The sequence below is a fragment of the Accumulibacter sp. genome (assembly GCF_023806625.1).
Classification (GTDB): domain Bacteria; phylum Pseudomonadota; class Gammaproteobacteria; order Burkholderiales; family Rhodocyclaceae; genus Accumulibacter.
On sequence record NZ_JAMTDX010000011.1, the window covers coordinates 145,181 to 201,209 of the forward strand.

Below are 56,029 nucleotides of genomic sequence, written 5' to 3' on the forward strand. Positions count from 1 at the left end.
CTTCCTCGCCCGGGCGAACAGCGACCCGCAGCTCGGCGGCGCGCAGACGCTCTGGCGCGCGACGGTGCCCCAACTGTTCGTCGAGGTCGACCGCGAACAGGCGAAGAAGGCCGGAGTGGCCATCGACGAGGTCTTCGCCGCGCTGTCGGCGACGCTCGGCACCTACTACGTCAATGACTTCAACAGGTATGGGCGCACCTGGCAGGTGCTGATGTCGGCCGAGGCCGGCTACCGCAGGCGCCCCGACGACATCCAGGGGGTCTACGTGCGCTCCGCGAACGGCGAGATGCTGCCGCTGGCCTCGCTGGTCCGCGTTCGCCATTCGTCGGGCCCCGATTCGCTCGACCGCTTCAACAACCTGCCGGCGGTCAAGATCATCGGCCAGACGGCGCCGGGGATCAGCTCGGGACAGGGCATCGCGCGCGTCGAGCAGATCGCCCGCGAAGTGCTGCCGCCCGACTTCAGCTTCGACTGGGGCGGCTCGTCGTACCAGGAGAAGAAGTCGAGCGGCGCGTCGACCTTCGCCCTCGCGCTCGCCGTGGTGATGGTCTTCCTGATCCTCGCCGCGCTCTACGAGAAGCTGACGCTGCCGTTCTCGGTGCTCCTCGCGCTGCCGTTCGGGACCTTCGGCGCGCTCGTCGCGATCTGGGCGAAGAACCTCGTCGGCCCGTTCTTCGGCGCGGCGCCACTGACCAACGACGTGTACTTCCAGATCGGCCTGGTCACGCTGCTCGGGCTGGCGGCGAAGAACGCGATCCTGATCGTCGAGTACGCGGTGCTCAAGCACGGCGAAGGGTTGTCCGCTTCGGCGTCGGCGATCGAGGCAGCCCGGCTGCGCTTCAGGCCGATCCTGATGACCTCGCTGGCCTTCATTTTCGGCGTCCTGCCGCTGGCCCTGTCGACCGGCGCCGGGGCCGGCGCGCGCCATTCGGTCGGCACCGGCGTGATGGGCGGGATGATCGCCGCGACGCTGCTCGCCGTCTTCCACGTGCCGCTGTTCTTCAAGGTGCTCTACGACCGGAAGATCGTCGAGCGGCGCTCGCACGACGAACTGCTCGACGAGGTCCGCCACCTGTCCCACGGCGCGGCGCCCACCGGGAACGCGGCCGAGCGCGCGAGCGGAGCCGGCGAAGGAGGCCCGCGATGAGCCGGCGGCTGTGCGCCTGTGTCGCAGCTGTGGCGATCGCCCTCGTCGGCTGCCAGGCGACGCCGACCGCGCCTCCGGCGCTCGACCTGCCGCCGGCCACGGCCGAAACGTCGCCCGATCTCGAGCGCTGGTGGCTGCTCTTCGACGATCCGGGGCTGACCGCGCTGATCGACGAGGCGCTCGCCCACAACCTCGACCTGCAGGCGGCGATCGCCCGCGTCGACCTCGCCCGGGCCAACCTGCTGCTCGCCCAGTCACCGCTCTACCCGAGCGCCAACCTTGCCGCCGACGTCAACCGGACGCGCCAGACGCTGGTCGGTTCGCAGCCGCTGCCCGCCGGTTTCAACCCGCTGAACGACAACGCCCGCGTCGGCGTGCGCGCTGCCTACGAGGTCGACGTCTGGGGACGCTACCGCCAGGGGGCCGAGGCTGCGCGCAACGAACTGCTGGCCAGCGAATACGCGCGGGCCAGCGTGCGCACCGCGGTCGCCGCCGAGACCGCGCGGATCTACTTCGGGCTGCTCGCTGGCGACGCCGAAGTCGATCTGTTGCGCGCGACGCTGCGCTCGCGCGACGAGACCGTCGAGCTGCAGACGAAGCTCTACCGGGCCGGGCTCATCGGCGACTACGATCTGCAACGGGCCGAGGCCGAGCGCGCTTCGGTTGCCGCGAACCTGGCGCTCGCCGAGCGCACTGTCGGTAGTTACGAGACCGCGCTCGCGGCGATCGTCGGCCGCTCGCCGCGCGAGGTGTTCGCGCCGCAGATCGAGCGCCACGTCAAGGAAGCGCGGCTGCTCGGCGTTCCCGAGGTTCCTCCGGGGCTGCCCGCCGACCTGCTCGAACGGCGTCCGGACATCCGCGCAGCCGAAGCGCGGATCGCCGCGGCGAGCCTGCGCATCGACGCGGCACGCGCCCAGTATTTCCCGTCGCTGGCGCTGACGGCTTCGTATGGCTCCGAGTCGGCGGCGCTCGCCGACCTGTTCACCGGCCCGGCGCTGGCCTGGGGAATCGCCGGGGCGGTGCTCCAGCCACTGATCGGTCTCAAGGCGATCGAGGCCAGCGTCCAGGCCGAGACGGCGCGCCGCGAAGCGGCGCTGGTCGCCTACGTGCAGACCGTCCAGACCGCGTTTCGCGAGGCCCGCGACGCGCTGGTCGCCAACCGGACGATGCACGACGCGCTGGTCGCACAGGGCGAGCGCGCGGGCAGACTCGAAGCCTCGCTCAAGCTCGCCGACCTGCGTTACCGCGCGGGCTATTCGGGCTACATCGAGGTGCTCGACGCGCAGCGCCAGCTCTTGCAGGCGCAGACGTTGCAGATCCTCGCCGCTCGCGACGTGCGCTTCGCGCTCGTCGACCTGGCCAGGGCGATGGGCGGCGGCTGGGATTACCGGGCGGACGCAGCGGCGCGCTGACGGCCAATCAGTCGCGCGGTCGCCCGGGTGGCCCCGAGTCGCTGCGCAGCGTCAGCGCGAAGAGCAGCAGGAAGCAGCCGACCAGCAAACCGGCGATCGAGGCGATCAGCAAAGTCCCGAGCTGGAACGAGCCGGCGTAAAAATTGCCGGCGAGGCGCATCGCGCCCGCATAGACGCAGAGCAGCACGGCGCCAAGACCCGCGCAACGCCCGAGGAGGACCAGAAAATCGCGCATCTTTTCCCTTTCCGAATGCCCTGCGCCGGCGACCGCAGCCGCCCGGGCCGGCGATGCAGCCCGATCCGGGCCGCGCGCCGGGCAGCGGCCCCAGACGGACGATTGTAAGCGAGCAGGCGAGCGAGTCAACAAGGCTTTCGCCTGCTCAGCGGCCAGACCGGTCGTTTGACCGGTCGGCCAAGATCGCCGATACTGGGCCAGTTCGAGCAGGATCCGTCCATCCTGGAGGAGCCTCAGCCGCCATGCGCATTCGCCGTCTCTTCCTGAACCGCCTCGTCGCGCTATCCGAGCCCGTCGACGCCGTCGTGGTCATCGACGTGCTGCGCTCGTTCACCACCGCAGCGTACGCTTTCGCCGCCGGGGCGAGCACGATCTATCCGGTCGAGACGATCGCCGGGGCGTTCCGTCTGCAACGCCGCGTTCCCGACGCGCTGACCACCGGAGCAATCGGCGGTGGCGATCCGATCCCCGGGTTCGATTACGGCAATTCGCCGTCGGCCCTGCTCGGGGCGTCCTTCGCCGGACGCCCGCTGATCCAGACGACTGCCGCCGGGGTCCGCGGCCTGACGCGCTTCCGCGGGGCGCGCGTGCTCTTCGCGGGGAGCCTGGTCCTCGGGCGGGCGACGGCACGTGCGCTGCTTGAGCGTCAGCCCGAGGAGGTGTGTCTGGTGGTCACCGGCGAGTGGGTCGACCGCGACGGAGACGAGGACATCGCCTGCGCCGACTACATCGAGGCGCTGCTTCGGGGCGAGAATCCCGATCCACAGCTCTACGCCGCGCGTGTGCGCGACTCCGACTTCGGTCGCCGCTTCCAGGCGGACGACAACCCGAACCTGCCGGCGAGCGATCTCGCGCTCTGCGCACAGCCCGACCGCTTCGACTTCGCGCTGCTCGTGACGCACAGCGACGGGCGACTGCAACTCGAGCGCACGCGCCCGGGCGGCGAACTGCGCCACGGTCTCCGGCTGACCGAGAGCAGCACGCCGGCACTCGTCTGACCCGCCGGCGTTCTTCGCCGAGGCGCAGACTCCCGCGCCGCTTTTGATAGAATCGCGCCTTCCCTTGACCCGTCTGCTCACGGAGTCCGCCGTGCACATCGTCTGTCTCGACCTCGAAGGCGTGCTGGTTCCCGAGATCTGGATCGAGTTCGCTACGCGCACGGGAATTCCCGAGCTTCGCCGGACGACCCGCGACGAACCCGATTACGACAAGCTGATGAAACTCCGTCTGGCGATCCTCGCCGAGCACCGCCTCGGGTTGCCCGACATCCAGCGGGTCATCGCCGCGATGGGCCCGATGGACGGCGCTCGCGCGTTCGTCGACGAACTGCGCGAGGACTATCAGCTGATCATCCTCTCGGACACCTTCTACGAATTCGCCCATCCGCTGATGCGCCAGCTGGGTTGGCCGACGCTGTTCTGCCACAGTCTCGAGGCCGACAGCGAGGGCCGGCTGGTCAGCTACCGCCTGCGCATGCACGACCAGAAGCGCGAGGCCGTGCGGCGACTCAAGGAACTGCGCTTCACGGTCGTCGCCGCCGGCGATTCGTACAACGACACGGCAATGCTCGGCGAGGCCCACGCCGGAATCCTCTTTCGTCCGCCCGAGAAGGTGATTCGCGACTTCCCGCAGTATCCGGTGACTCGCTCTTACGCCGAGCTGCGCAGCGAGATCGACCGAGCCTTCTCGGCCCACGCCGCCAGAGCCTGAACGGCGATGTACGCGCGGCGCTTCTACACGCTCTCCGGCTCGTGTCCCGATCAGGTGGGGATCATCGCCCGCGTCTCGGGTTTCATCGCCCGGAATGGCGGCTGGATCCTCGCCTCGAGCTACCACGCCGACCACGGCAACGGCGACTCGGGTGGGCGCTATTTCATGCGCATGGAGGTGAAGGCCGATTCGCTGCCTTTTCACCTCTTCGAATTCCGCGAGCGTTTCCGCCCACTCGCCGAAGAGTTGTCGATGGACTGGAAGATCAGCGACTCGTCGGTCAAACGTCGCGTGGTGGTCATGGTCAGCAAGCAGGAGCACTGCCTCTACGACCTGCTCGCCCGCTGGCAGGCGCGCGAGCTCGACATCGAGATTCCCTGCGTGATCGCCAATCACGACACCTTCCGCTCCTTCGTCGAATGGCACGGGATTCCCTTCCATTACGTGCCGGTGAGACCCGAAAGCCGTGACGCGGCGAACGCCGAGATCGCGCGCATCTTCGAGGAAGTCAAGGGCGACACGATCGTCCTCGCGCGCTACATGCAGATTCTGCCGTCGGACTTCTGCGAGCGCTATCCCGGCCAGATCATCAACATCCATCATTCGTTCCTGCCGAGCTTCGTCGGCGCGCGGCCCTACCACCAGGCGTACCAACGCGGCGTCAAGCTGATCGGCGCGACCTGTCATTACGTGACCCCCGATCTCGACCAGGGGCCGATCATCGAACAGGACGTCATCCGCATCGATCACTCCGACTCGGTCGATGACATGGTCCGCTACGGCAAGGACATCGAGAAGGCCGTCCTCGCCCGCGGACTGCGCTACCACCTCGAGGATCGCGTGTTGGTGCACGCCAACAAGACGGTGATCTTCCGGTGAGTTGGGGCAGTGAGCCATCCCGGCCGCGGGCAATGCCGGCCGCCTCGCCGAGTGCTGGCCATCGCGCCTGAAATGAGCGGCTGGACGCTGGACACGGCGAGCGATCCTGAACCGCGTCCGGACGGTCGCCGGCTGCAATCGGAGCGGCTGCAGCGATGATCAGCCTGCGCGAGGTCACCCTGCGCCGCGGCACGAAGGTGCTGCTCGACAGGGCTTCGCTGACCATCAGCGCCGGCGAACGGATCGGTCTCGTCGGGCGCAACGGCACCGGCAAGTCGTCACTGTTCGCGCTGCTCGACGGCAGCCTGCACGAGGACGGCGGCGAGTTTTCGCGGCCGGCCGACTGGCGCCTCGCGCAGGTGGCCCAGCAGATGCCTTCGGGCAATCGGAGCGCGACCGATTTCGTCGTCGACGGCGACAGCGTTCTCCTCGCCGCGCGCAGCCAGGTTCGCCGGGCTGAAGCCGACGACCACGGCGAGCGCCTGGCGACCGCGTACCTGGCGCTGCACGATGCCGGCGAGCACGACGCTGAGGCGCGCGCGCAGGCGCTGATGCTCGGGCTCGGCTTCCGCCCTGACGAACTCGACCGACCGGTGGACAGTTTCTCCGGGGGCTGGCGGATGCGCCTGCAGCTCGCCCGCGCGCTGATGTGCCCCGCCGACCTGTTGCTCCTCGACGAGCCGACCAACCACCTCGACCTCGACGCGCTGGTCTGGCTCGAGACCTGGCTCAGGCGTTACCCCGGTACCCTCCTGGTGATCAGCCACGACCGCGAGTTCCTCGACGCGGTGACGACCACGACGCTGCTCATCGAGGATGGCCGGCTGACCCGCTACTCGGGCAGCTACAGCCGCTTCGAGGAGACCCGCGCCGAACAGGTCGCCTTGCAGCAGAACGCGTATCTCAGGCAGCAGGAGAGGATCGCTCACCTGCAGGGCTTCATCAGCCGCTTCAAGGCCAAGGCGACGAAGGCCAGGCAGGCGCAGAGCCGGATCAAGGCCCTCGAAAGGATCGAGCGTCTGGCGCCGGTGCTGACCAGCGCCGACTTCGCCTTCGAGTTCAGCGCCCCGGCGAATCTGCCGAATCCGATGCTGGTGATCTCCGACGCAAGCTTCGGCTATCCGCCCTCGCCCGACTCACTGCCCGGGACTCCGCCCCGGGTGATCCTCGGTAGCGTCAGCAGATCGGTGCTTCCCGGCCAGCGGATCGGCATCCTCGGCGCCAACGGACAGGGCAAGTCAACGCTGGTCAGGACGATCGCCCGGGCGCTGCCCTGCGTCAGTGGCTCACTGACCGAGGGCAAGGGACTGAGCATCGGCTACTTCGCCCAGCAGGAGCTCGAGGTGCTCCGTGCCGACGAAACACCCCTGCAGCATCTGCTGCGCCTGGCCAGACAGTCTCTGCCGAGCGGACAGATCGACCGCGAGCAGGATCTGCGCAGCTTTCTCGGCAGCTTCCAGTTTACCGGCGAGATGGTTCGCCAGGCAGTTGGCACGATGAGCGGCGGCGAGAAGGCGCGACTGGTGCTCTGTCTGATCGTCTGGCAGCGACCGAACCTGCTGCTGCTCGACGAGCCGACCAACCACCTGGACCTCCCCACGCGCGAAGCCCTCGCCCTCGCGCTCAACGAATTCGAGGGAACGGTGATGCTCGTCAGCCACGACCGCTCGCTGCTCCGTTCGGTCTGCGACGAGTTCTGGCTGGTCAGCCGCGGGCGCGTCGAGGAGTTCTCCGGCGACCTCGACGACTACCAGCGTTACCTGCTCGACGAGGCCAGGCGCAACCGCGAAGCGGCCAAGGGGAGCGCCAGGGAAGACCGACAGCGCGTCCGCCGCGCCCCGTCGGCCAACGGACAGGCGCGCCGTACGGCGGCGACGCTGAAGCAGCTGCAGCGCGATCGCGAGGTCGTCGAGAAGACGCTGGCCGACCTGCAGGGCGAGCAGCGTTCGCTCGAGGCGCGCCTCGGCGACGCGGTCTCGCTCGCCGAGATCAGCGACGTCGGCACGCGACTGAACCGGATCGAGAGCGAACTGTCTGCACTCGAAGACAGGTGGCTGATTCTTTCCGAGCGGATCGACACGGTCGCCGAGCGGCCCAGGGCCGCCGCGACGGTGCCGGATCCGTCAGCCTAGAGGAGCGCAAAGATGAAGTACGAACTGGCCGAATGGTCCCCGAAAATCGAGGTGGGTCTGCCGGCGATCGACACCCAGCACCGTCAGCTGTTCGATCTCGCCGCGACTTTTCACGGCAACGGCGATCAGATCCGCGTGCTCACGTCTCTGGCCATGCTCACCGAGTACGTCAAGGTGCATTTCCGCGAGGAGGAGGAGATGATGGCCGCCTGCGGATACCCTGGTCTCGAGGCGCATCGCCGGCTGCACGGGGAGTTTCGCCGGATGCTCTTCGAACTGTTCGAGAACGCCAAGCAGATGACCCTCGACGAAATCGCCGATGAGGTCAAGTTTCTGATCAACGGCTGGTTCTACCAGCACATCCTGGTCGCCGACTTTGCCTACGTCCCGAGCGTCAAGGCGATGACCGCCAATCCGCCCGCAACCGACGCCGGCTGAGAGCCGGTCGGGAGTTCCCCCCCGGCGAGCCGACGAAGCAGCCTTCCGGAGCGATCGGCACGACCCGGGCGACCGGGCAAGTCCGCTCATCGCCCGCGCTCCGGCTTCGTGGCCAGCCCCCTGAACAGCTGCACAAGCCTTCGTGAGATCCTTCACTCGACCGACGGCGGCAGCCGACTAGCATTCGGACCTGGGGAAGCGTTCTTCGCACGGCAGCCGAACTGCCCTGCGACGACCGGGAAGACCGGGCAAGGCCAGTCTCGCCCGCTTCGCCCTGCCCATCGAACTGCCGAGGACGCGCGTCCATGAAGGTGCTGCAAGCGCTGTCGCTACGACAGCGGCTCACCGTGCCGTACGTATTCCTGATTCTGCTGCTCTGCGCGGTCACCGGCGCCGCTTCGTACGCGACGAGGCGAGCCGCCGTCGAGGGACTGCAGCAGCAATGGCTCGCCGAGCGGGTTGCGCGAAGCGCCGAAACCGTCCAGCGGCATGTCGGCGCTGCCGCCAACGTCCTCGATGTCGCACTCCCGGCCACGCTGCCACCAGCGAAGGGCCTGGTTGGCGAGCTCGACAGTCTGCCCCTGCGCTTGTTCCAGGCGGCGTCGCTTCATCCCGACGGTGACGGATGGGCCTATTACACTGACCGCCACGGACACGTCCTCGGTGTGGCGCGCTCCCCCGCGGGCGAGGCCGAAGTGCTCGTCGGCTCGCCCCAGGATGGACAGCGAAGCCTCCTCCGCTCGCCCGCAGCCGACGGCGGAGCGCGCCGCATCGACCACCAGGCGGCGCCAGCGGAGGCGCGCGTCGAGCCGTGGTTGACGCTGGTCAGTGGGTCGCCCGGCGAGCGCTGGACGGCACCCCACGTCGCTCCGCGGAATGACGCGCGGGTGATCACGCTGGCGCGGCGGGTCGATGACTCGAGCGGCCATTTTCAGGGAGTCGTGGCCACCGACGTAGCACTCGCAGGAATCGACGCCCTGCTCCGCTCGCTGGCGCTGCCCGCCGGCGCCGTCGCCCTGATCGTCGATGCCCACGGCGAGCTGATCGCCACCTCACGGGCGCCATCCCGTTCCGTGCAGGGCGGCGGGACGGTGGCCCGGCCGGACGACGCCGTTCGCGACGACCCGCTGATCGCCGCGAGCCAACAGGAACTCGGCCGGCTGGAGGCCGCTCCGGCCGGCGCACCATTGCCCCGCGTACTCGCCTTCGAGGCCGCCGATGGGCAGGAAGTCACCGCAGCCGCCGTGCGCCTGCACGACGCCGCCGGACTCGACTGGACGGTCGTCGTCGCGCTGCCGAGCAGCGCTCTCCCGGGAGATCCGGGTCGAAGCATACTGCAGGCCGTCCTGTTGACCGTGGTCGCCGCGCTGCTCACCCTGCTCCTCGGCCTCGCCGTCTACTCGGTGGTCGCCGCCGACCTCCAGCGGCTTTCTGGCGCAGCGCGTCGCTTCGGCAGCGGCGAGCGCGAAGCGGACTTCGACGTCGCGCGCAGTGACGAAATCGGTGACCTCGCCCGCAGCTTCAGGGCCATGCACGATCGCCTGCTCAGCGACCGGCTGACCGGCCTGGCCAACCGGGAAGCCTTCCTGCGCCGTGTCGACGAACGCCTCTTCCAGCAGCGCGATCTCCCCGAGCCCCGCCCCTTCGCGGTCCTGTTCATCGACCTCAACGACTTCAAGCACATCAACGACAGTTTCGGCCACGACGTCGGCGACCGCGTCCTGCGCGAAATGGCGCAGCGCATGCTGGCCGGCCTGCGCAGTCGCGACCTCGTCGCCCGCTACGCCGGCGACGAGTTCGTCGTCCTGCTCGACACCGTGCGCAACCGACGCGACGCCGAGCAGGCGCGCGGCAAGCTCGAACAGCTCCTCGGCGGGCCGTTGCAGGCGACCGATGCGCTCGGTCCGGCCGGCGCATCGGGCGCATCGGTCGGTCTGTCGATGTATCCCGAAGATGGCCAGGACGTCGACTCGCTGGTCAGACGCGCCGACGCCGACATGTATCGGCGCAAGAACAGGCGCAGTCGCCCAGCGGGCCAGCCGTCCCGAGAGAAGCGCCCTGCACCCTGCAGCCCGGTGAGCGAGCCGGATCGGGTGACGGCGGCAACGACCGCACGCAGAGCACAGACACAGTCTACGCCGGCATGAACCAGCGCTGCCCGTCCTCGACGATTTCGCGCAACGGATAGCCGTAGAGAGCGCTCAGCGACTCGCTGGTGATCACCTCGCCACAGCGACCGTGCCGCGTCGTCCCGTCGCCGAACATCAGCAGCGCGTGAGTGCAGAAGCGCGCCGCCAGACCGGGCTCATGGAGGACCATCACGCAGGTCGCCGGCTGATCGAGCGCGAGTCGGGCGAACAGCTCGAGCAGCGCCATCTGGTGATTGAGGTCGAGGTGAGCCAATGGCTCGTCGAGCAGGTAAAGGCGCGGCGCCTGGGCGAGCAGCGTGGCGATCGCCAGCCTCTGCCGCTCGCCCCCGGAGAGCGTCCGCGTATCGCGCTGCGCGAGACCGGCGAGCCCGACCTCGGCCAGCGCCTGGTATGCGATCCGCGCGTCCTCGTCGCTCTCCCAGTCCCAGCGCGCCAGATGCGGATGGCGACCGGTCAGCGCCGACTCGAGGACCGACGACGAGAACGCGTCGCTTCCGCCTTGCGGCAGCCAGCCGCGAATCCGTGCGCTCGCTCGTGCGCCGAGGCGCGAGTAAGCGGCTCCCGCGAGCAGCACCTCGCCGGCCTCGGGCTTGCGCAGGCCGGCGAGCACGGCGAGCAGCGTCGACTTGCCGGCGCCGTTGCGGCCGAGTATCGCCAGCCGCTCGCCGGCCCGCACCTCGAGCGTCAGGTCGCGGCAGAAAGTGCGGCCGGCGACACCGACGCGCAGACCACGGGTGCTCAGCAGCACGTCGCCAGCACTCGTCGACGGTTCAGCCACGGCCCGGGACGGCCCGTCCGAGCAGGAAGAGAAAGACCGGGACGCCGATCAGCGCGGTGAGCACGCCGACGGGTAGCTGTTGCGGAGCGACGACCGTCCTGGCCAGCGTGTCGGCGACGACCAGCAGGCTGCCACCGGCGAGCACCGACGCCGGAAGCAAGAGCCGCTGGTCGTTGCCCGTGGCCAGGCGAACCAGGTGAGGGACGATCAGCCCGACGAAGCCGATCGCCCCGGCGTGAGTCACCGCCGCGGCGGTGGCCAGCGAGGCAACGAGGTAGACACCGCGGCGCAGGACGCGCACCTCGACTCCGAGCGCCTGCGCGACATCGGCGCCTCGGGCGAGCAGATTGAGTTCGCGCGCGAAGGGCAGCGCGGCGAGCAACGCGGCGAGCAGCAGGAGCAGCGCGAGCCGCGGGTCGCCGGTCTGCGAGAGATCGCCCATCAGCCAGAAGAGCATGCCACGCAGGCGGTCTTCGGGAGCCAGCGAGAGCATCAGCGTGACGAGCGCCCCGCAACCGGCAGCGACGATCACCCCGGTGAGCAGCAACCGTGACTGCGTCCAGCCACCCTCGCCGTGGGCCAGCCCGAAGACGACGAGCATCGCCGCGAGCGCGCCGAAGAAGGCCAGCGCGTTGATTCCGGCGGCGCCGAGCCCGACGACGATCGCCAGCAGCGCGCCGACCCCCGCGCCACCCGAAATGCCGAGCACGTAGGGATCGGCGAGCGGGTTGCGCAGCAGGACCTGGAGCAACGCGCCCGCCAGAGCCAGCAGACCGCCGCAGGCAAAGCCCGCCAGCGCCCGCGGCAGGCGCAGGCTGCAGACGACCTCGCGGGTTGTATCGGCTCCCTGACCGAGCAGCGTGCCGAGAACCTCGATCGGTCCGATCGGCACGCTGCCGACCATCAGCGCCAGCGAGAGGCAGAGCTGCGCCAGCCCGGCGAGCGCGGCGAGGATCAGCAGCGCACGGCGACGGGTGGGCATCAGCGGAAGTTGTAGCTCGCGGTCATCAGGAAGCTGCGCCCGTCGGCCGGATAATAGTAGTAGTCTGACTGGAACGCCGAGTAGCCGGCGTAGGGTGAATACACCTTGTCGAAGGCGTTGAGCACGCGCGCGGTGACTGACCACGGCTTGAAGTTCCAGGAGGCCATGAAATCGGCCGTGGTGTAGCCGGGCAGCTTGTCCAGCGCGTTGGCGAAGTCGCCGCTGTAGTACTGCGATCCGACGTAGTTGACCACGGCCGTGTAGGTTCCGAACTGCGCGCCGTTCCAGGTCAGACGGGCCGCTGCCTTGTTGGTCGGGACGAGCGGGATCTGGTTTCCGGTATAGGGGCCGGAGCGGAAGGTCGAGTCCGCGTAGGTGTAGGTCAGGCGGAGGAAGATCGACGGGACGATGCGCCAGTCGCCTTCGAGTTCGACCCCCTGGCGGCGGGTCTTGTCCAGATTGACGTTGGAAAACACGGCGCCGTCATAGACGATCTCGTCCTCGAGGTCAATCCGGTAGACGGCCGCACGCCCGCTGACCGGCCCGATCATGAAGCTGCCGCCGATCTCGCCGAGCGTCCCGGTCTGCGGCTTGAGGTTGCCGGCGAAGGTTGGATTGCCGGTGAACGGATCGTAGCTGAACAGTTCGTCGGTGTTGGCGAAGCGGAAGGTCGTCCCACCCCGGGCGTAGGTCCGCCAGCCGTCGCCCGCGTAGCTGAGTCCGAGATCCCAGGCGTTGCGGGTGTAGTCGGCGCTCCCGTTCATGGCCGGCTGCAGACCGTAGAACCCGTTGTAGGCGTCCTGCGATGCCGACTGGTCGACGCGCTGGCTGCGAAAGCCGACGGTGCTGGCCAGTCCGGCAAGCCATTCCGTCACGTTCTGGATGTAGGCCCCGGTGCTGGTCTGCCTGGCTTCCTGCGTTGCCGCCGTGCTGTAGTTCGCGTCCACTTGTCCCGAGTAGTAGTCGAGGCCGGCGACGGTCTCGCTCTTCAGGCTGCCGAACCCGTGCTGCCAGCGTAGGCGCGGGGTCACCGACCAGGTGTCGCGGACGCGCTGGGCTTTGCTGCCGAAGGACACATAATCCGCGTGCTGGTCCTGGCGGTCGTAGGAGACCTCGGCCTCGAGGCGCAGCGTGTCGGTAATCGGCAGGGCGACCCCCGGGCGGAGCCGGTAGCCGTTGCTGTTCTGGGAATCGTTGGGGTAGCTGGAGGACTGGGGATTTGCCAGATAGGCGGGCCGCAGCAGCGCGCCGGGCTGGCCGGAGCGGTTGTCGTAGACCGCGTAATCGAGAAAGGCTTCGCCCTGTCCGACGTAGAGCGCGCCGCGCCCGCTGAGGGCGGCCAGTTCGGCCTGCGAGTTCTGCCGCCAGCCGCCGGTGTGCGAATAGCCGGCGAAAGCGTTGGCGTACCCCGCCTCGTTGCCGATCGCGCCGTTGGCGCTGACCGTCTGCGTGTCGGAGCTGCCGAGTCCAACGGTGATTCCGGCGCGCGGGGTGCCGGACTTGTCGGTGATGATGTTGACTACGCCGCCGGTCGCCTTGTCGCCGTACATGACCGTGCCGGCGCCACGCTGGATCTCGATGCGCTGCACGCTGTCGAGCGGGATCGCCGACCAGCTGACGCTGCCACTGTCGATCGGGTTCATGCGCTGGCCGTCGAGCAGGATCAGCGTGTTGCTGCCGGCGGCTTCGCCGAAGCCGCGGATGTCCACCGTGGCATCGATGCCCAGGCTGCCAGTGAGGGCGCGCACACCGACGCCGGCGCTGCCCTTGAGCATGCTCGGCAGGTCGTAGGCTGGGGTGTTGCGGATGTCGTCGCGCGTGATCACGCTGACGCTGGCCGGGACATTGGTATCGGACTCCTTGAACCGGCTGGCGGTGACGATGACGGCATCGGGTTCCTCGGCCCGGAGCGGATCGGCTTGTGCAGCGGTTGCGAAGGCGAGAACGAGCGCCGCGGCGAGCGGCGTGAGAGGCGGCTGCATGATCTTCTCCGTTGGCCGGCAGGCGTCCCCGGGTGCCGGCAGTGCGATCGAATGAAGCGCTCGGGAGAAGGGCGGTCGCGCAGCGCGGCGCCACACCCCCGTGGCACTTCAGCTTGGCGTCCCAGGCCGGTATCCGGGCTTGCAAGTCTTGATGCGCCGCCTTCCCAGACCTTGGTCCAGTGGCGTCATGGCGCATCCGCACTCGCTTACCGTTGCGGGGGCAGCAGCGGAATGGTCGTCGTCCGACGCACCGCTTTCCCGTTTAACTGCGGTTGGAGAACCCTTCCGCAGCACCTGACACGACGCGAATTGTACTCCGGGCGACGGCTGATTGCACCCGGCGGAAGTCCGCATGAGCACAGAGCGGCGAACGACGAAGACGGTCGAGAGTTCTTCCCGGACCGATCCAGCGCCCCCTCGTCGCTGGCTGAGAGCTGGCCCTCCGGCAACGAAGCGTCCGCGGACCTCCAACAGCAAGCCGGCCGGAGCGACCAGATCGAGTGATCAACTCCCGGAGGGCTTCGACCCTGCGCACCGGATGCGACGGGCACTACCCGTCGTGGCTCGAATCGGCACCAAGTGCTGCTCGCCATGCGCCTGACGCCTTGACCGGGAAGGGGGTTGAATCTATAGTCCGTCCCATGCTGAACGAACTCGATGCGCTGGAGCGAAAAGTTGCGCAGGTCGTCGCGTTGTGTCATCAACTGCGGTCCGAGAACCATGGCCTGCGTGAACAACTGACGACGGCCGTCGCCGACAGGGAAGTCCTCGCCCAACGCATGGCCGCGGCGTGTGCTCGCCTCGAGAGCCTCGCCCACCAACTGCCGGAAGCCAAAGGCTGAACGCTGCCCCGATCATGCCCAACGATAGCCAGTTTCTCGACATCACCCTGCTCGGCAAGGAGTACCGCGTTGCCTGCCCGCCGGACCAGCAGCCAGCGCTGATCCAGGCAGCGGCGTATGTCGACGGCAAGATGCGCGAAATCGCCGAGAAGACGCGGAGCACTCTCGCCGAACGGATTGCCGTGATGGCCGCGCTGAACATCGCCCACGAGCACCTGGGTCTCAATCAGGAAGCTGACCAGGCTCATCAGAAAATTGAATCGTCGATCGGGCTGGACATGGACGGCGTTAGGGGTAGAATTTGTTCAATGGAGGCAGCGATCGACGCGGTGGTGAACGCCGAATAGGTGGCAGCGGCAGCCTCCGACAGAGTTCCCTGCGGTGTTCGTCAAGGCCATAATTCCTTGAACCAACGCAAGTGGCATTGGTCGCGGACCATGGAAACCGCTGTTGTGTGCGCCCCTTTGTCGGGCGTACCTGATGTGGAAGGGAAGCGACCGTCCTGAACCCAGGTTCAGGATGCCGGCCTGACGACACTCGCGGGGACGTCAATCGGGGAAGCGCGGAACGGCAACGTTCCGCGTTCCTTTTTCCCCGTCCCGCTCGCCGCTTCTCCTCAGTGGCTCGTATCCTCTTTCTCCCCGGGCGCTCCTCTCAGGCGAAGCGTGCCGACAGTCCGCCGTCGACGAGCAGCTCGGTCGCCGTGATGTACTTCGCTTCGTCCGAGGCGAGGAACAGCGCTGCGTAAGCGGTATCCCAGGCGTCGCCCATGTGGCCCATCGGGCACTGCGCATCACGCGTACGGATCAGGTTGTCGATGTCCCCCTCCTCGCCATAGACGCGGGTCAGCGCGGCATGGACCAGCGGCGTATTCATCAGCCCGGGCAGAACGCAGTTCGCGCGGACGCCATCGCGGGCGTGGCGGATGGCCATGGTCCTGGTCATCGCCACCATCGCCCCCTTGCTCGCCGCGTAGAAGCCGTAGTTGACACCCGCCCAGCCGCGCACGGCCACCGACGCGTTATTGACGATCACCCCGGCGTGCTGGCGAATCATCACCGGCAGGGTGTGGTGGCAGGTGAGGTACGCGCTCTTGATGTTGACCGCCATCAGGTGATCCCAGGTCGCCTCGTCGAGCTCGGCCGGGCCACCGACCACGGCGATGCCGACGTTGTTGACCAGGATGTCGATTCGCCCGAAGGCGTCGAGCGTTTCGGTGACGAGCCTCTGCACGTCGGCCGGGCGGGTGACGTCGGCGATCACGGCGATCGCTCGCCCGCCTTCGTCGCTGATGATCTGCTGGGTCTCGGCGGCCGCAGCGGCATCGATGTCCACGCCGACGACCCGCGCCCCCTCCCTGGCGAAGAGGACCGACATCGCCTTGCCGTTGCCCCAGCCCGGACCGACCGAGCCACTACCAGTGACGATGGCCACCTTGTCCTGCAGGCGTCCGCCCATGGTCAACCCTCCCCTGAGTGCTGCAACCGCCGCCGCAACTCGGTCTTGAGCACCTTGCCGTAGTTGTTCTTCGGCAGCGCGGAGACGAAGAAATAGTCCCTCGGGCGCTTGTAGCGGGCGAGCGCCGCGAGACACAGACGATCGAGTTCCTCGTCCGAGACGGGGCTTCCCGGGCGACGGACGACGAAGGCGACGACCGCCTCGCCCCACTCGGCGCTCGGCCGGCCGACGACCGCCACTTCGGCGACCCCGGGGCAACGCAAGAGCACTTCCTCGACCTCGCGCGGATAGATGTTGGTCCCGCCGCTGATGATCACGTCCTTCGAGCGGTCCCTGAGCGTCAGGAATCCGTCGCCGTCGAAGCTCCCGACGTCGCCGGTGTGCAGCCAGCCACCGCGCAGCGCCTCGGCGCTTGCCTCGCCATTCCGCCAGTAGCCGTGCATCACCGTTTCACCGCGCACGAGCACTTCGCCGTTTTCTCCCGGGGGCAGCGGCTGGCCCTGGCCATCGGCGACGATGACCTCGACGACGCTGTGCGCGACACCCACCGAGGCGATGCGCTCCCCGTACCGGGGGTGCCGGCGATCGGCCAGGTGCGCGCGCGAAAGCGCGGTGATGGTCATCGGACTCTCGCCCTGACCGTAGATCTGCACGAAGCGGTCGCCGAGCACGGCGATCGCCCGCTCGATCCCGGCGAGATACATCGGCCCGCCGCCATAGACGATCGTCCGGATGCCCTGGCCATCACCGCCGCTCGCGGCAACGTGGTCGACGAGGCGATGAACCATCGTCGGCGCAGCAAACATCGTCACCCTGCCGTAGCGTCGCGACAGCTCGACGATCTCCGGCGGGTCGAAGCTTCCCGATTCGGGCACGACGTGGCGGGCGCCGACCAGAACGTTCGGGAAATTGTACATGCCGGCCCCGTGCGACATCGGCGCCGCATAGACGATGCTGTCCTGCGCCGTCGCCTGGTCCACGTCCGGAAAATACGCGAGGGTCATGGCCAGCAGGTTGCCGTGCGAAAGCATCACGCCTTTTGGCTGTCCGGTCGTCCCCGAGGTGTAGAAGAGCCAGGCGAGATCGTCACGCGCGCGCTCGACAACCGGCATCGGCGTGCCGCCGACGAGTTGCACGTACTCCGCGCCATCGACCGAGACGATGCGCAGCGCGGGTGTGCAATCGATCCAGATCTGCCAGTCGTCGCTGACTTCGCCGGCAACGACGAGCAGCGACGCGGCCGCGTCGGCCACGATCCGCGCCACCTCGCGCGGATGCAGCCGGCCGTTGATCGGCACGGCGACCAGCCCCGCGTGCCAGATGGCGTAGAGGATTTCGAGATACTCGGGACGGTTGGCCATGAACAGCGCAACCCGGTCGCCGGCGCGCAGGTGCATCGTCCCGCGCAAGCCACCGGCGATTCGCGCGGCGCGCTCCGCGAGCCCGGCGTAAGACGACCACTCGAGATCGCCAAAGGCGAGCGCCGGTCGCTCAGGGAAGATCCGGGCGGTACGCGCCAGCAGATGCGCCAGATTCATCGCCGGAAGGCTCCTGCGCGACGGATTCCGGGATCAGCGACCGATCGCCCGGCGAGCGGTCGTCAGCCTTCGCCAGCAAGCAGGAAGTCCTGGACGATGCGCACCTGCCATTCGTTGAGGAACATCGGCGCGTGTCCGACCCCCTGCACCTCGACGAGCTTGGCCTTTGGCCCGCGGGTGGTCATCTCGGCCGCCGTCTCATGCGCGAGGATGTCCGACTGCGCACCGCGCAGGACGAGCGTCGGGCAGCGGATCGCGTCGTACATCGGCCAGAGACTGATTTCCTTGGCTTCGAGGAAAGCCTTCTGGTACGGCACGGCGATCGCGCGGTCGTAGTTCATCTCGTAGCCTCCCTCCGGCTTGGGCCGCGTTCCGACGACGGTCATGTAGCGCCACTGCGCGTCGGTCAGATCGCCAAACGGCGCGCAGACGACGCGCACGTAGGCCTCGGCTTCGGCGAGATCGGCGAAATCCGGCGCCCGGCCCAGGTACTCGCCGATCCGCTGCAGCGCCTCGAGCGCGATCGCCGGGCCGACGTCGTTGAGCACCAGGCGAGTGATCGGCGACCCCGGCAGACTCGAGAGAAGCATGCCGATCAACCCGCCCATCGAAGTTCCCAGCCAGTGCACGGAGTCGACGCCGAGTCGGGCGATCAGGGTCATCACGTCGTTGGCGTAGACCGGCAAAGCATAGTCGTCGGGAATCGGCAGACGATCGCTCTGCCCGCGCCCGACGATGTCCGGACAGACGACCCGGTAGTCATCGGCCAGCGCATTGGCCAGCACATCGAAATCCCGCCCGTTCCGCGTCAGGCCATGCACGCAGAGCAGTACCCGCGGATTGGCCGGATCGCCCCACTCGGTGTACGCCATCCGGTGCAGGCCGTGCGGGCCGAGACAGCGTACCGAAGACTCACGCATCGCGCGCGGAGTCCCGGGAGGCTGCCCGGGCCGCGAGCTCACCAGCAGTTCGTCGAATTGCCTGAGTATCGTCATGATTGCACCCCGTCGTCGTCGAGTGTCGCCCGGTCACCGGGCTGATCTGCCTCCGTGCAGTATCCGCGGAGCCCATGGCGAAGTCAATCGCCCCTTGCCGCAGTGCAGCGCGGAACGAGGCTTTGCCCACCGCGACGCCTCGTCCATGACTCGAAGAAGATCTACTTATCTCTATAAATCAATATACAATGGACGTTTTGTGAAATTATTCTCAAGATCCACCAGGCGCACTCCGTTGATGAACCGGCAAGCCATGACGGCGCACAGTTCCGAGGGGGTCCTCACGATGCTCAAGCATGATTCAACATCGCCGGTGCACGCTTCCCGGCGAGCCTGCCGGCGACTGCACAGGCGCTCTCCACCGACCGGGACGAGCTCGTGCGTCCAGCCGCCGATGGCTTTCCCGGTCCCTGCCGCACGCCCTCGGCAGCCTCGTGCCGGGACCCCGGAAACAGGTGCCGAGCGCGCGCTGCTCGAACTGCTCGACGCCGAAGCACGCATCGCCGATCTCGAACGGGCACTCGGCGAAGCGCGCGCCGCGGCGCTGACCGACGCGCTGACCGGTGCGTACAACCGGCGCGGGCTGGCCGACGCCTACCAGCGCGAAGCAGCCCGCATGCAAAGGCATGGCCGGGCGATGGCTCTCGCGCTGATCGACCTCGACGACTTCAAGCGGATCAACGACACGCTCGGCCACGACGCGGGCGACCAGGCGCTGATCCATCTCGTCGGCGTGCTCCGCTCGACCCTGCGCCCTTCCGACCTGCTCTGCCGCTTCGGTGGCGAGGAGTTCGCCGTGCTCCTGCCCGAAACGTCGCTCGCCGAAGCGGCGGCGGCCATCACGCGCTCCCAGCAGCAGCTCGGTACCCATCCCTTGCCGGACGCCGGGCTGGTCCTGAGGTTCAGCGCCGGGGTGGTCAGCGCCCGACCCGGCGAGTCGCTCGAGCAGGCGATCGCACGCGCCGACTGCGCGACCTACGCGGCGAAGCGCGCCGGCAAAAACCGTGTGGTCCAGGGATGAGCGACGCCGCAGCGACCCGGCGATGCTCAGGAGCGTGGTAGACTGGCGGAGCCGAAGCCGCTGACCGGAAGAGTACGGGTGAGCGCAACACGGAGCGCAAAAGCCGCAACGCGGACTCGCGGCGCAGCAGATGCATCGACCGATTGACCATCCCCGGGCCTGTCGCCATGCGCTACATTTCGACTCGTGGTCTCACCGGCGGTACCGGCGGCGCGCCGCTGCCGACCTTCTGCGACATCCTGCTCGCCGGCCTCGCGCCCGACGGCGGTCTCTACGTCCCCGAGAGTTACCCCCGGGTCGAGCTCGCCGAACTCGACGGCTGGCGGAGTCTGTCTTACGCCGGACTCGCGCACGCGATCCTCTCGCGCTTCATCGACGACATCCCGGCCGGCGACCTTTACGAACTGGTCGCCAGGACCTATACCGCCGAGGTTTACTGCCATGGCCGGAACCCCCGCCAGGCAGCCGAAATCGCACCGCTGCGCTGGCTCGAACCACCGGCCGAGCAGCGTGGCGAAGGCGGACTGGCGCTCCTCGAACTGTCCAACGGCCCGACCCTCGCGTTCAAGGACATGGCCATGCAGCTGCTCGGAAACCTTTTCGAGTACGTGCTCGCCCGCCGAGGAGAGGAAATCAACATCCTCGGGGCGACCTCGGGCGATACCGGGTCGTCGGCGGAGTACGCGATGCGCGGGAAGCACGGCGTGCGCGTGTTCATGCTCTCGCCGCACGGCCGGATGAGCGCTTTCCAGCGTGCGCAGATGTTTTCGCTCGGCGACGAAAACATCCACAACCTCGCCGTGCGCGGGGTGTTCGACGACGCCCAGGACATCGTCAAGGCGGTGGCCAACGACCCTGCCTTCAAGACGCGATACCGGATCGGCGCGGTCAACTCGATCAACTGGGCGCGTGTCGCTGCTCAGGTCGTCTATTACTTCAAGGGCTACCTGGCGGCAACCGGCGGGGCGCACGGCAGCAGCGATCGCCAGGTCGCTTTTGCGGTTCCCTCGGGCAACTTCGGCAACATCTGTGCCGGACACATCGCGCGCATGATGGGCCTGCCGATCGGCCGCCTGGTTCTGGCGACCAACGAGAACGACGTGCTCGACGAATTCTTCCGCAGCGGCATCTACCGTCCGCGCGGTACGGCCGAGACCCGTCCGACTTCGAGCCCGTCGATGGACATCTCGAAGGCCTCCAATTTCGAGCGCTTCGTCTTCGACCTCGTCGGCCGTGACCCGGCGGTCGTTCGCCAGCTCTGGTCGGCAATCGACGCCGGACGCAGCTTCGACCTGTCGGCAACCCCATTCTACGGACGCCTGCCGGAGTTCGGCTTCGTCTCGGGCCGCAGCACACACGCTGACCGTCTCGAAACGATTCGCCGGACCTGCGAAACCTACGACCTGATCGTCGATCCGCACACCGCCGACGGCCTCAAGGTAGCCAGCGAGTGGCGGACTCCCGGCATGCCGATGATCGTTCTCGAGACGGCCCTGCCCGTCAAGTTCGAGGAAACGATCGTCGCCGCAATCGGGCGCAAGCCCGACCGCCCGACGGCCCTCGAACATCTCGAGGACCTGCCCCAGCGGGTCACCGTCGTCGATGCCGACGTCGAGGCCGTCAAGCGCTTCATCGTCAAGCACGCGGGCTGACCACGACGAGCCGGAACGACGTCCCGGCAACAGAAGGCAGCCGGCTCTCCCCCAGACCCGGCAAGTCCCTTACAATGCACGGCGGCAATGCTCAGCGGCTGTCGACGCGAGCATCGCTGCTCACGGCCGGCGTCGTCCTTCCACGCGGAGGAGACGCGCGTCGACCGGCATGCGGGGGTTGTCGGAGGAGAGGTGCCGGACGATCGGCGTGCGGCCTGCCAGGCCGACAACGCGCGCGCCGGCGACAAGGCGGTTTCGTAAACAAGAAAGGAGCAGAAATGTCTTACTCGGCGTTCGTCCAGGCGCGCGATTTCCTTCTCGCCCATCGTACCGACTACGAGACGGCGTACCGCGACTTCAAGTGGCCACAGCTGACCGACTTCAACTGGGCACTCGATTATTTCGACGTGATGGCTGCCGGCAACGATCGGCTGGCTCTCTGGGTGGTCAACGAAGACGGTTCCGAGCAGAAGATGTCCTTCGCCGAGATGGCCAAGCGCTCGAATCAGGTGGCCAACTGGCTGCGCGCGCAGGGTGTCCGGCGTGGCGACCGGATCCTGATGATGCTCGGCAACGAGGTGCCTCTCTGGGATACGATGCTCGCTTCGATCAAGCTCGGTGCGGTCCTCTCGCCGGCGACGACGCTACTCGCGCCGGACGATCTCCGCGACCGGATCGAGCGCGGCCAGATCCGTCACGTGATCATCGGCCACACGCAGGCGGACAAGTTCGCGGAGCTGGCCGGTGACTACACGCGGATAACCGTCGGTGGCGCCGTCGACGGCTGGCTGTCGCTCGAAAAGGCCTATCTCGAGTCGAGTGACTTTCTGCCCGACGGGCCGACCAGGGCGACCGACCCGCAACTGCTCTACTTCACCTCGGGGACGACCTCGAAGCCCAAGCTCGTCCTGCACAGCCAGCAGAGCTACCCGGTCGGGCACCTGTCGACGATGTACTGGATCGGCCTGCAGCCCGGCGACGTGCACTGGAACATCAGCTCGGCCGGCTGGGCCAAGCACGCGTGGAGCTGCTTCTTCGCCCCCTGGAACGCCGGTGCAACGGTGTTCATCTACAACTACTCGCGCTTCGCCGCCTCAGCGATCCTCGAAACGCTCGTCCGCTGCTCGGTGACCACGCTTTGCGCGCCGCCGACCGTCTGGCGGATGCTGATCCAGGAAGACCTGAAGAAGTATCCGGTCAAGGTCCGCGAGCTGATCGGCGCCGGAGAGCCGCTCAATCCCGAAGTCATCGACCAGGTCAAGGAAGCCTGGGGAATCACGCTGCGCGACGGCTTCGGACAGACCGAGACGACGGCACAGGTCGGCAACTCGCCGGGACAGGTGGTCAAGCTCGGCTCGATGGGCAGACCGATGCCCGGTTATCAGGTGCGCCTCGTCGACATCGACGGCAACGTTTCGGACGAAGGCGAGATCTGCCTCAGCCTGTCGCCGCGACCGCTCGGACTGATGATCGCCTACGACGACGACCCCGACAAGACTAGCGAAGTGATGCGCGACGGCTTCTATCACACCGGTGACACGGCCGCGGTCGACGCCGACGGCTACATCACCTACGTCGGCCGGGCCGATGAAGTGTTCAAGGCCTCCGACTACCGGATCAGCCCGTTCGAGCTCGAAAGCGTGCTCATCGAGCACGACGCGGTCGCCGAGGCGGCGGTCGTGCCGAGTCCGGACCCGCTTCGTCTCGCCGTTCCGAAAGCCTTCCTGACGCTGCGCGCCGGTTACGAGCCGAGTCGCGAACTGGCCCGTGACATCTTCGTCTTCCTGCGCAGCCGGCTTTCACCCTACAAGCGCGTCCGGCGGATCGAGTTCGGCGAGTTGCCGAAGACGATCTCCGGGAAGATCCGCCGCGTCGAACTGCGCAAGGGCGAGCAGGAGCGGGCCTCCGCCCCGCGTGGAGCACTCGAGTTCCACGAAGACGACTTCAAGTTCTGAGCCTTTGCCGTACCGACCGACAACCGCCCCTGGGGAGCGCGGCGTCCCCGGGGCCGGTCGACTCCGCAGGCGATGAGTCTCCATCTTCTGAAGCCGCGCTTCCAGGGCGTGCTGCGCCCGGTCGTTCGCCAGATCCATGCCTCGGGCGTTCGCGCCAACCAGGTCACCGTGTTCACCTGTGCAGCGTCGATCGCCGTCGGTGGCTGGCTGGTCGTTGCGGCACGGTCCGGGCAGTTCGACAGCTTTCTGCTGCTGCCGGTCTGGTTCGCCTTGCGCATGGCGCTGAATGCGATCGACGGGCTGCTCGCGCGCGAGTTCGCCCAGGAGTCGGTGCTCGGCGCGTATCTCAACGAGCTGTCCGACCCGCTGTCCGACGCCACACTCTACCTGCCCTTCGTCTTTCTGCCCGGCGGAGCCGGTGCTGCCGTGCTCGCGGTGATCTTCCTGTCGGTCGTCTCCGAGATGGCCGGACTGCTCGGCCAGCTTTCCAGCGGCCAGCGACGTAACGACGGCCCGATGGGCAAGAGCGACCGGGCACTGGTCTTCGGCGCGCTCGGGCTGCTCGTCGGCACGGGAATCAGCCCCGGCCCGTGGCTCACCTGGGTCGTCGCCGGGGTCGCGTTGTTGCTCGGCCTGACCATCGTCAACCGCGTCCGCCGCGGGGTCGCCGCCAGCGATCGCTTACTCGACCTCGGCGGACAGCGCCAGGAAGATCGACGTGCGCCGCGCTGAGCAGTCGGAGTTCACCACTCACGACGGCAGCCGGCTGTTCTACCGCTACTGGCCGCCGCTTCGCGAGACCGACGTCACCCGCGCGATCCTGCTCTTCCATCGCGGGCACGAGCATTCCGGCCGGCTTCAGCACGTCGTCGACGAACTCCGCCTCGACGACTTCGCGTTCTTCGCCTGGGATGCCCGAGGCCATGGGCGATCGCCCGGCGAGCGCGGCGACAGCCCCAGCTTTTCGGTGCTCATCCGGGACATCGAGCGCTTCGTCCGGCACGTCGGCGAAAGCTACGGCGTCACCCCCGAAAACATGGTGGTCATCGGGCAGAGCGTCGGCGCCGTGCTGGTCGCGACCTGGGTCCACGACTACGCTCCTCGCCTGCGCGGCGTCGTACTCACCGCGCCGGCATTCAGCGTCAGACTCTACGTGCCGCTCGCCCGACCGGGCCTCGGCTTGTTGCAGCGCGTCTTCGGCAACCTGTTCATCAACTCGTACGTCAAGGCGAAATTCCTGACCCGCGATACCGCGCGGATCGCCTCGTACGACAGTGATCCGCTGATCACCCGGGCGATCTCGGTACGTGTGCTGCTCCGCCTGCTCGATGCCGGCGAGCGGATCGTCGCCGACGCCCAGGCGATCCGCGTGCCGCTGCTGCTGCTGATCTCCGGCAAGGACTGGGTCGTCCACCGCACCCCGCAGGAGGTGTTCTTCGAGCGACTCGGCTCCCCGCTCAAGGAACGCCACCTGCTGCCGGACTTTCTCCACGACACACTCGGCGAGCGTGACCGGGAGATCGCCCTGGCGCACATTCGCGGCTTCGTCGGCCGGCTTTTCGCCGCGCCGCAGGCGGCGGATTCACTGCTCGACGCCGACCGCCGCGGGCACACGCACGACGAGGAAGTCGCCCTCGGCCGGCCACTACCCCCGCTATCGGCAGCCAACCTGAAATACACCGCGACCCGTCTCGCAATGCGCACGCTCGGCAGGCTTTCCGGCGGCATCCGTACCGGACTCGAAACCGGCTTCGACTCGGGAAGCAGCCTCGACTACGTCTACCGCAACCAGGCAGAGGGGCGACTGCTGATCGGCCGGCTGATCGATCGCCTGTACCTCGATTCGATCGGCTGGCGCGGTATCCGCGAGCGCCGCAGGCACCTCGCCGCGGCGCTGCTGCATGCAGCACGGGCACTCCGGGCAGCCGGCCAGCGGCTACGCATCGCCGACATCGCCGCCGGGCATGGGCGCTACCTGCTCGAAGCGGTCGCCGAACTTCCCGAACGACCCGAGTCGATCGTCCTGCGCGATCTTTGCGAAGTCAACGGCGAACGCTGTCGCTCGCTGATCGGGCAACTCGGGCTCGACGAGATCGCCCGCTTCGAGTGCGGCGACGCCTTCGACGAGGCACAGCTCGCCGCTCTCGCCCCACGGCCGAACCTGATCGTCGTCTCGGGCCTTTACGAGCTGTTCAGCGAAAACGACCGGGTAAGCGGTTCGCTGCGCGGCGTTGCCCGTGCCATCGACCGCGGCGGCTACCTGATCTGCACCAATCAGCCATGGCACCCGCAGCTCGAACTGATCGCCCGCACGCTGACCAGCCACCGTGACCACCAGCCGTGGATCATGCGCCGACGGACTCAGGCGGAACTCGACGATCTTCTGCGCACGGCCGGCTTCGCGAAGGTCGAGCAATGGATCGACGATTGGGGGATATTCACCGTCTCGCTGGCCCGCCGCCTCTGAGCCGGCCCCCGCTGGTCGACGCCCAGGCTGGACCGGACGAACCCCGCCCGTGGCGGCGCTCGCTCGCCTGGCTGGTCTTCCTCGGTCCGTTCTTCTTCGTGAGCTACGGTTTCGCGACCTGGGTCAGCAGCCAGCGCGCCGAGGTCGGCTTCATCGTCTTCGACTGGGAGCACCACATTCCGCTGCTTCCCTGGACGATCCTTCCCTACTGGCTGATCGACGCGCTCTACGGCGTCTCGCTGTTTCTCTGCGCGAGCCGGCGCGACCTCGATACGCATGCCTGGCGCCTGCTGCTGGCCCAGCTGATCGCCGTCGCCTGCTTCCTGGTCTTTCCGCTTCGCTTCAGCTTCGCCAGGGACGAAGTCGGCCTCACCTGGCGCTGGCTGTTCGACCTCCTGGCGAGCTTCGACAAACCCTTCAACCAGGCGCCTTCGCTGCACATCGCGCTGCTCGTCATCCTCCTGCAGGTCTATCTGCGCGCCGTTCCGCGCGCCTGGCACCTGCTCGTCCACGGTGTGGCGCTGCTCATCGGCGTGTCGGTGCTGACGACCTGGCAACATCACTTCATCGACGTCCCGACCGGAGTCTGGCTCGGCTGCCTGGTCGTCTGGCTGTTGCCCGACGGCCATCTCCCGCTGTTCCGGCGGGCCAGGATCCGCCGGGATCCGCGCCGGCTGCGTCTCTCGCTGGCCTACGCAGGAGCGGCCTTGCTGATCGCTTGCCTGGCCGCCGGGCTCGCCGGCGGCTGGCTCTGGCTGCTCTGGCCCGCGGCTTCGCTGGCCCTCGTCGCGTTGATCTACGCCTTCCTCGACGGCGCCTCGTTCGGCAAGCGCGCCGACGGCTCGTTGCCGGGCGCGCTCGGCGTGCTCTTCGGCCCCTACCTGCTCGGGGCCTGGCTCAACTCTCGCTGGTGGACGCGCCGGCACCCGGCGCCCGACTCGCCGGCCCCCGGATTGCTGATCGGCCGCATACCAGGCCACGGCGAAGTCGGGCGAGACCGGAGCGGGGCGATCGTCGACCTCTGCGCCGAGCTCCCCTGCCCGACATCGGGCGTTCCCTACTCGCTCGTTCCGCTGCTCGACCTCGTCGAGCCTGAGGTGGGCGAGATCGAACGCGCGGTCAGAGCGATCGACGCCGCGAACCCTGCCGGACCGGTGCTCGTCTGCTGCGCGCTGGGTCTCGCGCGCAGCGCGCTGGTCGCGGCCGCCTGGCTGATCCACGCCGGAATCGCTTGCCGGCCCGAAGCGGCGGTCGCCCACGTGCGCGCGGCGCGCCCGCGAGTCGTCCTCGGCGCGCGGGAAGTGAAACTGCTGCACCAGTGGTGGCAGCACCGGGCGGATGATCGCTGAACTGCCGCCGTTGGCTCTGAGCGGATCCCCGGGGCAGGTCGTCGTCGCGATCCTCGCCCTGCTCGTCTTCGCCTCGCTGACCGCTCGGTTGCTGCGCTTCACGCTGGCCCGCCGGCAGCCGCACGCGGTGATCGACAACCTGGTCAGCCGCATCAATGCCTGGTGGGTCATCGCACTCGTCGTCGGGTTGGCGCTCGCCGCCGGGAGAGACGGCGTGACGCTGCTCTTTGCCGCGGCATCGCTGCGCGCCCTCGGCGAGTTCTTCCCGCCCCCGCCGGTCGATTCGGGCCTGCGCAAGCTGCGCATCGGGGGCTTCCTGATCGTCGTCACGCTGCAGTACGGCTTCGTCTGGAACGGCAGCCTGGTCGCCTACGGCGTGTTCATTCCGCTGCTCGCGGCGTTCGCTCTGCCGCTGGCCAAGCTCTGCGCCAGCGATGCACGGCTCTGGCCGACCGGGATGCGCGACCTGCGCCTCGGCCTGCTGTTCTGCGTCTGGGGAATCTCGCACGTCCCGGCGCTCTTCGCGCTTCCCGGTCAGCCAGCCGACGGCCACGCCTGGCTGGTGGTCTTCCTGCTGCTCGTCGTTCAGTTGAGCGACGTGCTCCAGTATGTCTGGGGCAAGCTCGCCGGACGGCATGCGATTGCGCCACGGATTTCGCCGGGCAAGACCGTCGAAGGAACGATCGGTGGTCTGCTGAGCGCCAGCGCAGTGGGCGCGGCGATCTCTGGGGTGACGCGTTTCACTCCCGGCGAGGCGGCCATCGTCGCGCTGCTCCTGGCGATTCTCGGCTTCCTCGGCGGACTGACCCTCTCGGCGATCAAGCGCCAGCGCGGAGTCAAGGACTGGGGAAGTCTGATTCCGGGCCACGGTGGAATGCTCGATCGGCTCGACTCACTCTGCCTCTCGGCACCGGCCTTCCATTACCTGCTGTGTTCCTCTCTGCTCGCCTGAGCGCGGCCGATCACCCGCGCTTGCGCCCGAGCCGCCCGACCAGCCAGCCGACGACCACGCCGCCGAGGCCGGCGCCGATCGCCGCGTACCAGAGCGCGGCCCTGGCCTCCTTGAGCAGCGAGTTGGTGAACACGTTCGACGAGAGGTGCAGCGCGACGACCTTCCATTCGCCGTCGATCTTCGCGCTCGTCGAAGTCCAGTTGGAGTTCAGGCTGAACGGCCCACGGGCAACCGGGAAGAATTCGTCGACCATCGTCCCGTCGGCGACGGCGACCTCGCCGCCGCCGAAGAAGCGTGCCGGGGCGCCGACCTTGGCCTTCGTCAGATAGCGGTCGAGGATCCGCTGTTCGCCCCTGACCATCCGGTGGTAGTAGGCACGGATCTCGTCGTGCCCGCGCGAGACTTCGCCGTTTAGCCAGGTGACCGTTGCCGCGCGATCCATCTGGGCGATCATCCGCTCGACGTCCTGCGCGTTGATGCTCGCTTCCATCTCGCGGAACAGAGCGAGCAGCGCCTGGCGATCGGCGCCATGTGGATCCGTGTCGGCAGCCCTGACCACGCTCGCCGAGCTGACCAACAGAACCAGCAGAGACAGGAGGTTCAGGAGTGGACGCATGTGAGTTCCTTTCATCGGCGCGATGGCCAAAAGCATCGATTTCCGGGCAAGCGAAATCCTCGCAGACTTCCTCGCAGGCTGTTCATGATCAGCCACCGCCCGTCCAGGTGACCGCGCGACGTCTCCGCTGGGGACCGCCGAGGCCGTCGGGTGCGACCCGCGACGGATCAGCGAGCCGCCGCCTGACCGTCTCGAAGAGGCAGATCGCCGCCGCAGCGGCGACATTCAGTGATTCGCTGCCACCGGGCATCGGGATGCGCACTCGTGCCGGCGTGGCGTCGAGAAGCGCTGCCCGAACGCCCTGCCCCTCATGGCCGAAGACCCAGGCCAAAGGCCCATCGATCTGGGCATCGAAAACGCTCGTCAAGGCATCGGGTGCGGTGACCAGCGCCCGCCCGCGATAGCCGCCGAGAAAGGCCGCGAGATCGCAGGCCTCGTGGATCGCCAGCCGGAAGTGCGCACCCATCGCCGCGCGCAGCGTCTTCGGCGACCACGCCTGCGCACAGTCGGCGGAGAGCAGGACCTGCGCGAAACCCGCCGCTGCCGCACTGCGCAGGATCGACCCGACGTTGCCGGGATCCTGCAGTCCGTCGAGCAGGACCGCGTCCGACTCGGGATCGGCGGCACGTCTGGCTACCGGCTGCACGACGACCGCGACGATCCCGCTGGGCGCCTCGACGCTGGTCAGCTTGGCGAGCAGCGCGTCAGGAACGACGGTCAGTGTCGTCCTGCGGCCCCAGGTGGCGATCCACGAGGCGATTTCTGCGCTGTGGCTGCCGCTCTCACTGACCACCACCTCCTCGGGAGGCCCCCGGCTCTGCACGTACGATTCGACGAGATGCAGGCCGTCGAGCAGAATGCGGCCGCTTCTGCGACGCTCGCGGGCGCTGGCGAAGAGCCGCAGCAGGGAGCGGTAGTGCTCGTTCGCCGCCGAACCGACCCGCCTCATCGATGCACCAGCCGAGCCACTGGCGAGAAGCTGCGCCGGTGCTGCGGGCTCGGGCCGAACTCGCGCAGCGCGGCCAGATGACCGGCGGTGGGGTAGCCCATGTGCCTCGCGAAGCCATACTCGGGATGCCGCGTGTCCAGCTCGCGCATCGTCGCGTCGCGGGCGGTCTTGGCGAGGATCGACGCCGCGGCGATCGCCACGAACCGGGCGTCCCCGCCGACCACCGCCACGACCGGACAGGCGACATCGGGGCAGCGATTGCCGTCGACGAGCACACGTTCCGGAAGCCGCCCGAAACGGGCAGCCAGTTCCAGCACCGCCCGACTCATTGCCAGCAGGCTCGCCTGGAGGATGTTCAGCCGGTCGATCTCCTCGACGCTCGCCTCGCCGAGTCCCCAGGCCAGCGAGCGGCGGCGAATTTCCCCGGCAAGGAACTCGCGGCGGTTGGCCGAAAGCTTCTTCGAATCATCGATCCCGGCGATCGGCCGGGCCGGATCGAGGATCACCGCGGCGGCGACGACCGGACCGGCGAGCGGGCCACGGCCGGCTTCATCGACGCCGCAGATCAGGCCCTCAGGTTGCTCCATCGCCAGGCAACCCCGCCGGCAGGCATCCGAGGACGGCGAGCGCCGCGCTGTCGGCGGCATTTCGGCGCAACTGCAGGTGCATCTCCCGGAAGATCTCCCGGAGGCCGGAGCATACGCTCCGGTCGGCGTGCAGATTGAGCAGCGCCTGGGCCAGGTTCTCGGGTGTCGCGTCATCCTGGATGAACTCCGGGACGACGAACCGGCCGGCGAGGACGTTCGGCAGGCCGACGTACGGCAGATAGCCGCCGATCAGGCGCATCAGGCGGTAGGAGAGCGGCGACATCCTATACACGATGACCATCGGCCGCTTGAGCAACGCCGCTTCGAGCGTCGCCGTACCGCTCGCCACGAGCACCAGATCGGCCGCCATCATCGCCTCGTGCGCGCGACCCGAAAACAGCTCGAACGGCAGGTCTCCGGCGGCGCAGCGACGCAGCGCCGCCTCGAAGCGCCCGCGAGTTTCCGCGGTCGCCAGTGGAACGACGAAGCGCACGCGAGACATTCGCAGGCTGATCAGTCGCGCCGTTTCGATGAAGGTCTCGGCCATGTACTGCAGTTCCGACTGACGGCTGCCGGGCAGCAGCGCGATCACCGTCTGCTCGGCAGCGATTCCCAGCTGCGCTCGCGCAGCGTCGCGCCCATCCTCGAACGGCAACATGTCGGCGAGCGGGTGGCCGACGTAGCTGACCGGAATCCCCTGCTTCTGGTAAATCGCCGGCTCGAACGGAAAGAGCGCGAGGATCCGCGAGACCGCCGCGCCGATCTTGTGGATCCGCCCACCCCGCCACGCCCAGATCGACGGGCTGACGTAGTGGACGGTGCGGATCCCCCGCTCCTTCAACGCTCTTTCGAGTCCGAAATTGAAGTCGGGAGCGTCTACGCCGATGAATACGTCGGGCGGGTCGGCGAGCAGGCGGCGCCTGAGTTCGCGGCGAATCGCCAGGATCTCGCGAAAATGCCGGAGCACCTCGAAATAGCCGCGAACGGCGAGCTTCTCGAGCGGATGCCAGGCGTCGAAGCCCAGGCGAAGCATCCGCGGGCCGCCGATGCCGTAGAACACCGCGCCCGGCAGTCGGCGTTGCAGTGCCGCGATCAGCTGGCTGGCGAGAAGATCGCCCGACGCTTCGCCGGCGACCATCGCGATGCGCACCGGGGCGCGGGTCATCGAATGATGCCGCGCTTCGATACCGCGAGAAAATCGAGCAGCGGCTGGATCTCCGGATGGGCGACGACTTCTTCCTGCAGTCTGGCACGCGCCTCGTCGAGCATCAACCCCGACTTGTAGATCGTCCGATAGGCGCGCTTGAGGGTGAGCAGCGCCTCGGGTGAGAAGCCGCGCCGTTTGAGTCCCTCGGCGTTGATCCCGTAGGGGCTCGCCGTGTTCCCGGCGGCCATGACGTAAGGCGGAACGTCCTGGACGACGACCGCCCCGGCCGCAGTCATCGCGTGCGCGCCGACGCGGCAGAACTGATGAACACCGGAGAAGCCACCGAGGACGACCCAGTCGCCGATATGCACGTGCCCGGCCAGCTGGGCATTGTTGGCGAACACGGTGCGGTTGCCGACCTGGCAGTCGTGGGCGATGTGCACGTAGGCCATGATCCAGTTGTCGTCGCCCATGCGCGTCACGCCCGCGTCGAGCGCCGTACCGAGGTTGAAGGTACAGAACTCGCGGATCGTGTTGCGGTCGCCGATTTCGAGACAGGTCGGCTCGCCGCCGTGCTTCTTGTCCTGCGGCGGCTCGCCGAGCGAACAGAACTGGTAGATGCGGTTGTCGGAACCGATTCGCGTCCGCCCCGAGATGACCACGTGTGGGCCGATCACCGTGTTGTCGCCGACCTCGACATGCTCACCGACGATCGAGTATGCGCCCACCGTGACGTTGGCACCGAACTGCGCGCCAGGGTGGATGATCGCCGTCGAATGGATCATTGCTGACCCCGCGGACTCTCGCGAACCAGGTTGCTCTTCGCGCACATCAGTTCGGCCTCGGCGACGACCTCGCCGTCGACCGTCGCGACGGCGTCGAATTTCCAGATGTTCCGGAACTGCCGCTGGATGCTCACCGCGAGGTGCAGCTGGTCGCCAGCGGTCACGGTCTTCTTGAAACGTGCCTTGTCGATGCCCACGAAATAGAACAGCGAGCTCAGGTCCGGCTTCTCGCCAAGCGTGCGGAACGAGAGGATTCCCGCTGCCTGAGCCAGCGCCTCGAGGATCAGCACGCCGGGCATCACCGGATAATGCGGGAAGTGCCCGACGAAGAACGGCTCGTTGATGGTCACGTTCTTGTACGCGCGGATCGACTTGCCGGGCTCGCATTCGAGCACGCGATCGACCAGCAGGAACGGGTAGCGATGCGGCAACTGCTCGATGATCTCGTGTATGTCCATGCTGCTCACGATGTTTTCCCCATCCGTTCGAGTTTCTTCTCCACTTCGGACAGACGCTCGGCAATCTGCGCCAGGCGCCTGATCTGGGCCGCGTTGTGCAGCCACTCCTGATGCGTGGCCAGAGGAAAGAAGCCCGTATACTGCCCTGGCTGGCGCAGGCTCCTGGCAACCAGCGTGCCGGCCGAGACGTGGACGTCGTCGACGATCTCGAGATGCCCGCTGATCATCCCGGCCCCGCCGACCGTGCACCGGCGGCCGATCTTCGCGCTGCCGGCGATGCCCACGCAGCCGGCCATCGCCGTGTGCTCGCCGATGCTCACGTTGTGGGCGACCTGAATCTGGTTGTCGAGCTTGACCCCGTCGCCGATCTGCGTATCGTCGAGCGCACCGCGATCGATCGACGTGTTGGCGCCGATCTCGACGTCGTCTCCGAGCACGACTCGCCCGATCTGCGGGATTTTCACCCAGCGCTCACCGTCCCGGGCAAAGCCGAAGCCGTCAGCGCCGATCACCGCGCCGGCGTGGACGATCGCTCGCCGGCCGATCACGCAGTCGTGACCGACGACGACATTCGGGTAGAGCAGCGAATCCTCGCCAATCGAAGCCCCATCGCCGATCACGCAGCCCGGAAAGAGGGTGACGTTCTCGCCGATGGTCACGTCTTGGCCGACGACGACGTTCTCGCCGACGCTGGCCGTCGCCGGCACTGGCGAATTGACGACCGCCGACGGATGGACTCCCGCCGGTCTGCGGCGCGGGGGATTGAGCAGCGCGGCGACTCGGGCGTAACAGGCATACGAGTTCGGGTGGACGATCCTCGGCAGGTCGGTGTCGTCGGCGAACTGGGGCGGGACGATCACCGCGCCGGCGCGCGTCCCGTGAAGTTGTTCGCGGTATTTCGGGTTGGCCAGGAAGGCGATCTGACCTGGGCCGGCCGAGAGCAGACTGCCGACCTGGAAGACGACGGTCGCCACATCGCCACGCGCGACGCCCCCGAGGCGAGCGACGATCTCGTCGAGCCGCAGACCGGCGGACACGGTCTTCGCACCCTTCAGGCGACGGCCAGGCTCACTTGCCGCCCGGCTGATCGGACAAAGCCTTGATCACCTTGTCGGTGATGTCGAGCCGCGGACTCACCCAGACGACGTCCTGAACGATCAGATCGTACTTCTCGCTGTCGGCCAGTTGCTTGATCGCCTTGTTGGCCTTCTCGATGATCGCCGCGTTCTCCTCGTTCTGACGCAGGTTCAGATCTTCGCGGAACTCACGCTGCTTGCGCTGGAACTCGCGCGACAGTTCGCCGAGATCCTTTTCCTTGGCCCGCCGCTCGGCTTCGGACATGGTCAGCGCCCCCTTCTCGAGCGACTCCTGAAGCCCCTGCACCTGCTTGGCCAAGCGCTGCAGATCCTTGTCACGCTGTGAGAACTCCTGCTCGATCTTCTTCGCTGCCTTGACCGCAGCGGGAGCGTCACGGAAAAGGCGCTGGGTATTGACATAACCAATCTTCAGCTGATCGGCCGACGCGTACGACGCCGGCAGCGACGCGATCAGGGCCAGGAGCAGCCCGGCAACCGTCTTCTTCAAACCATTTCTCCTCGATTAAAACGTCGTTCCCATCTGGAACTGGAACTTCTGGAGTTTAGCAGTACTGACCTCGTTGATCGGCTGGCCGAAGCTGAATTTCAGCGGACCCAGCGGCGAGACCCATACCGCGGCGATGCCCGCGGACATCGCCATTCCGTGGTCGGCGAAGGTGTAGCCGGCGATGGTCACCTTCTTGCCGTTCCGGTCGGTGTAGCTGTAGTCCTTGGTGAACACGTTGCCGGCGTCGAAGAACGGACCGACGCGCACCGACTTGTCGAAGCCGGGAATGGCCATCAGCAGTTCGGCATTGAACACTGCCTTGCTGGTGCCGCCGAGGTAGGTGTCCGGATACAGCGGATCGACCGGGCCGAGACTGGCCGTCTGGTAGCCACGGACCGAACCGATTCCGCCTGCGTAGAAGTTCTTGTAGAACGGAACGCTCTGTCCCTGCAGACCGTCAGCGTAACCCAGCTCGCCCATCAGCATCAGAACCATGTCCTTGGTGATCGAGAAGTACTGCTCGTTGCGGTAGGTCAGTTTGTAGTAGGTCAGATCGGCCCCGGGGATGGCCAGCTCGACCCCGGCGCGCTGGGTCCCGCCGCTGGTCGGAAAGACCGAACTGTTGCGCGTGTCGCTGACCCACGCGATCGTCGCCGGAACGGTGACGTTCGAATTGCCGTGCTGGTTGACAAAGTTGATGTACTGGATCGGCGTCGCCGCGGTGATCGGCGTGATGTCGATCGTCGTCTGGTCGACCGCCAGTCCGAAATTCAGTGTCTGCTTCTCGGCGATCGGATAACCGAAGCGAATCCCGCCCCCGTACGACTCGGTCTGGAAAGCGTAACCGAGCGAAGTCGGATTCAGTTTCCGCGCATAAGCGTCAAAGCCCTGGCTGATTCCGTCGACGGTGAAGTAGGGATTGGTGTAATTGATCCCCAGAGTGCGGTTGAGTTTGCCGGTATTCACCTGCAGCGCGAGAAACTTGCCACTGCCGAAAATGTTCGACTGCGAGATCGACCCGGAAAGGATCACCTTTTCGGCGCTCGAGTAACCGGCACCGATCGAAATGCTGCCGGTCGATTTTTCGGTGACATTGACATTGACGTCGATCAGGTCGATCGTCCCGGGCACCGGCGGGGTCTCGACCGTCACTTCGCCGAAATAACCCGTCCGGTCGATCCGCTCGCGTGACGCGGTGACCTTCTCCGCGTCGTACCAACCGCCCTCCATCTGGCGCATTTCCTGACGGATGACCTCGTCGCGCGTCTTGGTGTTGCCGGTGACGTTGATCCGGCGAACGTAGGTCCGTTTGCCGGGATCGACGAGGATCGTAAACGCGACCAGACGCTTCTCCTTGTCGAGCTCCGGCGAGGCGTTGACGTTGGCGAAGGCATAGCCCTGAGCACCGAGCTTGTCGGTGATCGCCTTGGTGCTTTCGTTGAGCTTTTCGCGGGAGAAGACGTCGCCGGGCTTTATCTTGACGGCTTTCCTGAACTCCTCCTCGGGCAGGGTCAGGTCTCCGGCCAGCTTGACCGAGGAAACGACGTAGCGCTCACCCTCGTTGATGCTGATCGTGATGTAGATTTCCTTCTTGTCCGGGGTGATCGAGACCTGAGTCGACTCGATGCTGAACTCGAGATAACCACGGTCGAGGTAATAGGAACGCAGCGTTTCGAGGTCGGCCGAGAGCTTCTGCTTCGAGTACTGGTCGCTCTTGGTGTACCAACTGATCCAGTTCGGCGTCCTCTGCTGGAGGATGGCCAGCAGATCCTTCTCGCGGAACGCCTGCGCGCCGACGATGTTGATCTGCTGGATTTTCGCGACGTCGCCTTCGTCGATGTTGAAGTTGATCGCCACGCGATTGCGCTCGAGCGGCGTGATCGTCGTGGTGATCGTCGCCGCGTAAAGACCCCGCGCCAGATACTGGCGCTTCAGTTCCTGCTCGGCCCGCTCGAGCGTCGCCCGGTCGAAGGTCCGCGAAACGGCCACCCCGACCTCCTTGAGGCCCTTGATCAGCTGATCCTTGTCGAACTCCTTGAGCCCGACGAAGTCGATCTGGGCAATCGCCGGTCGTTCCTGCAGGACGACGATCACCACGTCGCCCTCCGTTTCAATGCGCACGTCCTTGAAGAAGCCGGTGGCGAAGAGTGCCTTGATCGCCTGGGCCGCCTTCTCGTCGTTCATCGTTTCGCCGACCTTGATCGGCAGATAGCTGAAGACGGTTCCCGCCTCGACCCGCTGCACTCCCTCGAGCCGGATGTCCCTGACCGTGAAGGGCTCGACCGCCGCTGCGCCGCAAGCGAAAAGAGTGGCCACCAGCCCCGCGAGCAGGTTCTTCTTCATAGGGTCAACCGGAGAAAAGGCGATTGATGTCGTTGTAGAAGGCGAACGCCATGAGCATCAGCAGCAGCGTCAGACCGATCTGCTGACCGATCTCCATCGTGCGCTCGGAGACGGGCCCACGCTTGATGATTTCGACGAGATAATACAACAAATGGCCCCCGTCCAGAATCGGGATGGGCAGGAGGTTGAGCACGCCGAGGCTGATGCTCACCAGGGCGAGAAACTTGAGGTAATAATCGACGCCGAGTCTCGCCGACTGCCCGGCGTAATCGGCAATGGTCACCGGTCCGCTGATGTTCCGCCACGAGACCTCGCCGACGATCATCTTGCCGATCATCAGCAGCGTGAAAGCCGACTTGTCCCAGGTCTCGGCGAGAGCCTTGGCCAGCGCCGGCAGCGGTTGGTAGCGCACGGTGGTCATCAGTTCGGCGCGGGCCTCGGGCCACTCGCGCACGGCCGCACCAATGCGACCGATCTCCGTGCCCCGCTCGTCGACGACCCCCGGAGTGACGTGGATCACCAGTCGCTCGTCGCCTCTCAGAACGTCGAACTCGAGCGGGCTGCCCGGCGAACTGCGCACAGCGCGGACGACCTCAGCCCAGCTGTCGATCGGCTGCCCATCGATGGCGGTGATCAGGTCGCCGGTCAGGAGGCCGGCAGCTTCGGCCGCCCCGCGCGCGCTCACCTTGCCGAGAACCGGGGGCAAACGAGGTCGGTAGAGGTTCAACCCCAGTCGCTCGAGGGCGTCTCCTTCCCAGCCAGAATTGCGAATCCCCGACAGATCGAGAAGGCGCAGCGAAATCTCGTTGCGCGGGTTGATCACCTCGAGGGCCACGCTGTCGTGATCGACGGCCATGCGCAGCAGTGCCCAGCGCATCTCCTGCCAGGTCGCCACCTTCTCGCCGCCGACGGCGAGGATCCGTTCGCCGTCCTCGACGCGTGCTTCGGCAGCCGGGGTGCCGGCCACCGGCAGAGCGACGATCGGCCTGAATTCCTCGGTCCCGTTCCAGAACAGTCCCCAGTAAAGCACGATGGCCAGCAGGAAGTTCGCCGCCGGCCCGGCGGCGACGATGGCCATCCGGCGCCAGACGCGCTGCCGGTTGAATGCCCGGTGCAGTTCTGCGGCAGGAACCTCGCCCTCGCGCTCGTCGAGCATCTTGACGTAACCGCCCAGGGGAAAAGCGGCGATCGCCCATTCGGTCCCGTCGCGCGCGAGTCGCCATGAGCACAGCGGCCTGCCGAAGCCGACCGAGAAACGGAGCACCTTGACGCCAAGCCAGCGGGCGGCGAGGTAATGACCGAACTCGTGGACGACAACCAGGATGCCGAGGACCACGGCGAAGGCGGCCAGGTAGTAGAGGAAGCTGCTCATCACGTGGCCAAGGCGGCGAGCCGATCGTCGGCGACTGCCCGCGCCAGGCGGTCAGCGGCGAGAACCTCGCCCAGCGACCGGGGCGAGCAGTTGGCCGGGCAACGATCGAGCACTTCGGCAATCAGCCGGGGAATCGCCGTGAACGCGATCCGCCGCTCGAGAAACGCCTGGACGGCGACCTCGTTCGCCGCATTGAGGGTCGCCGGCGCACAGCCTCCCTGCGCCAGCGCGCGGTAGGCGAGGCCGAGACACGGGAAACGCCCGTGGTCGGGTTTCTCGAAGTGCAGCGCAGCCACCCGGCAAAGGTCGAGCGGCTCGACGCCAGCAGCGATGCGCTCCGGATAGCCGAGAGCGTGCGCGATCGGCGTGCGCATGTCGGGGTTTCCGAGTTCGGCGATGACCGAACCGTCGACATACTGGACGAGCGAGTGCACGACGCTCTCGGGATGGATGAGCACCTGGATGCGCTCTGCAGGAACGTTGAACAACCAGTGCGCCTCGATGACCTCGAGACCCTTGTTCATCATCGTCGCCGAATCGACCGAGATCTTCGGCCCCATCACCCAGTTCGGGTGCGCGCAGGCCTGCTCCGGGCTCACTGAAGCGAGATCGCCGGCATCGGTCAGCCTGAATGGCCCACCCGAGGCGGTCAGGAACAGTGCCGACACGCCGCTGTCTCCGAGGTTGCCGGAGTAGCCGGGCGGCAGCGACTGAAAAATCGCGTTGTGCTCACTGTCAATCGGCAACAGCGTTGCGCCGTGATCCCTGACGGCGCGCATGAAGAATTCGCCGGCCATGACCAGCGCTTCCTTGTTCGCCAACAGCACCTTCTTCCCGGCCACCACCGCGGCCAGCGCCGGCGGCAGGCCGGCGGCCCCGACGATCGCGGCCATCACCGTGTCCACGATCGGCAGCTCGACCATCCTGATCAGTGCGTCGGGACCCCAGGACACGCTCGTCGGACAGCCGGCAGCGGCGAGCCCGGCGGCCAACCGGGCAGCCAGCGCCTGATCGCCGACGACCGCGTGTTCCGGCCTGAACTCGAGGCACTGTTCAAGCAGACGCTCCGCCTGCCGGTTGGCGCACAGCGCGACGATCGCGAAGCGATCGGGATGACGGCGAACGACGTCGAGCGTATTCACGCCTATCGATCCGGTCGAGCCGAGAATCACCAGACTCTGCACCCCCCCTCTCCCAGCCATCAGTGCCGCGCCAGGAGCCAGACCAGCGCCACCAGTGGCAAGGTGGACGTCAGGCTGTCGATACGGTCGAGCACGCCGCCATGACCAGGCAGCACGTTGCTGCTGTCCTTGAGGCCGGCCTGTCGCTTGACGAGCGACTCGAAGAGGTCGCCGACGATGCTCATCGCGGTCAGCCCTGCGAGGAGGGCAATCAGCAGAGGCCAGTCGCCTGCCAGATTCGCCGGCAGTCTCGGAGACACGAGCAGGCCATAGACGATCACGCACAGCCCGCCGCCGATCGCGCCCTCCCAGGTCTTGCCGGGGCTGATCGTCGGCGCCAGCTTGTGCGCGCCGAAGCGCCGCCCGGCGAAATACGCCCCGATGTCCGCCAGCCAGACGACGGCCATGATCGCCAGCAGACCCAGCGGGCCGACTTGGCGGAGCTGGACGAGGGCGAGCCAGGCGGGGAGGATGACCACTGCCCCGGTCAGCACGCCGAGCGCCGGGGAGTGCGACAACGGCCAGCGCCGCCTGAGCCAGAGCGGCGCGACCACCACCCAGAACGCGGCAGCGGGCAGATAGAACAGGGCCCCGGTGGGCCATCCCGCTGCCGCCGAGTCCGCTTGGAGCCCGACCGCAGCGGGGTCGAGGACTGAAACGGCCGTGCACACGATCAGCAGGGCTGCCGCGAGCATGCTGCGCAAAGGCTCGCTGGCAGTCATCAGCCCTCCCCACTCCCAGGCCGCCACCGCGGCCACCGCGCTGACGAAGACCAGCCAGCCGAGTGGTGGCAGGAAGAACAGCGCGAGGAGGAAGGCGGCAAGGAGGAAGACCGCGGTGATGACCCGGGTTCTAAGCATCGCTGCGCAAGCCAGTCAGCTGACCGGCCGCCGCCGGACAGCCCGCCACCTGCTCGCTGGTTCGTCCGAAGCGGCGCTCGCGCAGCCGGTACGACTCGAGCGCCGCCTCGAAGGCGGCCGAATCGAACTCGGGCCAGAGAACGTCGGTGAAGTGCAGCTCCGAGTAGGCGAGTTGCCAGAGCAGGAAGTTGCTGATCCGCTTCTCGCCCCCGGTCCTGATGAACAGATCGGGTTCGGGGGCGTAGCTCATCGCCAGGTGAGGGGCGAGGTCGTCCTCGTTCCACGCGCCGCCCGAGTCCTGGCCCGAGAGCCGCATCCGGTTCACTGCCTGCAGGATGTCCCAGCGACCGCCGTAGTTGGCGGCGACGGTCAGGACGAGTCGACTGTTGCGCTCGGTGCGTTCCTCGGAAGCCCTGATCAGTGCGCGCAACTCGGGGTCGAAACGGGAAAGGTCACCGATCACGCGCAGGCGGACACCGTTGTGGTCGAGCTTGCCGACCTCCACTTTCAGCGCCCGAACGAACAACTGCATGAGCAGCGACACTTCCTCGGCAGGACGGCGCCAGTTCTCGGAACTGAAGGCGAACAGCGTCAGATACTCGATGCCCCGCTCGAGACACATCCGGACGACCCGGCGAACGGTTTCGACGCCGCGCCGGTGACCGGCGATTCGCGGCAGCAGGCGCTTCTTGGCCCAGCGTCCGTTGCCATCCATGATGATCGCGACGTGACGGGGAACGTCGGAAGTGGAGGGTACATGGCGCGTCGAACTGGCAAAAGGCAGCATGGTGCAGAGACCTCTTCGGGCAGCCGCTAAATGGCCATCAGCTCCGTTTCCTTGTGGCTCAGATGCTTGTCGATCTCGGCGACGTAACGATCGGTGAGCTTCTGGATTTCGTCCTGAGCGCGGTGCTCGTCGTCCTCAGAGCACTCCTTCTTCTTGAGCATCTCCTTCAATACGGCGATCGCATCGCGACGGAGGTTGCGCACGGCAACCTTGGCACCCTCGGCTTCGCCCTTGACCACCTTGATCAGTTCGCGCCGTCGCTCCTCGGTCAACGGCGGCATCGGAACGCGAATCAGGTCGCCCTGGGCAGACGGATTGAGCCCGAGGTCAGAGTCACGGATCGCCCTTTCGACCTTCCCGGCCATCGCCTTCTCCCAGGGCTGGACACCCAGCGTACGCGAATCGAGGACGGTCACGCTGGCCACCGAGCTGATCGGCACCGATGTTCCGTAGTAGTCGACATGCACATGGTCGAGCAATCCCGCGTGCGCCCGTCCGGTGCGCACCTTGGCGAGGTCGGTCCTGAGCGCCTCGATCGACTTCTGCATCTTGTATTCGGCGGACTTCTTCACGTCTGCTAGGGACATCTCACTCTCCGTCAGCAATACACCAGAGTGCCTTCGTCTTCGCCCATCGTGACGCGCCTCAGCGCGCCCTCCCGAAAGATCGAGAAGACCTTCACGGGCAGCTTCTGGTCGCGGCACAAGGCGAAGGCGGTTGCGTCCATCACCGCGATGTTGCGCGCGATGGCCTCATCGAAACTGATCCGGTCATAGCGGCGGGCGGAGGGGTCCTTCTGCGGATCGGCCGAGTACACGCCATCGACCTTGGTCGCCTTGAGCACGATTTCAGCACCGATTTCCGCACCGCGCAAGGCCGCAGCGGTGTCGGTGGTGAAGAACGGATTCCCCGTTCCACCAGCGAAGACGACCGTCCGGCCCTGCTCGAGGTAACGGATCGCTTTGGCACGAATGTACGGCTCGACGACCTGCTCGATGTTCAGCGCAGACTGCACCCGCGAAGCCATCCCGGCGGCGCGCATCGCGTCCTGAAGCGCCAGCGCGTTCATCACCGTGGCCAGCATGCCCATGTAGTCCGCCTGGGCGCGATCCATTCCACGCGCAGCGGGCGCGACGCCGCGGAAGATGTTCCCGCCGCCGATGACCACGCCGACCTGCACGCCGAGATCCACGACCTCCTTGATCTCCGTGACGATTCCGGTGATCGTCCGCCAGTTGATGCCGTAGGCGTCACTGCCCATCAGGGCCTCACCCGAGAGCTTGAGCAGGATGCGTTTGAACCTCGGCTGACTTGCGGGCATCGGCGACTTCCTCCTTCAGCAGGATCGACAGGGTGGCGGCGAGCTCCGCCGCCTACTTCTGAGCCACAGCGGCTGCCTGAGCCGCCACTTCGGCAGCAAAGTCGTTCGAGCGTCTGGCCAAACCCTCGCCGACGACGAAGAGCGCGAAGCCAGCCACCGACGCCCCCCTGGCCTTGAGCAACTGGCCGATCGTCTGCTTGCCGTCTTCAGCCTTGACGAACACCTGCCCGAGCAGGGTCACCTCGTTGAGAAACTTCTGCACCGATCCCTCGGCGATCTTTTCGAGCATCGCCTCGGGCTTGTTGGCTTCGCGTGCCTTCTCGATCGCGATCCGCCGCTCGCTGTCGACGAGTTCGGCCGCGACTCCCGAGGCATCGAGCGCCTTCGGCTTGGTGGCCGCGATGTGCATTGCGAGATCCCGGCCGAGCTGCCCGTCGCCACCCGTGTAGTCGACCAGCACGCCGATCTTGGCGCCGCCATGGACGTAGGAAGCGAGTCGGCCCTTCGCCTCGAGACGGACGAAACGGCGGATCGACATGTTCTCGCCGATCCTGCCGACGAGCGCCGTGCGCGTCTCTTCGACGCTGCTGCTGCCCAGCGACAGAGCCGACAGGGCGGCCACGTCGGGCGGATTCGCGCCGGCGACCAGCGCTGCGCAATCGCCAGCGAGCTTGAGGAAGTCTTCGTTCTTGGCGACGAAATCGGTCTCGCAATTGACCTCGACGATCGCGCCGACCCTTTCGTCAGAGGACCGGAAGATCGCCACGACGCCCTCGGCAGTGATCCGCGTCGCCGCCTTGCTGGCCTTCGAGCCCAGTTTCACGCGCAGGATTTCCTCAGCCTTGGCGAGATCGCCGGCAGCCTCGGTCAATGCCTTCTTGCACTCCATCATCGGCGCGTCGGTCCTCTCGCGCAACTCCTTCACCATGCTTGCGGTGACTTCCGCCATATCCTTCTCCAGTTGCCTGCACGGGTCGCCTCGGCGACCACTTGTTTTCCGAACCGCCCGACTCCGCTGACCGGAACCGGGCGGCAGTCTGGCGTGAGCCCGCTGCGCCAGACTGCCCAGCCCGATGGCCAGGCCGGTGAGCGAATCGGCCAAACCATCGGCCCGCCGTCCCGCGCACCTGCTTTCACCCGAGCCTGTGACCAGTGCTTAGTCGGCTCGCTCTTGCCGCAAGACTTGTGGCCTGATGCACCAGGTCTCAGTCGTCGGACTCCTCGATGAACTCGTCGTCCGAAACCGCTTCGAGGATTTCCTCGACGAACTGGCTGCGTCCTTCGAGCACCGCATCGGCGACGCCGCGCGCATACAGCCGGATCGCTCGCGAAGAGTCATCGTTACCCGGGATCACATAATCGACTCCGTCCGGAGAGTGGTTGGTATCGACCACTCCGACGACCGGGATGCCCAGTTTGCGCGCTTCGGTGACGGCGATCTTGTGATAGCCGACGTCGACCACGAACAGGGCGTCGGGCAGCGACCCCATCTCCTTGATGCCACCGATCGACTTGTGCATCTTGTCGAGTTCGCGGGTGATCATCAGCGCTTCCTTCTTGGCGAGCTTGTCGAGCGAGCCGTCCTCGCACATCGTCTCGGTCTCCCTGAGGCGCTTGAGCGACTGCTTGATCGTCTTGAAGTTGGTCAGCATCCCGCCTAGCCAGCGCTGGTCGACGTACGGGGACCCGCTGCGCGTCGCTTCTTCGGCCATGATCTCGCGCGCCTGGCGCTTGGTGCCGACGAAGAGGATCGTCCCCTTGTTCGCCGACAGCCGGCGCACGAAAGCCAGCGCCTCGTTGTACTTGGCGAGCGTCCTTTCGAGGTTGACGATATGGATCTTGTTCCGCGAGCCGAAGATGTACGGCGCCATCTTCGGATTCCAGAAACGCGTCTGATGGCCGAAATGAACGCCGGCCTCGAGCATCTGCCGCATCGTTGTAGACATGCCTTGAATGTTCTCTCTGTCAGGGTTGAACCACCATCCGCCCCGTTAAAGCCCGCCCTGCTGCCAAGTACGGACACCCTTGATCAGGCGAATGTGCGAAATACGGACGCCCGTGAAACGAACGCCCAACGCGCCGTCGATGCACGCGTCCAGTCTCGCCAGCCGTCGGCCGGCAAAAATCGGCGGATGTTACCATCAGCAGGCGCCGACGGCAATTCTCGCCGGGCTCCAGCGAACGACGGGGGAAGCGCGACCCGCTGGCAGCTCTGCGGGTCGGCCTGGGCGACCAGTCGGGAACCCCACGGCAGGCTCGCCGAAGACCGCGCAAGCGCCGCAGTCGCCCGCGCCCGGCTCGCACGGCGCTAGAATACAAGTCATGATCGCCTTCTCGCCCGCAGCCTGCTGATGCCCCTGCCTGCGCCCGGTTTGGCCAACGACCGACGCGCGGACTCGGCTTTCGTTCGCTCGACCCGTCTGCCGCTCCATCTGGCGCTGGCCTACGTGATCCTCATCGCCTACGCCAGCCTGTACCCTTTGGCAAACTGGCGGAGCCTGGGCATTTCGCCGCTCGAGTTCCTCAGTGCCGGCTGGCCACGCTACTGGACGGTCTTCGACCTGACCGTAAACGTCCTCGCCTACCTGCCGCTGGGCTTCCTGTTGACCCTCGCGCTGCGCGGAATCCCGGGCGGCAACTGGTCGGCGGCGCTCGCCGCCCTGCTCCTCGGCAGCCTGCTCAGCCTCACCCTGGAATGCCTGCAGAACTGGCTGCCTTCGCGCGTGCCGTCGAACGTCGATCTCGGCTGCAACATCGCCGGCACGGCCTTGGGCGTGGCGCTCGCCTGCTGGAACGGCAGGAGGATCTTCCGCGCACTGGCACGATTCCAGCGCAGCGTGCTGGCGCCGATCGCGCATGCCGAGCTCGGTCTCGTTCTGCTCGGCATGTGGCTGCTGACTCAACTGTCACCGGAAACGCTGCTCTTCGGTGCCGGCGACCTGCGCAGCGTTCTCGATCTGACGCCAGCCGTACCGTACGCCGCCCCCTCGTTCCTGGTTCTCGAAACGGCGGTCATCGGCTGCAACACGGTGGTCATCGGCCTGTTCGCGCGAACCTTGTTCGCCGACAGCTCGTCGCCTCATCTCGTCCTGGCGGCGTTCTTCGTGCTCGCCCTGACGGTCCGAACGCTGGCCGCAGCCGTTCTCGTCGCCCCCCAGGACGCTTTCGCCTGGCTGACGCCTGGGGCCCAGGTGGGCCTGCTGATCGGCGGCTCGCTGCTTGCCATGGCGCTGCTCCTGCCGGCGCGCTTCCGCGTCGCGCTTGCCGGAGTCGCCCTGCTCGCCGGAACGACCCTGGTCAACCTGACCCCAGCCAACCCCTACTCCGAAGCAGCGCTCGCCGCCTGGCGCCAGGGCCATTTCCTGAACTTCAATGGTCTGACTCGCTGGGTCGCCAGCCTCTGGCCGTTCCTTGCCCTGCCCTACCTGACGGCCGTCGGAAGGAATCTGTAGCCGCGGCCCGCCCCACGGGTCGTGAATGAATCCACTGCGCGGCCAATCTGCGGCGTTGCTCAGTCGCTCCGCCCACGGCCGGCTGCGGCGGCGCGCAGCATGCTGCGCGAAACCCCGCCTGCGTCCACGGCCGGCTTTGCACAGCCGGCCGGCTGCGGCGGCGCGCAGCATGCTGCGCGAAACCCCGCCTTCGCCCTCTCCCATCCATCTGATAGGTCTCGCCGTTCGCTCCGGGAGAGAAAGGAAGGAACCCCCCTTTCCTGGCACCTGGCATCGCGACCTGCTCGTGACGATTCCTTGACAACCTCTCAGCGATGGCCGGAACCTCGCCGCAAGCGCATCCGCTCGTTCCACGCAGCGAGCGCCGGCGAGCACCGCCCGGGATCGGCAGCGACCCGCTCCTCGATTCCGGCGAGCAACTCGAGGTCCATGTCCGGCAGTTCCTGCGGATAGATCGCCTGCAGGTGAATGACCAGGTCACCCGCCAGCGAAGCCTGCTTGTCGGGATAGCCCAGTCCGGCGAAGCGCTGCTCGGGCGACTGGTGCGCGTGTCGTGGAAGCTCGACGCTGACCGTGCCGAACAGCGTCGGCACCTCGATGGCCCCCCCGCAAAGCATGAAGATTACGCTGACCGGAACGTGGCAATGGATATCCCTGCCCTGGAGATTGAACAGCGGATGCTCGGCGAAAGCGACCTCCAGATAGAGATCACCGGGCCGCATCCGGGTGCCCCCCGGAGGCAGCGGCGCCTGCCGTGAGAGACGCAGACGCTCGCCGTCGAGCAGGCCCGGCGGGACGGTGACCGACAGTGTTCGCAGTTCCGGGCGCCAGCCCGTCCCGGCGCATTCCGGACACGCCGTCTCGTAGAGGTAGCCGCGCCCACTACACCCCGTGCAGCGACTTGTTCGCCCACTACCACAGGAAACCCGGCCGCAGCCGCTGCACGCCGGGCAGGGCACCGAGTTCCTGTGCTGGATTCGACCGCTGTTGCGGCACGCAGCACAGCGGACGCTGTGCACGAGTTCGACGTTCTTCCGGCAGCCGAGTGCCGCCTCCTCGAGCGTCAGGATCAGCACCTGGGTCAGATCGGCTCCAACCTCGTCGCCTGCGGCCTGCCCTCCCTGATCCGCTGCGCCTTCCTCGTCTGGCTGCTCCAGCGCGGCCAGGCGCTGCGGGTCGAGATAGCTCTCGTAGGCGGCATGGATACGCTTGAACTCGCTCTCTGCGGCAGCCGAAGGGTTCCGGTCGGGGTGCCAGAACATCGCCAGCCGCCGGTAAGCGCGCTTGACTTCTTCGGGTGACGCCCCGCGGCTGACGCCCAGGACGACGAAGGGATCTTCGTTGCTGCTCATCGGACGATCACCAGGGAACCGGGCCTGCGGCCGGACAGCACAGCGACCGGCGACCCGTCGGATGGCCCCAATTCTACGCGATCGGCGACCGATCGCCGCGCTCCCTTCGCCGGACTGCACACGGCCTCGCGCGAGGGCCCCGGCAAACGGCGTTAGAATGGCCCCTGGCAGCCAGCCGACGACGACGCGAGGAGGCGCTTCGATGAGCTATTTCCGGCACCATGTGTTCTTCTGCTGCAATCAGCGCGGCGAGGGCGAGACCTGCTGCAACGGCGCAGGAGCCACGGCGGCTCAGACCTACGCCAGGGAGCGAGTCGCCGAACTCGGGCTCAAGGGACGCGGCAAGGTGCGCATCAACAAGTCGGGCTGCCTCGATCGCTGCGACGACGGTCCGGTTCTCGTCGTCTACCCCGAAGGCGTGTGGTATAGCTACGTCGACCACGAGGACATCGAGGAGATCATCCAGGAGCACCTGCGGAACGGGCGAATCGTCGAGCGTTTGAGGATCTGAACCGGCAGACCCGCCCCGGGCCGCGCATCTGCCGGCCAGGTAGGTGGCCTGGCGCCGGCGGTGGCGTCCGTTGCCGCAAAGCAAGAGGAGAGTCCGCGCATGAGAATCCAGCCCGAGCCCCTGCTGATCGACGGACCGGCCGGCCGGATCGAGGTCATCGTCGAGAATCCCGGTGCGCCGCGCGGCATCGCGCTGATCGCCCACCCGCATCCGCTGTTTGGAGGCGGCAACACCAATAAGGTCGTCCAGACGCTCGCGCGGACCTTCAATCACCTCGACTACGTCGCGTTGCGACCGAACTTCCGCGGCGTCGGTCTCAGCGAGGGCAGGCACGACGACGGCCAGGGCGAAACCGAAGACATGCTCTGCGTGCTCGCCGAGGCCAGGTGTCGCTTCGGGAATCTGCCGGTCGCCCTGGCCGGATTCTCCTTCGGCGCCTATGTGCAGACGCGCGTCGCCGAGGCGCTGCTGGCCAGCGGCCACCCGCCGCAGCGGCTGGTTCTCGTGGGCACCGCGTCGGGCTTCGTCGAAGGGGCACGCCGCTACCAGACGCGCGCCGTGCCCGGCGACACGATCGTCATCCACGGCTCCGAGGATGCCACCGTGCCGCTGGCCAACGTCATCGAGTGGGCCAGACCGCTCGACCTCCCGGTGGTCGTCGTTCCGGGGGCCGACCACTTCTTCCACCGGCGCCTGCACCTCATTCGCGAAATCGTCAGCCGCGCATGGCGTCACTGACCCGCCGCAGCACGCGGGCGGTCGGCGACCCGGGTGCGATCCTCGAAGTTGGACATCTGGCCAAGTCCTGGGCAGGCGAAGTCGTCGTCGACGATCTCTCGTTCTCGGTTCCGGCGGCGACCTGCTTCGGCCTGCTCGGGCCGAACGGCGCCGGCAAGACGACCACCCTGCGCTGCTGCCTTGGCCTGAGCGAGTTGGACGGCGGCGAGGTTCGCCTCGCCGGCCGGGCGATTCCCGGCGAGGCCAGGCTCGCCCGCGCGCGCGTCGGCGTCGTTCCGCAGGCCGACAATCTCGACCCGGATTTCACCTGCCACGAGAACCTGCTCGTTTACGGCCGATACTTCGGCATCGCCGACACGCTGATCGCCGAGCGCATTCCGCAGTTGCTCGACTTCGCCGGCCTTGCCGGCAAGCAGGACGCGCCGATCCAGACGCTGTCGGGTGGCATGAAGCGGCGGCTCACCCTGGCCCGGGCGCTGATCAACGACCCCGACATCCTGTTCCTCGACGAACCGACGACCGGCCTCGATCCGCAGGCCCGCCACCTGATCTGGGAGCGCCTCAAGCGGCTCGTCGCCGAAGGCAAGACACTGCTCCTGACCACCCACTTCATGGACGAAGCCGAACGCCTCTGCGATCGACTGGCGATCCTCGACCGCGGGCGGATCATCGCCGAGGGCGCTCCGCGCGGGCTGATCTCCAAGCACATCGAACCGCAGGTCGTCGAGGTCTTTGGCGACGACGCCGTCGACTGGGCCCGCAAGCGCATGGTTCTCGGCGAACGCGTCGAGGCGGCCGGTGACACCGCCTTCGTCTACTGCCTCGATCCCGCCCCCCTGCTGTCCGCACTGGCCGGCGAAGCGCAACTGCGCTTCGTGCATCGCGCAGCCAGTCTCGAGGACGTCTTCCTCAAGCTGACCGGTCGCGACCTGCGCGACTGAGAGGCTGTCAAGTCAAGATCTCCGAGCCATGCGTCTCGCCCGACTGCACCTCCCCCGCCCCGGCCTCCGCTGGCTGCCCGTCTGGCGCCGCAACTTCCTCGTCTGGCGCAAGCTCGCCGTTCCCTCGCTGCTCGGCAACCTCGCCGACCCGCTGATCTACATGCTCGGTCTCGGCTACGGACTCGGCAGCCTGATGCCGGCGATCGACGGGGTCGACTACCTCGGCTTCCTCGCCGCCGGAACGGTCGTCGCCAGCACGATGCACGCGGCGACCTTCGAGGCGCTCTACTCGGCCTTCTCGCGGATGCACGTCCAGAAGACCTGGGAGGCGATCCTCAACACGCCGCTGTCGCTCGACGAAGTGCTCGCCGGCGAACTCTTCTGGGCGGCTTCGAAGAGCCTCTTCTCGGGACTGGCGATCCTCGCCGTCGTCGCCGCCCTCGGGCTCGTTTCGTCGGTGTACGCGCTGGCGGCGATTCCGGTCATCTTCCTGACCGGCGCGGCCTTCGCTGCGCTCGGCCTGGTGGTCTGCGCCCTCGCTCCCTCGTTTGACTTCTTCATGTACTACTTCACGCTGTTCCTGACCCCGATGCTATTGATCTCGGGAGTGTTCTTCCCGGCCGGGCAGTTGCCGGCGGCGATCCAGGCGATCGCCGGCTGGCTGCCGCTGGCTCACGCCGTGCAGCTCGTGCGGCCTCTGTTGCTCGGCGAGCTTCCCGACGACCCGCTCGGCCATCTCGCAGTGCTGCTGCTGGTCGCCGGTCTCGGCTTCTGGATCGCCTGCGTCCTCGCTCGCCGCCGCCTTCTCGCCTGACACCGCGCGACGGCTCCCTCGCCGGGGGCGGCCGGCGGAGGTCACCGCGCCGATCGCCGACCCGGCAGCGCGCGAGGTAGAATCTCGCCAGTCCAAGCGGAGGAAAGCGACCATGCACGTCACCCTCGTCCATGTCCGGGTCAGACCGGAATCGATCGCCGCGTTCATCGCGGCCACGCGGCTCAATCACCAAGCGTCGGTCGGCGAGCCCGGGAATCGCCGATTCGACGTGCTGCAGGCCCCCGACGACCCGGCGCGATTCATCCTCTACGAGGCCTACGCCTCGGCGGCGGACGCCGCTGCGCACAAGCAGACGACACACTACCTCGCCTGGCGCGACACGGTCGCCGGGATGATGGCCGAAGCGCGGCGCGGTGAGCCGATGAACGGGCTGTTCCCCGAATGAGCGACGGCGCTGGCCGATTCTCGATCGGACGCCTGCCGCGAATCGAGTTCGGTAGCGGCGCGATCGCCCGGCTTCCGGAGATCGCCGCGGGCTATGGCCGGCGCCTGCTGCTGGTCACCGGCGCCCGCTCGTTCGTCGAGTCGGCCGCCGGCGAGCGGCTGTTCGCCGCCTTTCGCCAGCGTGGCCTCGATTGGCAGCGCGTCGGGGTCTCCGGAGAACCTTCGCCCGAATTCGTCAATCAGGCGGTGGCCAGCTTTCGCGCCTCTGCCTTCGACGCCGTCGTCGGCGTCGGCGGCGGCAGCGCGCTCGACGCGGCCAAGGCGATCGCCGGGCTGCTGCGCACCGGCAATCCGGTCGAAGACCACCTCGAGGGCGTCGGACCCGAACTGCCGTACCGTGGGCCGGCGACGCCGTTCATCGCCGTCCCGACGACCGCCGGAACGGGGTCCGAGGCGACCCGCAACGCCGTACTCAGCGCCCCCGGGGGGTTCAAGAAGTCGTTTCGCGACGAGCAGCTGGTCGCCGAATGGGCGATCGTCGACCCCGATCTGCTGGCCAGCTGCCCGCCCGAACTGATCGCCGCCGACGGTCTCGACGCCTTCACCCAGTTGCTCGAATCGTTCGTCTCGCTGCGCGCCAACCCGGTCACCGACGCGCTCGCCCGGTCGGGAATCATGGCCGCGCGGGATGCCCTGCCGGCTCTTCACCGCGCGCAGTCGGCCGCCGCGCGGGCACAGATGGCCTACGCCTCGCTGACCTCGGGGATCTGCCTCGCCCAGGCCGGGCTCGGCGCGGTCCACGGGCTCGCCTCGCCACTCGGCGCGCTGTTCCCGATCCCGCACGGCGTCGTCTGCGGAACGCTGGTCGCCAGCGCGACGGCAGGCAACATCGCCGCGCTCGAAGCGCGCGAGCCGGACAACCCGGCGCTGCCCAAATACGCCGAAATCGGGCGCCGCTTCGCCATGCAGAAGGGTCTCAACGGGCGCGACGCGCGGCGCTTCCTGGTCGACACCCTGCGCCGCTGGGAAGAGGAACTCGCCCTGCCACGCCTTTCGGCCTACGGAATCGCCGCGAGCGACCTGCCGCGGATCGTCGCCGCGAGCCGCGGGTCGAGCATGAAGACCAATCCCGTCGTGCTCGGCGACGACGAACTGACCGGCATCCTCGCCTCGCGCCTCTGAACGGGCGAGACGCCGGGGCGCGATCGGCACCGGTCCGCTCAGTCCTGGATCGCCGGGTCGGGGAGGATCAGCCGTTCGTAGACGGCCCGGTAAGGCTCAGGAGAGACGCTGATTCCGCCCTGGAACGGGTGGTCGCTGACGGCGATGAAATAGATCACCAGCGCAACCGGCGTCGCGACCAGAAGGGTCAGCGCGGTGTGCAGCTGGAAGCTGTCGACGCGCAGCAGAAAGCACGCCGATATCGCGCTCAGCCCGAGCAGCGTCACGACCACCCACAGTTCGATCGGCAGTGCCGTGTCGGTGACCGCCTGCAGCCGCCGCCAGTGCGCCTCGACCAGGCGGTTGTACGCTTCGAGGACGCGGGCGTGGACGATCTTCTGGCCTTCGCTCGCCGGTTCGAAGGCGAGGATCGCGCGCTGCGCCGCTTCGATGATCCGCAGCGTGTTCGGCGGCAGTTCGCCGTGCAGGTGCATCGGCCATTCGTGATCGATCACGTGCCGTGTATAGGCAGCGAGCGCCCTCTTCGTCTGCTTCTCGAGCAGCGGCGGATAGCCGCCGAGATTCTGGTAGAGGACGGCGATCGCCGCCGCCTCGCGGCCGACGTCGGCGGCCGCATCGTCCATGTTCTGCCAGACGGCCACCGCGGTCAGACCGGCAGCCACCGCATAGACGCCGATCAGTGCGGAGAGCAGCCCGGCGATCGAACCGTTGTCGAAATGCCGGTGAAGCAGCGACGCGCGCACCCGCGGCGTGACCAGCCAGACTCCAGCGACCGACAGCACGAGCGTCAGCGTCAGAACGAAGACGGCCAGTCCGATTGAAGAGAGTTCGTGGAACCAGTTCATCGTTGATCCTGTGGTGAGAGGTTGTGAAGAAATCGTCACGAGCAGGCCGATATGCCAGGCGCGAGCGAGCGAACGACGAGACATATCAGGTGGATAGGCGAGGAGTGAGCGAGTGAGCAACGCCGCAGATTGGCCGCGCAGTAGATTTATTCACAACCTCTTAGGGCGGCGGCCATTCTAGCGGCAATCGCCACCGGCCAGACAACCCGCTGATCCCGCGCGCCCGGATGGTCAGCCCCGCCGATCTGCCTCGGCCGCCGTCCGGTGCAGGCTCTCGATGAAGCGGGTAGCCAGGGCGATCTCGCGCAGAAAGCAGGCCAGTCCGGCAATCAGCGCGAGCATCGCGGCGACGAACAGGCCGGCGATCGTGCTCGACAGATCGACCTTCAGCTCGGCGCCGGCGAACAGCGCGACGACGACCAGGCAGACGAGCAGATCGCAGGCCGTACACAGACTGATCGCCCAGTGGATCCAGCGCGCCCTCCGGGAGAGCGCGAGGATCGTCGCCAGGCTCTCCGCGCGTTCGGCGGGATCGGGCTCGCCGGCCAGACTCCTCTCCAGCACGTGGAAACGGTCGATGACCCGTGCGAGGCGATTGGCCAGGACTCCGAGCAGCGCACCGACCCCGGCGAGCAGAAAGACCGGCGCGACGGCGAGCTGGATGACCTGCGCCACCGACGAGACCTGTTGCGGAAGAGGGATCATCGTCTGTCCTTTGGCAAGCGGGCGCCGCGCGGCCCGACTCGCGCCGCTTGCCCGCGGCAGGCACGGCGGCCGTTGACCGCCCGGCCTGCTCGTCACATACTCTGCGCCCGAACGGACGCCCGATCAACCCCGCTCCCCGCAAAGGAAGATTCCATGCCCAGACCGAGTCTTCGTGCGAGCCTGCTCGCCACCGCGATCGCCACCGCTGCCGGCTGCGCAGGCCAGCAGGCGAACCCGCCGCTCGCCGGCGATCCCGGGCCAACCTTCGCGCTGCCGCCGCCGGCGGCCAGCCCGGGCTTCGCTGCGCCGCCCGACACAGCAACTGCAGCCCAGAGCCAGACTGCTCCCGGCCAGCCGCCGAGCCAGTCGCTCGCCGACCCCTGGCCACGGCAGGTGAAGCTCTCCGGGGCGACGGCGCTGATCTATCTGCCGCAGGTCGACAGCTGGCAGGGCAACCGCCTCGCCTTTCGCGCGGCCGTCTCGGTCAACCCGAGTGGAACGAAGGAGCAGACTTTCGGAGTGATCACCGGCAGCGCGCGGACCGACGTCGATCGCCTGACCCGCACCGTCACGCTCTCCGACCTGAACCTGACGCAGGCCCGCTTCCCGACGCTGGCCGACGACGGTCTCGCCTACCTGAGCCAGCTGCGCGGGCAGCTCCCGGCGACGCTGACGACGGTCTCGCTCGACCTGCTGCAGGGTCAGCTCGCCGCCTCACGGACGGTCAAGCCGAAAGCCGTGCCGGTGAACAACGACCCGCCGCGGATCATCGTCAGCACCTCGCCGGCGATCCTCGTCCCGATCGACGGCGCGCCGGTGATCCGCCAGGTCAACAGCAGCCGCTTCGAGCGGGTGATCAATACCCAGGCACTGATCGCCCGGACGCGGCTCGACGGCACCTGGTACCTGCACGTCTTCGACGGCTGGCTGTCGTCGGCCTCGCTCGACGGTCGGTGGACGCGCGCCACGCGCGTGCCCTTCGGCCTCGACGACCTGGCCAGCCAGCTGGCCGGCGAGAAGCGCATCGATCTGCTCGACGGCGGTCCGCGGGCAAACCCGAAGCCGTCGCTGAACGACGGCGTGCCGACGATCTATGTCAGCCAGGTGCCCGCCGAGCTGATCGTCTTCAAGGGGCAGCCCAACTTCGTTCCGGTCACCGGCACTGGCCTGCTCTGGGCCGACAACACCACCGCCGACGTGCTCGTCGATACTTCCGACAACCAGTATTACACGCTGATGGCCGGGCGCTGGTACCGGGCGCCGGCGCTCGGCGGGCCGTGGACCTGGGTCGCGGCGAACTCGCTGCCGGCGGATTTCGCGCGCATTCCGGCCGACTCCCCGTCGGCCGTCGTGCTCGCCTCGGTCTCCGGAACGCCTCAGGCCCAGGAAATGCTGATCGCCAACTCGGTTCCGCAGACGGCCGTCGTCCCGCTGAGCAAGGGTCCGAAGTTCACCCCGACGTTCGACGGCGCCCCGCAATACCGGCCGATCGACGGAACGCCGCTGCAGTACGTCGCAAACTCCGCCGACCCGATCATCCGCGTCGGGCCGACGAGCTACTACGCGGTGCGCGCCGGCGTGTGGTTCACGGCGACCGGGCTGACCGGCCCGTGGTTCGTCGCGACCAGCGTCCCGCCGGTGATCTACACCATCCCGGCGAGCTCGCCACTGCATTACGTGACCTACGTGCAGGTCTATGGCGCGACCAGCGAGGTCGTCTACGTCGGGTACACGCCGGGCTACCTCGGCACGATGGTCGCCCCCGACGGCGTCGTCGTCTACGGCACCGGCTATGCCTACACTCCGTGGATCGGCAGCGTCTGGTACGCAGCGCCGTACACCTGGGGAATCGCCGCGGCACCGATCTACAACCCCTACGTCGGCTTCGCCTTCGGCTACGGGCTTGGTCTGGCTACGGCCGCCTGGGCTGCGCCGTACTGGGGCGCATACTATCACCCGGGATACTGGGGCTACCCCTGCTGCGGGTCGACGAGCGCCAGCGTCTATGGCCACTGGGGCAATACCGTGTACTCGGGAACGCGCACCTGGTACTCGGCCGCCGACGGCCGCGTCGGCACGGCGGCGACCGGAACCTACACCAACGAGCGCACCGGCACCAGCGGATCGTACGCCGCTGGACGCAGCTACAACCCGTGGACGGGTCAGGCGCAACGCGGCTACGACCGCACTTTCGATACCGCCGGCGGAACCACCGGCAACGTCGCCCGCGGCGGCTCGTACAACACCTACACCGGGCAGCGTTCGTACGGTTCGAGCGTCTCGGCGACCGGCCCCGAAGGCAGCTCGGTGTCACGAACGGCCACCGCGACCGCCGGGCCCGAAGGCGTCGGCGCGCAGCACACGGTCAGTGCCTACGACGCGCAGACCGGGCAAACCAAGAGCTACACCTCGAGCGGGCTGTTCGGCAACCACTACGCCGGGTCGGACGGCAACGTCTACCGCAACAGCGGCAGCGGCTGGCAACAGCAAGGCGCCGGCGGCTGGCAGTCGGCGACCGGCGACACCTCGTGGGCCGACCGTGAAGCGCAGGCCCGCAGCGCGGCCGACAGCCGTGCCAGCGGCTGGGGCGGCGGCGACGACCGCTTCGGCAGCGGAGGCTGGGGAGGCGGCGACCGCTACGGCGGCGGCGACTTCGGCGACCGCTTCGGCGGCGGCGGTTTCGGCGGCCGTTTCGGCGGCGGCGGTTTCGGCGGACGCTTTGGCGGGCGGCGCTGACGCGCAGCCGGCGGTCCCGATGACGGTCAGCGGATTGCGACGCACCTCGCCAACACCGGGCGTGCTTGTTCACCCAGGGGATCGAGTCTGCCGGCGTGATCGCCGCGCCGACCACTCCCCATCGATCATGGAGTCTCGATATGGTCTTCGAACGGAAATCCTTCGCCGGCTTGGCGCTCGGCGTGCTGACGCTGGCCGGCTGCGCCTCCGACCAGCAGATCCTGGCCAGCGAACAGGATCAGGCGTTGCTCGTCGCCACCCGCCGCGGACAGTTCGAACTGTCC

Annotated in this window: 53 protein-coding genes and 1 riboswitch (2 of these 54 cut by a window edge); of the genes, 26 read left to right on the top strand and 27 right to left on the bottom strand. The window is 67.5% G+C overall.

What is annotated here, in order from left to right; genetic code table 11:
• Positions 1–1,147 carry the end of a multidrug efflux RND transporter permease subunit gene (locus NFW05_RS03380; protein WP_295302802.1) on the top strand. The gene continues 2,084 nt to the left of window position 1, outside the view, so 1,147 of the gene's 3,231 nt are visible here — the last part of the coding sequence; its start codon lies off the left edge, out of view; the stop codon is at positions 1,145–1,147.
• Positions 1,144–2,559: an efflux transporter outer membrane subunit gene (locus tag NFW05_RS03385; RefSeq protein ID WP_295302805.1), complete on the top strand. Its 1,416-nt coding sequence runs from the start codon at positions 1,144–1,146 to the stop codon at positions 2,557–2,559. The genes NFW05_RS03380 and NFW05_RS03385 overlap by 4 nt, the downstream gene beginning before the upstream one ends.
• Before the next feature lie 7 nt (positions 2,560–2,566).
• Here the strand turns inward: NFW05_RS03385 and NFW05_RS03390 are convergent, their stop codons facing one another.
• Positions 2,567–2,794, bottom strand: coding sequence for a hypothetical protein (locus NFW05_RS03390; RefSeq protein WP_295302807.1), 228 nt, complete (start codon positions 2,792–2,794; stop codon positions 2,567–2,569).
• Positions 2,795–3,036: 242 nt separating this feature from the next.
• Between NFW05_RS03390 and NFW05_RS03395 the strand changes: the two genes are divergently transcribed.
• The 6 genes from NFW05_RS03395 to NFW05_RS03420 all read left to right on the top strand — a co-directional run bounded on the left by NFW05_RS03395 (position 3,037) and on the right by NFW05_RS03420 (position 10,100).
• Positions 3,037–3,792, top strand: coding sequence for a 2-phosphosulfolactate phosphatase (locus NFW05_RS03395; protein ID WP_295302809.1), 756 nt, complete (start codon positions 3,037–3,039; stop codon positions 3,790–3,792).
• A gap of 91 nt (positions 3,793–3,883) precedes the next feature.
• Positions 3,884–4,504, top strand: a complete 621-nt coding sequence (gene thrH, locus NFW05_RS03400) for a bifunctional phosphoserine phosphatase/homoserine phosphotransferase ThrH (RefSeq protein WP_295302811.1) — start codon at positions 3,884–3,886, stop codon at positions 4,502–4,504.
• Positions 4,505–4,510: 6 nt separating this feature from the next.
• Entirely contained in the window at positions 4,511–5,383 is an 873-nt protein-coding gene (purU, locus tag NFW05_RS03405; protein ID WP_295302813.1) for a formyltetrahydrofolate deformylase, read from the top strand.
• A 155-nt stretch (positions 5,384–5,538) separates the two neighbouring features.
• Positions 5,539–7,515, top strand: a complete 1,977-nt coding sequence (locus NFW05_RS03410) for an ATP-binding cassette domain-containing protein (protein ID WP_295302815.1) — start codon at positions 5,539–5,541, stop codon at positions 7,513–7,515.
• A gap of 12 nt (positions 7,516–7,527) precedes the next feature.
• A complete protein-coding gene (locus NFW05_RS03415) occupies positions 7,528–7,953 on the top strand; it encodes a bacteriohemerythrin (protein WP_295302817.1) in 426 nt (141 codons plus the stop codon).
• Between the two features lie 305 nt (positions 7,954–8,258).
• On the top strand, positions 8,259–10,100 hold the full coding sequence (locus NFW05_RS03420) for a diguanylate cyclase (protein WP_295302819.1): 1,842 nt from the start codon (positions 8,259–8,261) through the stop codon (positions 10,098–10,100).
• Here the strand turns inward: NFW05_RS03420 and NFW05_RS03425 are convergent.
• The 3 genes from NFW05_RS03425 to NFW05_RS03435 are packed head-to-tail and all read right to left on the bottom strand — an operon-like array spanning position 10,087 to position 13,845.
• Positions 10,087–10,851 (bottom strand): ABC transporter ATP-binding protein, encoded by a 765-nt coding sequence (locus NFW05_RS03425; protein ID WP_295302822.1) that lies wholly within the window; start codon positions 10,849–10,851, stop codon positions 10,087–10,089. The two genes, NFW05_RS03420 and NFW05_RS03425, sit on opposite strands and share 14 nt — an antisense overlap.
• A 22-nt stretch (positions 10,852–10,873) precedes the next feature.
• Positions 10,874–11,863: an iron ABC transporter permease gene (locus tag NFW05_RS03430; protein WP_295302824.1), complete on the bottom strand. Its 990-nt coding sequence runs from the start codon at positions 11,861–11,863 to the stop codon at positions 10,874–10,876.
• On the bottom strand, positions 11,863–13,845 hold the full coding sequence (locus NFW05_RS03435; RefSeq protein ID WP_295302826.1) for a TonB-dependent receptor: 1,983 nt from the start codon (positions 13,843–13,845) through the stop codon (positions 11,863–11,865). Before NFW05_RS03435 ends, NFW05_RS03430 begins: the two co-directional genes overlap by 1 nt.
• A gap of 106 nt (positions 13,846–13,951) precedes the next feature.
• Positions 13,952–14,158, bottom strand: a riboswitch (cobalamin riboswitch).
• A 328-nt stretch (positions 14,159–14,486) separates the two neighbouring features.
• Here NFW05_RS03435 and NFW05_RS03440 point away from each other — a divergent pair.
• Both NFW05_RS03440 and NFW05_RS03445 read left to right on the top strand, forming a co-directional pair.
• Entirely contained in the window at positions 14,487–14,687 is a 201-nt protein-coding gene (locus NFW05_RS03440) for a hypothetical protein (protein WP_295302827.1), read from the top strand.
• Positions 14,688–14,701: 14 nt separating this feature from the next.
• Positions 14,702–15,034, top strand: coding sequence for a cell division protein ZapA (locus NFW05_RS03445; RefSeq protein WP_295302829.1), 333 nt, complete (start codon positions 14,702–14,704; stop codon positions 15,032–15,034).
• Positions 15,035–15,341: 307 nt separating this feature from the next.
• Here NFW05_RS03445 and NFW05_RS03450 read toward each other — a convergent pair whose 3' ends face one another.
• The 3 genes from NFW05_RS03450 to NFW05_RS03460 all read right to left on the bottom strand — a co-directional run bounded on the left by NFW05_RS03450 (position 15,342) and on the right by NFW05_RS03460 (position 18,603).
• Positions 15,342–16,145 carry an SDR family NAD(P)-dependent oxidoreductase gene (locus NFW05_RS03450; protein WP_295302830.1) on the bottom strand — a complete coding sequence of 268 codons (804 nt, stop codon included), beginning with the start codon at positions 16,143–16,145 and terminating at the stop codon, positions 15,342–15,344.
• Between the two features lie 2 nt (positions 16,146–16,147).
• A complete protein-coding gene (locus NFW05_RS03455; RefSeq protein WP_295302832.1) occupies positions 16,148–17,683 on the bottom strand; it encodes an AMP-binding protein in 1,536 nt (511 codons plus the stop codon).
• 62 nt (positions 17,684–17,745) lie between these two features.
• Positions 17,746–18,603 (bottom strand): alpha/beta hydrolase, encoded by an 858-nt coding sequence (locus NFW05_RS03460; RefSeq protein ID WP_295302878.1) that lies wholly within the window; start codon positions 18,601–18,603, stop codon positions 17,746–17,748.
• A 469-nt stretch (positions 18,604–19,072) separates the two neighbouring features.
• Here NFW05_RS03460 and NFW05_RS03465 point away from each other — a divergent pair, with 469 nt between their 5' ends.
• From NFW05_RS03465 to NFW05_RS03495, 7 genes are all read left to right on the top strand, one after another.
• The gene (locus NFW05_RS03465) at positions 19,073–19,699 is read left to right on the top strand and encodes a GGDEF domain-containing protein (protein ID WP_295302833.1); all 627 of its coding nucleotides are present in this window, start codon (positions 19,073–19,075) and stop codon (positions 19,697–19,699) included.
• A gap of 167 nt (positions 19,700–19,866) precedes the next feature.
• Positions 19,867–21,351, top strand: coding sequence for a threonine synthase (gene thrC / locus NFW05_RS03470; protein ID WP_295302835.1), 1,485 nt, complete (start codon positions 19,867–19,869; stop codon positions 21,349–21,351).
• Between the two features lie 278 nt (positions 21,352–21,629).
• The gene (locus tag NFW05_RS03475) at positions 21,630–23,306 is read left to right on the top strand and encodes an AMP-binding protein (protein ID WP_295302836.1); all 1,677 of its coding nucleotides are present in this window, start codon (positions 21,630–21,632) and stop codon (positions 23,304–23,306) included.
• 72 nt (positions 23,307–23,378) lie between these two features.
• Positions 23,379–24,038, top strand: a complete 660-nt coding sequence (locus NFW05_RS03480) for a CDP-alcohol phosphatidyltransferase family protein (protein WP_295302837.1) — start codon at positions 23,379–23,381, stop codon at positions 24,036–24,038.
• Positions 24,025–25,773: a bifunctional alpha/beta hydrolase/class I SAM-dependent methyltransferase gene (locus tag NFW05_RS03485; protein WP_295302838.1), complete on the top strand. Its 1,749-nt coding sequence runs from the start codon at positions 24,025–24,027 to the stop codon at positions 25,771–25,773. Before NFW05_RS03480 ends, NFW05_RS03485 begins: the two co-directional genes overlap by 14 nt.
• Complete coding sequence (locus tag NFW05_RS03490; RefSeq protein WP_295302839.1) at positions 25,734–27,122, top strand: phosphatase PAP2/dual specificity phosphatase family protein; 1,389 nt, start codon at positions 25,734–25,736, stop codon at positions 27,120–27,122. Before NFW05_RS03485 ends, NFW05_RS03490 begins: the two co-directional genes overlap by 40 nt.
• Positions 27,112–28,074, top strand: a complete 963-nt coding sequence (locus NFW05_RS03495) for a phosphatidate cytidylyltransferase (RefSeq protein ID WP_295302840.1) — start codon at positions 27,112–27,114, stop codon at positions 28,072–28,074. Before NFW05_RS03490 ends, NFW05_RS03495 begins: the two co-directional genes overlap by 11 nt.
• A gap of 10 nt (positions 28,075–28,084) precedes the next feature.
• On the opposite strand, the gene NFW05_RS03500 is transcribed toward NFW05_RS03495, so the two are convergent.
• The 17 genes from NFW05_RS03500 to rpsB all read right to left on the bottom strand — a co-directional run bounded on the left by NFW05_RS03500 (position 28,085) and on the right by rpsB (position 44,010).
• Positions 28,085–28,690, bottom strand: coding sequence for a hypothetical protein (locus NFW05_RS03500; protein ID WP_295302841.1), 606 nt, complete (start codon positions 28,688–28,690; stop codon positions 28,085–28,087).
• A gap of 88 nt (positions 28,691–28,778) precedes the next feature.
• The gene (locus tag NFW05_RS03505) at positions 28,779–29,639 is read right to left on the bottom strand and encodes an RNA methyltransferase (protein WP_295302842.1); all 861 of its coding nucleotides are present in this window, start codon (positions 29,637–29,639) and stop codon (positions 28,779–28,781) included.
• A complete protein-coding gene (gene rnhB, locus NFW05_RS03510) occupies positions 29,636–30,226 on the bottom strand; it encodes a ribonuclease HII (protein ID WP_295302843.1) in 591 nt (196 codons plus the stop codon). The genes NFW05_RS03505 and rnhB overlap by 4 nt, the downstream gene beginning before the upstream one ends.
• A complete protein-coding gene (gene lpxB, locus NFW05_RS03515) occupies positions 30,213–31,391 on the bottom strand; it encodes a lipid-A-disaccharide synthase (protein WP_295302844.1) in 1,179 nt (392 codons plus the stop codon). Before lpxB ends, rnhB begins: the two co-directional genes overlap by 14 nt.
• A complete protein-coding gene (gene lpxA / locus NFW05_RS03520; protein WP_295302845.1) occupies positions 31,388–32,158 on the bottom strand; it encodes an acyl-ACP--UDP-N-acetylglucosamine O-acyltransferase in 771 nt (256 codons plus the stop codon). The genes lpxB and lpxA overlap by 4 nt, the downstream gene beginning before the upstream one ends.
• Entirely contained in the window at positions 32,155–32,616 is a 462-nt protein-coding gene (gene fabZ, locus NFW05_RS03525) for a 3-hydroxyacyl-ACP dehydratase FabZ (protein WP_295302879.1), read from the bottom strand. Before fabZ ends, lpxA begins: the two co-directional genes overlap by 4 nt.
• A 5-nt stretch (positions 32,617–32,621) precedes the next feature.
• A complete protein-coding gene (gene lpxD, locus NFW05_RS03530; protein WP_295302846.1) occupies positions 32,622–33,653 on the bottom strand; it encodes a UDP-3-O-(3-hydroxymyristoyl)glucosamine N-acyltransferase in 1,032 nt (343 codons plus the stop codon).
• 31 nt (positions 33,654–33,684) lie between these two features.
• On the bottom strand, positions 33,685–34,200 hold the full coding sequence (locus NFW05_RS03535) for an OmpH family outer membrane protein (RefSeq protein WP_295302847.1): 516 nt from the start codon (positions 34,198–34,200) through the stop codon (positions 33,685–33,687).
• 15 nt (positions 34,201–34,215) lie between these two features.
• Positions 34,216–36,543, bottom strand: a complete 2,328-nt coding sequence (gene bamA / locus NFW05_RS03540; protein WP_295302848.1) for an outer membrane protein assembly factor BamA — start codon at positions 36,541–36,543, stop codon at positions 34,216–34,218.
• Between the two features lie 4 nt (positions 36,544–36,547).
• On the bottom strand, positions 36,548–37,915 hold the full coding sequence (rseP, locus tag NFW05_RS03545) for an RIP metalloprotease RseP (protein ID WP_295302849.1): 1,368 nt from the start codon (positions 37,913–37,915) through the stop codon (positions 36,548–36,550).
• Positions 37,915–39,117, bottom strand: coding sequence for a 1-deoxy-D-xylulose-5-phosphate reductoisomerase (ispC, locus tag NFW05_RS03550; protein WP_295302850.1), 1,203 nt, complete (start codon positions 39,115–39,117; stop codon positions 37,915–37,917). The genes rseP and ispC overlap by 1 nt, the downstream gene beginning before the upstream one ends.
• On the bottom strand, positions 39,117–39,956 hold the full coding sequence (locus NFW05_RS03555; protein WP_295302851.1) for a phosphatidate cytidylyltransferase: 840 nt from the start codon (positions 39,954–39,956) through the stop codon (positions 39,117–39,119). Before NFW05_RS03555 ends, ispC begins: the two co-directional genes overlap by 1 nt.
• Positions 39,949–40,743, bottom strand: a complete 795-nt coding sequence (gene uppS / locus NFW05_RS03560) for a polyprenyl diphosphate synthase (protein WP_295302852.1) — start codon at positions 40,741–40,743, stop codon at positions 39,949–39,951. Before uppS ends, NFW05_RS03555 begins: the two co-directional genes overlap by 8 nt.
• Positions 40,744–40,769: 26 nt before the next feature.
• The gene (gene frr, locus NFW05_RS03565) at positions 40,770–41,330 is read right to left on the bottom strand and encodes a ribosome recycling factor (protein ID WP_295302853.1); all 561 of its coding nucleotides are present in this window, start codon (positions 41,328–41,330) and stop codon (positions 40,770–40,772) included.
• Positions 41,331–41,341: 11 nt separating this feature from the next.
• Entirely contained in the window at positions 41,342–42,064 is a 723-nt protein-coding gene (pyrH, locus tag NFW05_RS03570; RefSeq protein ID WP_295302854.1) for a UMP kinase, read from the bottom strand.
• 52 nt (positions 42,065–42,116) lie between these two features.
• Positions 42,117–43,013: a translation elongation factor Ts gene (gene tsf, locus NFW05_RS03575; protein WP_295302855.1), complete on the bottom strand. Its 897-nt coding sequence runs from the start codon at positions 43,011–43,013 to the stop codon at positions 42,117–42,119.
• 256 nt (positions 43,014–43,269) lie between these two features.
• Positions 43,270–44,010 carry a 30S ribosomal protein S2 gene (gene rpsB / locus NFW05_RS03580; protein ID WP_295302856.1) on the bottom strand — a complete coding sequence of 247 codons (741 nt, stop codon included), beginning with the start codon at positions 44,008–44,010 and terminating at the stop codon, positions 43,270–43,272.
• A 405-nt stretch (positions 44,011–44,415) separates the two neighbouring features.
• On the opposite strand from rpsB, the gene NFW05_RS03585 reads away from it, so the two are divergent.
• Positions 44,416–45,516, top strand: coding sequence for a VanZ family protein (locus tag NFW05_RS03585; RefSeq protein ID WP_295302857.1), 1,101 nt, complete (start codon positions 44,416–44,418; stop codon positions 45,514–45,516).
• 308 nt (positions 45,517–45,824) lie between these two features.
• On the opposite strand, the gene NFW05_RS03590 is transcribed toward NFW05_RS03585, so the two are convergent.
• On the bottom strand, positions 45,825–46,868 hold the full coding sequence (locus NFW05_RS03590) for a DnaJ C-terminal domain-containing protein (protein WP_295302858.1): 1,044 nt from the start codon (positions 46,866–46,868) through the stop codon (positions 45,825–45,827).
• Between the two features lie 202 nt (positions 46,869–47,070).
• Here NFW05_RS03590 and NFW05_RS03595 point away from each other — a divergent pair, with 202 nt between their 5' ends.
• From NFW05_RS03595 to NFW05_RS03620, 6 genes are all read left to right on the top strand, one after another.
• A complete protein-coding gene (locus NFW05_RS03595; RefSeq protein ID WP_295302859.1) occupies positions 47,071–47,379 on the top strand; it encodes a ferredoxin in 309 nt (102 codons plus the stop codon).
• 99 nt (positions 47,380–47,478) lie between these two features.
• A complete protein-coding gene (locus tag NFW05_RS03600; RefSeq protein ID WP_295302860.1) occupies positions 47,479–48,117 on the top strand; it encodes an alpha/beta hydrolase in 639 nt (212 codons plus the stop codon).
• A complete protein-coding gene (locus NFW05_RS03605; RefSeq protein WP_295302861.1) occupies positions 48,105–49,058 on the top strand; it encodes an ATP-binding cassette domain-containing protein in 954 nt (317 codons plus the stop codon). Before NFW05_RS03600 ends, NFW05_RS03605 begins: the two co-directional genes overlap by 13 nt.
• 28 nt (positions 49,059–49,086) lie before the next feature.
• Entirely contained in the window at positions 49,087–49,872 is a 786-nt protein-coding gene (locus NFW05_RS03610) for an ABC transporter permease (RefSeq protein WP_295302862.1), read from the top strand.
• Between the two features lie 112 nt (positions 49,873–49,984).
• Complete coding sequence (locus NFW05_RS03615) at positions 49,985–50,278, top strand: antibiotic biosynthesis monooxygenase (RefSeq protein ID WP_295302863.1); 294 nt, start codon at positions 49,985–49,987, stop codon at positions 50,276–50,278.
• Complete coding sequence (locus NFW05_RS03620) at positions 50,275–51,459, top strand: iron-containing alcohol dehydrogenase (protein WP_295302864.1); 1,185 nt, start codon at positions 50,275–50,277, stop codon at positions 51,457–51,459. The genes NFW05_RS03615 and NFW05_RS03620 overlap by 4 nt, the downstream gene beginning before the upstream one ends.
• 38 nt (positions 51,460–51,497) lie before the next feature.
• Here the strand turns inward: NFW05_RS03620 and NFW05_RS03625 are convergent, their stop codons facing one another.
• Positions 51,498–52,304 carry a DUF4239 domain-containing protein gene (locus NFW05_RS03625; protein ID WP_295302865.1) on the bottom strand — a complete coding sequence of 269 codons (807 nt, stop codon included), beginning with the start codon at positions 52,302–52,304 and terminating at the stop codon, positions 51,498–51,500.
• A gap of 231 nt (positions 52,305–52,535) precedes the next feature.
• Positions 52,536–53,009, bottom strand: a complete 474-nt coding sequence (locus tag NFW05_RS03630) for a DUF2721 domain-containing protein (protein WP_295302866.1) — start codon at positions 53,007–53,009, stop codon at positions 52,536–52,538.
• Between the two features lie 153 nt (positions 53,010–53,162).
• On the opposite strand from NFW05_RS03630, the gene NFW05_RS03635 reads away from it, so the two are divergent.
• Together NFW05_RS03635 and NFW05_RS03640 are read left to right on the top strand one after the other, a co-directional pair.
• Positions 53,163–55,745, top strand: coding sequence for a hypothetical protein (locus tag NFW05_RS03635; RefSeq protein ID WP_295302867.1), 2,583 nt, complete (start codon positions 53,163–53,165; stop codon positions 55,743–55,745).
• Between the two features lie 140 nt (positions 55,746–55,885).
• Positions 55,886–56,029 carry the 5' end (the start) of a hypothetical protein gene (locus tag NFW05_RS03640; protein WP_295302868.1) on the top strand. The gene runs 192 nt beyond the window's last position, so only the first 144 of its 336 coding nucleotides appear in the window; it begins with the start codon at positions 55,886–55,888; the stop codon falls past the right edge of the window.

Coding starts and splice junctions, on each gene's coding strand:
- NFW05_RS03385 (WP_295302805.1), top strand. CDS start 1,144: ATGAGCCGGCGGCTGTGCGCCTGTGTCGCAGCTGTGGCGATCGCCCTC.
- NFW05_RS03390 (WP_295302807.1), bottom strand. CDS start 2,794: ATGCGCGATTTTCTGGTCCTCCTCGGGCGTTGCGCGGGTCTTGGCGCC.
- NFW05_RS03395 (WP_295302809.1), top strand. CDS start 3,037: ATGCGCATTCGCCGTCTCTTCCTGAACCGCCTCGTCGCGCTATCCGAG.
- purU (WP_295302813.1), top strand. CDS start 4,511: ATGTACGCGCGGCGCTTCTACACGCTCTCCGGCTCGTGTCCCGATCAG.
- NFW05_RS03410 (WP_295302815.1), top strand. CDS start 5,539: ATGATCAGCCTGCGCGAGGTCACCCTGCGCCGCGGCACGAAGGTGCTG.
- NFW05_RS03415 (WP_295302817.1), top strand. CDS start 7,528: ATGAAGTACGAACTGGCCGAATGGTCCCCGAAAATCGAGGTGGGTCTG.
- NFW05_RS03420 (WP_295302819.1), top strand. CDS start 8,259: ATGAAGGTGCTGCAAGCGCTGTCGCTACGACAGCGGCTCACCGTGCCG.
- NFW05_RS03430 (WP_295302824.1), bottom strand. CDS start 11,863: ATGCCCACCCGTCGCCGTGCGCTGCTGATCCTCGCCGCGCTCGCCGGG.
- NFW05_RS03435 (WP_295302826.1), bottom strand. CDS start 13,845: ATGCAGCCGCCTCTCACGCCGCTCGCCGCGGCGCTCGTTCTCGCCTTC.
- NFW05_RS03440 (WP_295302827.1), top strand. CDS start 14,487: ATGCTGAACGAACTCGATGCGCTGGAGCGAAAAGTTGCGCAGGTCGTC.
- NFW05_RS03445 (WP_295302829.1), top strand. CDS start 14,702: ATGCCCAACGATAGCCAGTTTCTCGACATCACCCTGCTCGGCAAGGAG.
- NFW05_RS03450 (WP_295302830.1), bottom strand. CDS start 16,145: ATGGGCGGACGCCTGCAGGACAAGGTGGCCATCGTCACTGGTAGTGGC.
- NFW05_RS03455 (WP_295302832.1), bottom strand. CDS start 17,683: ATGAATCTGGCGCATCTGCTGGCGCGTACCGCCCGGATCTTCCCTGAG.
- NFW05_RS03460 (WP_295302878.1), bottom strand. CDS start 18,603: ATGCGTGAGTCTTCGGTACGCTGTCTCGGCCCGCACGGCCTGCACCGG.
- NFW05_RS03465 (WP_295302833.1), top strand. CDS start 19,073: ATGGCTTTCCCGGTCCCTGCCGCACGCCCTCGGCAGCCTCGTGCCGGG.
- thrC (WP_295302835.1), top strand. CDS start 19,867: ATGCGCTACATTTCGACTCGTGGTCTCACCGGCGGTACCGGCGGCGCG.
- NFW05_RS03475 (WP_295302836.1), top strand. CDS start 21,630: ATGTCTTACTCGGCGTTCGTCCAGGCGCGCGATTTCCTTCTCGCCCAT.
- NFW05_RS03480 (WP_295302837.1), top strand. CDS start 23,379: ATGAGTCTCCATCTTCTGAAGCCGCGCTTCCAGGGCGTGCTGCGCCCG.
- NFW05_RS03495 (WP_295302840.1), top strand. CDS start 27,112: ATGATCGCTGAACTGCCGCCGTTGGCTCTGAGCGGATCCCCGGGGCAG.
- NFW05_RS03500 (WP_295302841.1), bottom strand. CDS start 28,690: ATGCGTCCACTCCTGAACCTCCTGTCTCTGCTGGTTCTGTTGGTCAGC.
- NFW05_RS03505 (WP_295302842.1), bottom strand. CDS start 29,639: ATGAGGCGGGTCGGTTCGGCGGCGAACGAGCACTACCGCTCCCTGCTG.
- rnhB (WP_295302843.1), bottom strand. CDS start 30,226: ATGGAGCAACCTGAGGGCCTGATCTGCGGCGTCGATGAAGCCGGCCGT.
- lpxB (WP_295302844.1), bottom strand. CDS start 31,391: ATGACCCGCGCCCCGGTGCGCATCGCGATGGTCGCCGGCGAAGCGTCG.
- lpxA (WP_295302845.1), bottom strand. CDS start 32,158: ATGATCCATTCGACGGCGATCATCCACCCTGGCGCGCAGTTCGGTGCC.
- fabZ (WP_295302879.1), bottom strand. CDS start 32,616: ATGGACATACACGAGATCATCGAGCAGTTGCCGCATCGCTACCCGTTC.
- bamA (WP_295302848.1), bottom strand. CDS start 36,543: ATGAAGAAGAACCTGCTCGCGGGGCTGGTGGCCACTCTTTTCGCTTGC.
- rseP (WP_295302849.1), bottom strand. CDS start 37,915: ATGAGCAGCTTCCTCTACTACCTGGCCGCCTTCGCCGTGGTCCTCGGC.
- ispC (WP_295302850.1), bottom strand. CDS start 39,117: ATGGCTGGGAGAGGGGGGGTGCAGAGTCTGGTGATTCTCGGCTCGACC.
- NFW05_RS03555 (WP_295302851.1), bottom strand. CDS start 39,956: ATGCTTAGAACCCGGGTCATCACCGCGGTCTTCCTCCTTGCCGCCTTC.
- uppS (WP_295302852.1), bottom strand. CDS start 40,743: ATGCTGCCTTTTGCCAGTTCGACGCGCCATGTACCCTCCACTTCCGAC.
- frr (WP_295302853.1), bottom strand. CDS start 41,330: ATGTCCCTAGCAGACGTGAAGAAGTCCGCCGAATACAAGATGCAGAAG.
- pyrH (WP_295302854.1), bottom strand. CDS start 42,064: ATGCCCGCAAGTCAGCCGAGGTTCAAACGCATCCTGCTCAAGCTCTCG.
- tsf (WP_295302855.1), bottom strand. CDS start 43,013: ATGGCGGAAGTCACCGCAAGCATGGTGAAGGAGTTGCGCGAGAGGACC.
- rpsB (WP_295302856.1), bottom strand. CDS start 44,010: ATGTCTACAACGATGCGGCAGATGCTCGAGGCCGGCGTTCATTTCGGC.
- NFW05_RS03585 (WP_295302857.1), top strand. CDS start 44,416: ATGCCCCTGCCTGCGCCCGGTTTGGCCAACGACCGACGCGCGGACTCG.
- NFW05_RS03590 (WP_295302858.1), bottom strand. CDS start 46,868: ATGAGCAGCAACGAAGATCCCTTCGTCGTCCTGGGCGTCAGCCGCGGG.
- NFW05_RS03595 (WP_295302859.1), top strand. CDS start 47,071: ATGAGCTATTTCCGGCACCATGTGTTCTTCTGCTGCAATCAGCGCGGC.
- NFW05_RS03600 (WP_295302860.1), top strand. CDS start 47,479: ATGAGAATCCAGCCCGAGCCCCTGCTGATCGACGGACCGGCCGGCCGG.
- NFW05_RS03605 (WP_295302861.1), top strand. CDS start 48,105: ATGGCGTCACTGACCCGCCGCAGCACGCGGGCGGTCGGCGACCCGGGT.
- NFW05_RS03610 (WP_295302862.1), top strand. CDS start 49,087: ATGCGTCTCGCCCGACTGCACCTCCCCCGCCCCGGCCTCCGCTGGCTG.
- NFW05_RS03615 (WP_295302863.1), top strand. CDS start 49,985: ATGCACGTCACCCTCGTCCATGTCCGGGTCAGACCGGAATCGATCGCC.
- NFW05_RS03620 (WP_295302864.1), top strand. CDS start 50,275: ATGAGCGACGGCGCTGGCCGATTCTCGATCGGACGCCTGCCGCGAATC.
- NFW05_RS03625 (WP_295302865.1), bottom strand. CDS start 52,304: ATGAACTGGTTCCACGAACTCTCTTCAATCGGACTGGCCGTCTTCGTT.
- NFW05_RS03630 (WP_295302866.1), bottom strand. CDS start 53,009: ATGATCCCTCTTCCGCAACAGGTCTCGTCGGTGGCGCAGGTCATCCAG.
- NFW05_RS03635 (WP_295302867.1), top strand. CDS start 53,163: ATGCCCAGACCGAGTCTTCGTGCGAGCCTGCTCGCCACCGCGATCGCC.